Source organism: Pontibacillus yanchengensis (genome assembly GCF_009856295.1).
Lineage (GTDB): Bacteria > Bacillota > Bacilli > Bacillales > BH030062 > Pontibacillus > Pontibacillus yanchengensis_A.
In genome coordinates, this window is sequence record NZ_WMEU01000004.1 from 1 (window position 1) to 57,671 (window position 57,671).

At 39.2% G+C, this 57,671-nt stretch carries 53 protein-coding genes, 2 tRNA genes, 1 rRNA gene, 1 other RNA gene, 1 riboswitch and 1 other annotated feature (1 of these 59 running past the window's edge); of the genes, 26 read left to right on the top strand and 31 right to left on the bottom strand.

The annotated features are described in order from the left end of the window. From GLW08_RS12630 to tadA, 9 genes are all read right to left on the bottom strand, one after another. Positions 1-111 (bottom strand): 16S ribosomal RNA (locus tag GLW08_RS12630); the annotation flags it as partial. A 310-nt stretch (positions 112-421) separates the two neighbouring features. After that, a complete protein-coding gene (locus tag GLW08_RS12635; protein WP_160849025.1) occupies positions 422-604 on the bottom strand; it encodes a hypothetical protein in 183 nt (60 codons plus the stop codon). A gap of 143 nt (positions 605-747) precedes the next feature. Then, complete coding sequence (locus tag GLW08_RS12640) at positions 748-1,011, bottom strand: pro-sigmaK processing inhibitor BofA family protein (RefSeq protein ID WP_160849026.1); 264 nt, start codon at positions 1,009-1,011, stop codon at positions 748-750. Positions 1,012-1,093: 82 nt separating this feature from the next. Further along, positions 1,094-1,309: a YaaL family protein gene (locus GLW08_RS12645; RefSeq protein ID WP_160849027.1), complete on the bottom strand. Its 216-nt coding sequence runs from the start codon at positions 1,307-1,309 to the stop codon at positions 1,094-1,096. 14 nt (positions 1,310-1,323) lie between these two features. After that, positions 1,324-1,920: a recombination mediator RecR gene (recR, locus tag GLW08_RS12650; protein WP_160849028.1), complete on the bottom strand. Its 597-nt coding sequence runs from the start codon at positions 1,918-1,920 to the stop codon at positions 1,324-1,326. A gap of 217 nt (positions 1,921-2,137) precedes the next feature. Continuing rightward, entirely contained in the window at positions 2,138-2,452 is a 315-nt protein-coding gene (locus GLW08_RS12655) for a YbaB/EbfC family nucleoid-associated protein (protein WP_160849029.1), read from the bottom strand. 13 nt (positions 2,453-2,465) lie between these two features. After that, positions 2,466-4,178 (bottom strand): DNA polymerase III subunit gamma/tau, encoded by a 1,713-nt coding sequence (dnaX, locus tag GLW08_RS12660; protein ID WP_160849030.1) that lies wholly within the window; start codon positions 4,176-4,178, stop codon positions 2,466-2,468. Positions 4,179-4,390: 212 nt separating this feature from the next. Next, positions 4,391-4,656, bottom strand: an RNA gene (ffs, locus tag GLW08_RS12665) — signal recognition particle sRNA large type. A gap of 121 nt (positions 4,657-4,777) precedes the next feature. Next, positions 4,778-5,248, bottom strand: a complete 471-nt coding sequence (gene tadA, locus GLW08_RS12670) for a tRNA adenosine(34) deaminase TadA (protein WP_160849031.1) — start codon at positions 5,246-5,248, stop codon at positions 4,778-4,780. A 70-nt stretch (positions 5,249-5,318) separates the two neighbouring features. On the opposite strand from tadA, the gene GLW08_RS12675 reads away from it, so the two are divergent. The 3 genes from GLW08_RS12675 to GLW08_RS12685 all read left to right on the top strand — a co-directional run bounded on the left by GLW08_RS12675 (position 5,319) and on the right by GLW08_RS12685 (position 7,956). Continuing rightward, positions 5,319-5,864: an isochorismatase family cysteine hydrolase gene (locus tag GLW08_RS12675; protein WP_160849032.1), complete on the top strand. Its 546-nt coding sequence runs from the start codon at positions 5,319-5,321 to the stop codon at positions 5,862-5,864. A gap of 71 nt (positions 5,865-5,935) precedes the next feature. After that, entirely contained in the window at positions 5,936-7,225 is a 1,290-nt protein-coding gene (locus GLW08_RS12680; RefSeq protein WP_160849033.1) for a LysM peptidoglycan-binding domain-containing protein, read from the top strand. 143 nt (positions 7,226-7,368) lie between these two features. Further along, the gene (locus GLW08_RS12685) at positions 7,369-7,956 is read left to right on the top strand and encodes a DUF421 domain-containing protein (protein WP_160849034.1); all 588 of its coding nucleotides are present in this window, start codon (positions 7,369-7,371) and stop codon (positions 7,954-7,956) included. Between the two features lie 3 nt (positions 7,957-7,959). Here GLW08_RS12685 and GLW08_RS12690 read toward each other — a convergent pair whose 3' ends face one another. The 4 genes from GLW08_RS12690 to GLW08_RS12705 all read right to left on the bottom strand — a co-directional run bounded on the left by GLW08_RS12690 (position 7,960) and on the right by GLW08_RS12705 (position 11,425). Next, positions 7,960-8,739 (bottom strand): DUF3891 family protein, encoded by a 780-nt coding sequence (locus tag GLW08_RS12690; protein ID WP_160849035.1) that lies wholly within the window; start codon positions 8,737-8,739, stop codon positions 7,960-7,962. A gap of 97 nt (positions 8,740-8,836) precedes the next feature. Then, on the bottom strand, positions 8,837-9,355 hold the full coding sequence (locus tag GLW08_RS12695; protein WP_160849036.1) for a type 1 glutamine amidotransferase domain-containing protein: 519 nt from the start codon (positions 9,353-9,355) through the stop codon (positions 8,837-8,839). A 206-nt stretch (positions 9,356-9,561) separates the two neighbouring features. Next, positions 9,562-10,878 (bottom strand): lysine N(6)-hydroxylase/L-ornithine N(5)-oxygenase family protein, encoded by a 1,317-nt coding sequence (locus GLW08_RS12700; RefSeq protein ID WP_160849037.1) that lies wholly within the window; start codon positions 10,876-10,878, stop codon positions 9,562-9,564. A gap of 109 nt (positions 10,879-10,987) precedes the next feature. After that, a complete protein-coding gene (locus GLW08_RS12705) occupies positions 10,988-11,425 on the bottom strand; it encodes an Rrf2 family transcriptional regulator (RefSeq protein WP_160849038.1) in 438 nt (145 codons plus the stop codon). Positions 11,426-11,618: 193 nt separating this feature from the next. Here GLW08_RS12705 and hmpA point away from each other — a divergent pair, with 193 nt between their 5' ends. Next, positions 11,619-12,860: an NO-inducible flavohemoprotein gene (gene hmpA, locus GLW08_RS12710; RefSeq protein ID WP_160849039.1), complete on the top strand. Its 1,242-nt coding sequence runs from the start codon at positions 11,619-11,621 to the stop codon at positions 12,858-12,860. Positions 12,861-12,953: 93 nt separating this feature from the next. Here hmpA and acsA read toward each other — a convergent pair whose 3' ends face one another. Then, positions 12,954-14,672, bottom strand: coding sequence for an acetate--CoA ligase (gene acsA, locus GLW08_RS12715; RefSeq protein WP_160849040.1), 1,719 nt, complete (start codon positions 14,670-14,672; stop codon positions 12,954-12,956). 313 nt (positions 14,673-14,985) lie between these two features. Beyond that, complete coding sequence (gene aldA, locus GLW08_RS12720; protein WP_160849041.1) at positions 14,986-16,434, bottom strand: aldehyde dehydrogenase; 1,449 nt, start codon at positions 16,432-16,434, stop codon at positions 14,986-14,988. 171 nt (positions 16,435-16,605) lie between these two features. Then, a riboswitch (PreQ1 riboswitch) is annotated at positions 16,606-16,650 on the top strand. Positions 16,651-16,721: 71 nt separating this feature from the next. Here aldA and queF point away from each other — a divergent pair. The 3 genes from queF to GLW08_RS12735 all read left to right on the top strand — a co-directional run bounded on the left by queF (position 16,722) and on the right by GLW08_RS12735 (position 18,668). Beyond that, entirely contained in the window at positions 16,722-17,219 is a 498-nt protein-coding gene (queF, locus tag GLW08_RS12725) for a preQ(1) synthase (protein WP_160849042.1), read from the top strand. A 50-nt stretch (positions 17,220-17,269) separates the two neighbouring features. Beyond that, the gene (locus GLW08_RS12730; RefSeq protein ID WP_160849043.1) at positions 17,270-17,914 is read left to right on the top strand and encodes a queuosine precursor transporter; all 645 of its coding nucleotides are present in this window, start codon (positions 17,270-17,272) and stop codon (positions 17,912-17,914) included. Between the two features lie 151 nt (positions 17,915-18,065). Next, positions 18,066-18,668 carry a hypothetical protein gene (locus GLW08_RS12735; protein ID WP_160849044.1) on the top strand — a complete coding sequence of 201 codons (603 nt, stop codon included), beginning with the start codon at positions 18,066-18,068 and terminating at the stop codon, positions 18,666-18,668. Between the two features lie 78 nt (positions 18,669-18,746). Here the strand turns inward: GLW08_RS12735 and GLW08_RS12740 are convergent. Continuing rightward, a tRNA-Arg gene (locus GLW08_RS12740) sits at positions 18,747-18,819 on the bottom strand. 235 nt (positions 18,820-19,054) lie between these two features. Between GLW08_RS12740 and GLW08_RS12745 the strand changes: the two genes are divergently transcribed. Together GLW08_RS12745 and GLW08_RS12750 are read left to right on the top strand one after the other, a co-directional pair. Further along, positions 19,055-19,696: a deoxynucleoside kinase gene (locus GLW08_RS12745; protein ID WP_160849045.1), complete on the top strand. Its 642-nt coding sequence runs from the start codon at positions 19,055-19,057 to the stop codon at positions 19,694-19,696. Continuing rightward, entirely contained in the window at positions 19,693-20,373 is a 681-nt protein-coding gene (locus GLW08_RS12750; RefSeq protein WP_160849046.1) for a deoxynucleoside kinase, read from the top strand. The genes GLW08_RS12745 and GLW08_RS12750 overlap by 4 nt, the downstream gene beginning before the upstream one ends. A gap of 795 nt (positions 20,374-21,168) precedes the next feature. Here the strand turns inward: GLW08_RS12750 and GLW08_RS12755 are convergent. Next, positions 21,169-21,261: transfer RNA gene (locus tag GLW08_RS12755), tRNA-Ser, on the bottom strand. Between the two features lie 160 nt (positions 21,262-21,421). Between GLW08_RS12755 and GLW08_RS12760 the strand changes: the two genes are divergently transcribed. Further along, the gene (locus GLW08_RS12760) at positions 21,422-22,048 is read left to right on the top strand and encodes a hypothetical protein (protein WP_160849047.1); all 627 of its coding nucleotides are present in this window, start codon (positions 21,422-21,424) and stop codon (positions 22,046-22,048) included. 110 nt (positions 22,049-22,158) lie between these two features. Here GLW08_RS12760 and serS read toward each other — a convergent pair whose 3' ends face one another. The 5 genes from serS to guaB form a co-directional block, all read right to left on the bottom strand. Next, entirely contained in the window at positions 22,159-23,433 is a 1,275-nt protein-coding gene (gene serS / locus GLW08_RS12765; protein ID WP_160849048.1) for a serine--tRNA ligase, read from the bottom strand. A gap of 237 nt (positions 23,434-23,670) precedes the next feature. After that, positions 23,671-23,898 (bottom strand) — a binding site (T-box leader). 33 nt (positions 23,899-23,931) lie between these two features. Continuing rightward, complete coding sequence (pdxT, locus tag GLW08_RS12770; protein ID WP_160849049.1) at positions 23,932-24,525, bottom strand: pyridoxal 5'-phosphate synthase glutaminase subunit PdxT; 594 nt, start codon at positions 24,523-24,525, stop codon at positions 23,932-23,934. 54 nt (positions 24,526-24,579) lie between these two features. After that, entirely contained in the window at positions 24,580-25,464 is an 885-nt protein-coding gene (gene pdxS / locus GLW08_RS12775; RefSeq protein WP_036818197.1) for a pyridoxal 5'-phosphate synthase lyase subunit PdxS, read from the bottom strand. 120 nt (positions 25,465-25,584) lie between these two features. Further along, positions 25,585-26,919, bottom strand: a complete 1,335-nt coding sequence (locus GLW08_RS12780) for a serine hydrolase (RefSeq protein ID WP_423808621.1) — start codon at positions 26,917-26,919, stop codon at positions 25,585-25,587. A gap of 609 nt (positions 26,920-27,528) precedes the next feature. Then, positions 27,529-28,998: an IMP dehydrogenase gene (gene guaB, locus GLW08_RS12785; RefSeq protein WP_160849050.1), complete on the bottom strand. Its 1,470-nt coding sequence runs from the start codon at positions 28,996-28,998 to the stop codon at positions 27,529-27,531. Positions 28,999-29,141: 143 nt separating this feature from the next. Between guaB and GLW08_RS12790 the strand changes: the two genes are divergently transcribed. Further along, positions 29,142-30,101, top strand: a complete 960-nt coding sequence (locus tag GLW08_RS12790; RefSeq protein WP_160849051.1) for a YaaC family protein — start codon at positions 29,142-29,144, stop codon at positions 30,099-30,101. Between the two features lie 331 nt (positions 30,102-30,432). Here the strand turns inward: GLW08_RS12790 and GLW08_RS12795 are convergent, their stop codons facing one another. The 8 genes from GLW08_RS12795 to dnaA form a co-directional block, all read right to left on the bottom strand. Beyond that, positions 30,433-31,524, bottom strand: coding sequence for an HD-GYP domain-containing protein (locus GLW08_RS12795; protein ID WP_160849052.1), 1,092 nt, complete (start codon positions 31,522-31,524; stop codon positions 30,433-30,435). 254 nt (positions 31,525-31,778) lie between these two features. Further along, positions 31,779-34,307 (bottom strand): DNA gyrase subunit A, encoded by a 2,529-nt coding sequence (gyrA, locus tag GLW08_RS12800; protein ID WP_160849053.1) that lies wholly within the window; start codon positions 34,305-34,307, stop codon positions 31,779-31,781. Positions 34,308-34,440: 133 nt separating this feature from the next. Continuing rightward, on the bottom strand, positions 34,441-36,369 hold the full coding sequence (gene gyrB, locus GLW08_RS12805; RefSeq protein ID WP_423808622.1) for a DNA topoisomerase (ATP-hydrolyzing) subunit B: 1,929 nt from the start codon (positions 36,367-36,369) through the stop codon (positions 34,441-34,443). 38 nt (positions 36,370-36,407) lie between these two features. Beyond that, a complete protein-coding gene (gene remB, locus GLW08_RS12810; protein ID WP_160849055.1) occupies positions 36,408-36,692 on the bottom strand; it encodes an extracellular matrix regulator RemB in 285 nt (94 codons plus the stop codon). A 9-nt stretch (positions 36,693-36,701) separates the two neighbouring features. Further along, positions 36,702-37,820 (bottom strand): DNA replication/repair protein RecF, encoded by a 1,119-nt coding sequence (recF, locus tag GLW08_RS12815; RefSeq protein WP_160849056.1) that lies wholly within the window; start codon positions 37,818-37,820, stop codon positions 36,702-36,704. Between the two features lie 195 nt (positions 37,821-38,015). Then, positions 38,016-38,237: a S4 domain-containing protein YaaA gene (gene yaaA, locus GLW08_RS12820; protein ID WP_160849057.1), complete on the bottom strand. Its 222-nt coding sequence runs from the start codon at positions 38,235-38,237 to the stop codon at positions 38,016-38,018. 119 nt (positions 38,238-38,356) lie between these two features. After that, positions 38,357-39,499, bottom strand: coding sequence for a DNA polymerase III subunit beta (gene dnaN / locus GLW08_RS12825; protein ID WP_160849058.1), 1,143 nt, complete (start codon positions 39,497-39,499; stop codon positions 38,357-38,359). Between the two features lie 189 nt (positions 39,500-39,688). Next, on the bottom strand, positions 39,689-41,044 hold the full coding sequence (dnaA, locus tag GLW08_RS12830; RefSeq protein WP_160849059.1) for a chromosomal replication initiator protein DnaA: 1,356 nt from the start codon (positions 41,042-41,044) through the stop codon (positions 39,689-39,691). A gap of 791 nt (positions 41,045-41,835) precedes the next feature. Here dnaA and rpmH point away from each other — a divergent pair. The 11 genes from rpmH (at position 41,836) to GLW08_RS12885 (ending at position 53,572) form a co-directional block, all read left to right on the top strand. Then, on the top strand, positions 41,836-41,970 hold the full coding sequence (gene rpmH, locus GLW08_RS12835) for a 50S ribosomal protein L34 (RefSeq protein ID WP_036818177.1): 135 nt from the start codon (positions 41,836-41,838) through the stop codon (positions 41,968-41,970). A gap of 138 nt (positions 41,971-42,108) precedes the next feature. Beyond that, positions 42,109-42,462 carry a ribonuclease P protein component gene (rnpA, locus tag GLW08_RS12840; RefSeq protein ID WP_036818175.1) on the top strand — a complete coding sequence of 118 codons (354 nt, stop codon included), beginning with the start codon at positions 42,109-42,111 and terminating at the stop codon, positions 42,460-42,462. A 128-nt stretch (positions 42,463-42,590) separates the two neighbouring features. Then, positions 42,591-43,334: a YidC family membrane integrase SpoIIIJ gene (spoIIIJ, locus tag GLW08_RS12845; protein WP_423808625.1), complete on the top strand. Its 744-nt coding sequence runs from the start codon at positions 42,591-42,593 to the stop codon at positions 43,332-43,334. Continuing rightward, positions 43,331-44,125, top strand: a complete 795-nt coding sequence (gene jag / locus GLW08_RS22265) for an RNA-binding cell elongation regulator Jag/EloR (RefSeq protein WP_160849061.1) — start codon at positions 43,331-43,333, stop codon at positions 44,123-44,125. Before spoIIIJ ends, jag begins: the two co-directional genes overlap by 4 nt. A gap of 871 nt (positions 44,126-44,996) precedes the next feature. Continuing rightward, positions 44,997-46,373 (top strand): tRNA uridine-5-carboxymethylaminomethyl(34) synthesis GTPase MnmE, encoded by a 1,377-nt coding sequence (gene mnmE / locus GLW08_RS12855; RefSeq protein ID WP_160849062.1) that lies wholly within the window; start codon positions 44,997-44,999, stop codon positions 46,371-46,373. Between the two features lie 27 nt (positions 46,374-46,400). Continuing rightward, positions 46,401-48,299 carry a tRNA uridine-5-carboxymethylaminomethyl(34) synthesis enzyme MnmG gene (gene mnmG, locus GLW08_RS12860; protein WP_160849063.1) on the top strand — a complete coding sequence of 633 codons (1,899 nt, stop codon included), beginning with the start codon at positions 46,401-46,403 and terminating at the stop codon, positions 48,297-48,299. An 18-nt stretch (positions 48,300-48,317) separates the two neighbouring features. Further along, a complete protein-coding gene (gene rsmG / locus GLW08_RS12865; RefSeq protein WP_160849064.1) occupies positions 48,318-49,037 on the top strand; it encodes a 16S rRNA (guanine(527)-N(7))-methyltransferase RsmG in 720 nt (239 codons plus the stop codon). Between the two features lie 875 nt (positions 49,038-49,912). Further along, the gene (noc, locus tag GLW08_RS12870) at positions 49,913-50,794 is read left to right on the top strand and encodes a nucleoid occlusion protein (RefSeq protein WP_160849065.1); all 882 of its coding nucleotides are present in this window, start codon (positions 49,913-49,915) and stop codon (positions 50,792-50,794) included. A 241-nt stretch (positions 50,795-51,035) separates the two neighbouring features. Continuing rightward, positions 51,036-51,809, top strand: a complete 774-nt coding sequence (locus tag GLW08_RS12875; protein ID WP_160849066.1) for a ParA family protein — start codon at positions 51,036-51,038, stop codon at positions 51,807-51,809. Further along, a complete protein-coding gene (locus tag GLW08_RS12880) occupies positions 51,790-52,629 on the top strand; it encodes a ParB/RepB/Spo0J family partition protein (protein WP_160849067.1) in 840 nt (279 codons plus the stop codon). Before GLW08_RS12875 ends, GLW08_RS12880 begins: the two co-directional genes overlap by 20 nt. Positions 52,630-52,864: 235 nt before the next feature. Further along, positions 52,865-53,572, top strand: a complete 708-nt coding sequence (locus GLW08_RS12885; protein WP_160849068.1) for a DUF554 domain-containing protein — start codon at positions 52,865-52,867, stop codon at positions 53,570-53,572. Positions 53,573-53,622: 50 nt separating this feature from the next. On the opposite strand, the gene yyaC is transcribed toward GLW08_RS12885, so the two are convergent. Further along, positions 53,623-54,261 (bottom strand): spore protease YyaC, encoded by a 639-nt coding sequence (yyaC, locus tag GLW08_RS12890; protein ID WP_160849069.1) that lies wholly within the window; start codon positions 54,259-54,261, stop codon positions 53,623-53,625. A 90-nt stretch (positions 54,262-54,351) separates the two neighbouring features. Here yyaC and GLW08_RS12895 point away from each other — a divergent pair, with 90 nt between their 5' ends. From GLW08_RS12895 to ychF, 4 genes are all read left to right on the top strand, one after another. Next, positions 54,352-55,368 carry a YkvI family membrane protein gene (locus GLW08_RS12895; protein ID WP_160849070.1) on the top strand — a complete coding sequence of 339 codons (1,017 nt, stop codon included), beginning with the start codon at positions 54,352-54,354 and terminating at the stop codon, positions 55,366-55,368. A gap of 57 nt (positions 55,369-55,425) precedes the next feature. Continuing rightward, a complete protein-coding gene (locus GLW08_RS12900) occupies positions 55,426-56,331 on the top strand; it encodes a mechanosensitive ion channel family protein (protein ID WP_160849071.1) in 906 nt (301 codons plus the stop codon). Further along, the gene (locus GLW08_RS12905) at positions 56,328-56,528 is read left to right on the top strand and encodes a DUF951 family protein (RefSeq protein ID WP_160849072.1); all 201 of its coding nucleotides are present in this window, start codon (positions 56,328-56,330) and stop codon (positions 56,526-56,528) included. Before GLW08_RS12900 ends, GLW08_RS12905 begins: the two co-directional genes overlap by 4 nt. Before the next feature lie 459 nt (positions 56,529-56,987). After that, positions 56,988-57,671 carry the 5' portion of a redox-regulated ATPase YchF gene (ychF, locus tag GLW08_RS12910; RefSeq protein ID WP_160849073.1) on the top strand. Its footprint extends 417 nt past the window's final position, so the window shows 684 of its 1,101 coding nt (coding positions 1-684); its start codon is at positions 56,988-56,990; its stop codon lies off the right edge, out of view.

Sequence of the window (57,671 nt, forward strand, 5' to 3'; positions counted from 1 at the left end):
TCGATCCACAACAATCACCCCGAAGGGATCATGTTGCTTCACGCGCTCGACTTGCATGTATTAGGCACGCCGCCAGCGTTCGTCCTGAGCCAGGATCAAACTCTCCATAAAATGAAGAAGTTCGCCTTTGCATCATTCAAAATGATTACTGGCTAATTCGTTAAAAAATTAACAGGTTGTTTACAAGTTGTTTTGTTCAGTTTTCAAAGATCAAATGTTTCGTTGTTTTGCTCCGCCGCCAAAACAGCGACTTAATCAGTATAACATTTCGCCGATTTCAAGTCAATAACTTTTTTGTTATTTATTTTTTCTCGGTTGCTGTTTTTTGCCGCCGTCGTTAGCGCGACATTTACCAATGTATCATTTTTCGAAAGGGAAAGTCAATAACTTTTTTTGTTTTTTTGATTTTCTTTTCTTTCGGTTAATGAGTTTTTGTTGCCGCTCTTAATGCGACATATAATAATATACCACGCTGCTTTTTGTGGTGCAATACATAAAAGCAATTTTTCTTTATTTTTTTCTCCATAGAAAAAAGGCGAATGATCGCCTTTTTTAAAAGAAAAGAACATACAATTCTTCCATTTCTAGCCCCAGCGACTAGCAAACTTCCTGTCCTCCTTACGATAAGGTTGTGTGACGCAGCGGTCTAAATCGAACCTCCATCATTTCAGAACTTCCTACGCCGTCCAGTTTATACGTCGCTAAAGTATTTCTTTTTCTTTATATCTAACTACACTTTTCCAAAATCTATAAAACAAATAAATGTATGGCAATTAGTGACGCTAAACCTGGAATACCTAAAAAACCAGAAATGATGGCGGTGAAAGCATTAATAGGAATGTGAAGGCCAAATGATGCACCAAACACATTGAAAAAGAAAAGAAACAAAACGCCTATTACGACTTTCACAGCTCCATTCGCAATAAATCTTACTGGCTTCATAGGAGCCCCCGCAACCAATAAGAACCCTATTAATAGGAAGATTCCTATTATAATAGCAGTTGAGACCATAGAAAAAACCCCCTTTTTGCTTGTCCTTTTTCTTTAGTATATGAATAAGCAAAGGAGGTAAGACCAATATGGTTCTTTTTTGTTATCGAGCGCTCACATTTCTCTTTCTCGCTTCACGTAAAAGGTAAAAATACTTTGCTTCAGAGAGAATTAAATCTCTTGTTCCGTATTCACTCTCATCTATACTATGATCCATGATTTTTTGCAGTGACATCCATTCTTGTTTTAACTGATTGATTTGATCTAATAGCTGTTGGTCGTATAATTCTTTTTGTTTAGTTTTCTTCCTTTTAAACATGAAGATCCCCTTCTTTACAGTTCTCTTCTTCCTTCCATTGCTTTGGATAACGTCACTTCATCAGCATACTCTAAATCGCCGCCTACAGGTAAGCCATGGGCAATTCTGGTTATACGAATTCCGGCCGGCTTTACAAGACGTGAAATATACATTGCAGTCGCTTCCCCTTCAATATTTGGATTGGTAGCAACAATCAGCTCTTCTACTCCCTCATCCTTTAATCTATTGATAAGGGGGGATATGTTTATATCCTCAGGACCAATCCCATCCATTGGAGAAATGGCCCCATGCAAGACATGGTATTTCCCACCAAACTCCTTCATTTTCTCCATAGCAATAACATCTTTAGGGTCTTGAACCACACAGATTAAAGTGCCATCTCGTTGATCGTCCTGGCAGATTGCACACGGATCCTGATCTGTAATATGGCCACAAACAGAACAATGTGTGAGCTCGCGTTTAGCACTCACTAGAGACTTAGCGAAATCTAATACGTCATCTTCTTCCATTTCCAACACAAAAAAAGCCAGGCGCGCAGCCGTCTTGGGCCCTATCCCTGGCAATTTTGTGAAGCTGTCAATCAATTTTGAAATAGGTTCTGGATAATACATTCTTTTTCCTCCTATAAAGAAAAGCTCAGAGCTCCTTGTTCACCCCAGATAAGCTTAAGCAAAGCTTCGCCGTGGCGAATATTGGATTTTGCCCTAAGGGAATAGGTACGAGAGCTAGACATCCAAACCTTATACTCTCTTTCCTTATTAAAAAGCTTGCTGAAAACAGCAAGCTTCAAGGCACTGACAGACGCTTCATAGTAACTACCTGTCAGTCTTAGAACATTCCTGGCATATTCATTCCTTTAGTGAATTCTCCCATTGTATCATTCGTTTTATCATCGATTTGCTTGATTACATCGTTTGTTGCGGCAATAATAAGGTCTTGAAGCATGTCTACATCATCAGGGTCGACTACATCTTCCTGAAGCTGAACATCGGTGATTTCTTTCTTTCCATTTGCAACTACTTTAACCATTCCACCACCAGCTGTAGCTTCGAAACTCATTTCATAAAGCTCTTCTTGAGCTTTCTCCATTTTCTTTTGCATTTTTTGCATTTGCTTCATCATGTTATTCATATTACCTTTCATTCCAATTCCTCCTTTATTCTTCTTGAATTTCTAGTAAATCATCGCCCACTAACTTACGGGCTTCTGAGATAAACGGGTCTTCTTGCACTTCTTCAGCAGCTTCCCCTACCCCTTCTGACGGGTCATCTTGTTGGCGTTGTTTACGAACATACTCTTCTCTTAGTTCTTGCCAATTGTCTTCTGGAATAGGGATGATCGTAATTTCGTTCCCCATAAACTCTGTAAGTAGCTGCTGAATAATTTGTTGGTTCTCTAGAGCTAAAGAACAATGTATTTCATATTTAAACGATAAAACAATAGCCCTATCAGATGCTGCTCTAGGCTTACTATTCATTAGACGAGCATGAGCAGGGGGACTTGCTTGACGTAATTTATCCATGAAACTCGCCCATTGAGCTTGAATGTCTTTCAAACTCCTCTTAGACGCTTCATTCATTACATTCCTTATTCGTTCATAAGGTACTTTATATTGATTTCTGCGATTTCGTTGCTGGGGTTTTTTTGATTCTGCAGGCTGCGCATGGGTAGCAGAATTCATTTGTTGAGCGTTGGCAATTTTCTTTTCAAGTTCGTCTACTTTTTGTTGCAACTTTTGAATTGATTCAGGTTCAACAGCCACTTCCGCGGTAGGAGAGGGGGCTGCTTGTATCTCGCAAATATTTAAAAGCGCAATTTCTATGAATACTTTTGGGCTGTTCGTCCATTTCATTTCCTGCTGGCATTGGTTTAATGTAGAAATAGTTTGTTGGATCCAGTTTGCAGAAAGTTGCTCACTTAATTCCTTAAATGTCTCATCTGGAATAGCGCGTTCTAATATGTCCTCAAGACCTGGCGCGCTTTGATATAGTAGTAAATCTCGCAAGTAATAAATCAAATCAAAAATGAACCGCCCTGGATCTTTTCCCTCTTGAATGAGGGAATCAACGAACCGAAGGGCTTCTTTTACTTCATTTCCACGAAGCGCATGAATGACATTCGCTAGTTTTTCTTGTGAAACAGACCCTGTAACAGCTAACACATCTTCAATGTCCACTTGGTCTTCACTATAGGAGATAGCCTGGTCTAATAAACTTAGCGCATCACGCATTCCACCCTCAGCAGATAAAGCAACTGCTTCAAGAGCTTCATTGGTAATGTTCAATTCTTCCCGAGCTGTAATGTATTGCATTCGTTCTACCAACGAAGCTTGTGTAATGCGTTTAAAATCAAATCGCTGGCATCGAGAAATAATGGTTAACGGAATCTTGTGAGGTTCCGTTGTAGCTAAAATGAATATAACATGCCTTGGAGGCTCTTCTAGTGTTTTTAGCAACGCGTTAAAAGCTCCGATAGAAAGCATGTGTACCTCATCGACAATGTACACTTTATATTGCACTGCACTAGGTGCATATTTTACTTTGTCGCGGATATCACGAATTTGTTCTACACCATTGTTAGATGCAGCGTCAATTTCTATAACATCAGATACAGAACCGTCTTGGATTCCAAGACAAGCATCACATTCATTACACGGTTCTTTTACAGGTCCACGTTCACAGTTTACGGCTTTAGCAAATATCTTGGCCGCACTGGTCTTGCCTGTACCTCTAGGTCCCGAGAACAAATAGGCATGCGAAAACTTATCCTGAACAATCGCATTCTGTAGCGTACGGGTTATATGTGTTTGTCCAACGACATCAGAAAAATTCCTCGGCCGCCATACTCTATACAATGCCTGATAACTCATTGTCCTCGTTCTCCTTTTTGGTTTCTTCCTCATTATACCTAAATACACATATAATTTTCAATGTGAAAAGCGTAGGCAAAGCATATATTGCCAATACCATTTTCTAAATGAAGAAAACACTCTTATATAGAAAAAATGGCTCAAGTCTCATTTTTTCATTCCGTATAAAAAAACTCACCTATGAAAAGGTGAGTTACGTTTATGTATTTGCGCCGTGCACCCACCTTCGATGAGGTGGCCCCAAGCGTTACTTAAGGTCATGGCTCGACCCAGGCAACCCCGCAACACACGGAGATGACCGCTTACTGCTGCTTCCTTCCGGACCTGACAGGATTTACGGGTCCCCATTGTGCAGGACCCAGGTGTCAACACCAATCGCTTAAGGCAGACCTCGAGGCCACCCCACCTAGGGTGGGAATTCGGCCTCGCTATAGCGGCTTGCGAGTACAGGGCACCGCTACCTCCCCGCTTAGCACGGCAAATTTGCTATCAAATTGTTGCTTTAGACATCGTTTTTTGATGTGCAATTCCCAGTATAGCGATTATAAAATGAAAATGCAATGTTAAATCATTGTTAAAGTTTGTTATTGTAGTATAAATTATTCTTTTTTTCGCCTTTTTTCTTCTCTTAGCCGGCGAAAAAAAGACGTCAAAAGGGATGCACATTGTTCATGAAGCACTTCAGGGATTACTTCAGCTTTATGGTTAAATCGTTCATCTTGTAACAAATTCATTAAGGTGCCTGTACATCCAGCCTTTGGATCATAGGCTCCAAAAACTACTCTAGGGATACGTGATTGTAAGATGGCACCAGCACACATCGGACACGGCTCTAATGTGACATATAAGATGCACTCTTCTAAACGCCAGCTGCCTATTGCTTTGTTTGCTTTATCAATAGCAATTAGTTCAGCATGAGATGTTGCTTTTTGAGTAGTCTCTCTTTCATTATACCCCAATGCGATAACTTCTTCATCTTTTACGATTACAGCCCCTATCGGAACCTCTCCTTTTGCTTCGGCTTTTCTTGCTTCCTGAACAGCCAAATCCATATAGTATTCGTGATTCATCGGTTTTCACCACTTTTTATGTTTGATTTAAAGATAATTAGAAAAACTAAGAAAAAAAAGGAGGTTTGTCATGGCCCATCCTAAACACACAGCTATTATCATTATTGACCTGATCAATGATTTCAAATTTAAGCACGGGCAACAATTATTTAAACAAACAGAAAACATCCTACCTAACATCTTGCACTTAAAATCCTACGCTAAAAAACACAATCATCCAATTATATACGTAAATGACCATTATAAGCTTTGGCAAGCAGATTTGAAACGTATTTATTTAAAATGCCGCAACAATCAGAACCAGCACATGCTTGATCAAATCATGCCCAATGAATCAGAGGAAGAATATTTCCTCATTAAACCAAAACACTCAGCTTTCCATCAAACTGCATTACAAGCTTTGCTTTCTGAACTTCATGTACATCATCTTATTTTAACAGGTATTGCCGGAAATATTTGTGTTTTATTTAGCGCAAATGACGCTTATATGAGGGAGTATGATATCTCCGTACCTTCTGATGGTATTGCTTCCAACGACCCAAAAGATAACGAGTACGCATTGACGATGATGAAAAACGTACTTGGCGCCAATATCACTCCAATACGCGAATTTTAGCAAACATACTCAACCTTCCTTTCACATATACCTCATTAATAGATAGGCATTTTGTGAGAGGGGGGACGTGTGTGCAAATCCACGTCGTTAAATCAGGCGATAGTTTATATAGTATCGCAAATCAGTATAGCGTAACAATGGATGAGATTATTCGAGCAAATGAATTGGACACACCAAATAACCTTGTCGTTGGGCAAACGTTAGTTATACCAATTGATGGGCAATATTATTTTGTCCAGTCTGGTGATAGTTTTTACTCGATTGCGCAAAAATTTGGTGCAACTGCTCAGGAATTGGCCAATATCAATAATATTCCACTCCAAAGCTCATTACCAGTAGGGGTCCGTTTATATATCCCACCACAACCGAAAACAGAAGCTGCTTTTAATGGATATGCCGAAACGTATGGTGATAAAGTATCACCTGAATTAGAAGAGTACGTACAAGTACACGCAACATCATTGACATATCTCGGGCCATTTAGCTACCAAATTAATAACGATGGGACTTTAAAACCACCTCCATTAAACAACTACTTCAACATCGCCAAACAAAATAACGTAGCAATGATGCTCGTCGTAACCAACATCAAGGGCGGAAGCTTTGACAAAGAGTTGGGCAGAAAAGTTGTGACAGATACAAACTTCCAAAACAAATTACTAGGTAACATTGTGCAAACAGCCAAAAACAAGGGGTTCACAGATGTCCATTTTGACTTTGAATTTCTTCCTCAAGAAAATCGAAATGACTATAACAATTTCTTACGGAAAGCAAAGAAACGATTATCTGATGCAGGATTTCAAATGTCGACGGCCCTTGCTCCTAAGAAAAGTGCAGAACAAAAGGGAGCATGGTACACAGCACACGATTATAAAACCCACGGTGAAGTTGCAGACTTCGTTGTGTTAATGACGTATGAATGGGGCTATAGCGGAGGCCCCCCCTTACCTGTATCCCCTATCGGACCGGTTCGAGAAGTTGTAAATTATGCTTTGAGTGTCATGCCCGCAAACAAAATTTTCTTGGGGCAGAATTTATATGGATACGACTGGACCCTTCCTTATAAAAAAGGAGGAGATCCTGCTGAAGCGATTAGTCCGCAAAAGGCGATACAACGAGCCAGAAAGTACAATGTCGAAATTGAATTCGACGAAGAAGCTCAAGCACCTTTTTATAAGTACACCGACGAACAAGGGAACAAGCATGAGGTTTGGTTTGAGGACGCCCGTTCCATTCAGGCTAAATTTGATTTAGTGAAAGAGTTAGGATTAAAAGGCATTAGTTACTGGAAACTAGGCTTGAACTTCCCACAAAACTGGGAGCTTCTCGAAAGCCAATTTAATGTTAATAAGCAAGTTTAACAAAAGAACAGACCACTTTATAGCTAAAGAGGCTTAGAGCTTCTTTAGCTTTTTTTGTATATTTCGTGGTATTCATAATTTGTAATGGATTGTCGCAAACTAGAGAATATCTTAATATCTTATTTGAAAAGAGGTTCAAAGGTATGAATGTCATCGTAGAATCAATCATTATGGTTCTGGTGGGCGTATTTTTATTACGCTTTGCTGGAAGGAAATCAATCTCACAAATTTCGCTAGCTCAAACTGTCATTATGATTTCTATCGGCTCGATTATCATTCAACCCATAATAGAATCCAGCCTTTGGAAAACGGCAGTAGCAGCCAGTGTTTTCATCCTTGTCCTAATCATTATGGAGTTTCTTCAACTATGGTTTAATTCAGTAGAGAAACTCATTACTGGTAAATCATACATTGTGATACAAGATGGGGTCATTCAAACAAAAGAGTTGCAGAAGCTCCGTCTTTCTGTCGACCAAACCGAAATGTTTTTACGACAAAATGGAATTAGCAAATTAAGCGATATCAAAACAGCTACCATTGAGCCAAATGGGCAGTTGGGGTACGAATTAACAGAAGACGCTAAACCTCTTACTATCGGAGAGTTTAAACGATTAGCTCACCCATCGATGCTAAAACAACCCATGCCCACTACTTCCACTAAACCAGCGGAGCCACCTAATCTTTTTGATGAACTAAAGAAACAAAAGAATCGCAAATCAACCGACTCTTAATGATCACGATTCCGTATTCCTAAAGGGAACAAATTTCACTTTGCGTTGTTGAAGATTTTCTTCCCTTCTGGCATCCTCCAGCCCTAGTTGTTCTATCTTTTCTATACGTACAGCTTTATAAGGTATCGTTAGCTCAAATGGTCCCGTGAATGGGAAAGGATCTAAACTAATACACCCCTCATTTTCAAAACGTGGCATAATTCCATTCGGAGCTTCCGGAAACTGTTGCCTGAACCCGTTTTTGAACCAGCTTACTTCCTGCTGTTTGGAGGAACCTGGTTCATTCATGCAACAATATAAGGATAGATCATCACAAAACTGCAACAAGGTAAAATGAAATTGAATCGAATCTTTGGTCAATTTGTTCCCTAATTTCTTTTTCAACTTTTCCTGCCTCAGATACTCTTTTGTTAAAAACGCCTTACTATCCTCGTCATCTGATTCCTCATCAAAAAAAGAACAATAATGCATGCTGCACAACAAGGATGCATAAATGGATTGTTTCTCCACTTCATCTACCCCTTCATGATATCGTTCCATCTTCTCTCTCATCGGATAATTATAAAAAGAATAAGGCTGTTGGTTAGCTTGATCCCACGCTGGCTTTTGATCAAGGGGCACCCATCCTCGATCATGAAAGGAAATAGCATATTCCACTTCTTCTCTTACATGTGAAGACAAGAAGTTTTCATCTTTCCACTTATGAGCCATAACTCCCGAAGCCAGCCCATGATAATGTTGCTCAAATAACATAAGTTCATCTGTATGCTTAAGAACGATCATATACATTTCCTCCTTTCTTTTTGATTCTCTCTCACAGAAAAAAATCCTCTATAATATATGTAAAACCCAACTCCAAAGAGCTGGGCTTTGACTACCTTTATTTAGCTAATAGCTGTAATGACTTGTCCACGAATGCAGGTATATCATCAGGGTTCCGACTTGTTACTAGCTGGTCTCCGCAAACAACAACCTCTTCGTCCCGGAAGTCTGCTTTCGCATATTTAATATCTTCTGCAATAGACGTGAAGCCAGTAGCAACTCTGCCTTCTAAGCGATTCGCTGTGATTAACAACTGCGGTCCATGGCAAATCGCAAATACAGGCTTGTTCTCATCCATAAAATGTCTAGCTAAATCTACAAATCGTTGATCGGCACGTAGTTGGTCTGGAGAGAAACCTCCAGGGATTAGAAGAGCATCAAATTCTTTCGGTTTCACATCATCAATGCCTCGATCGATGGTAACCTCATCCTTACCTTGTTTGCCAACTACTTTTTTACCAGCTTCTTTTTCTATTGTAACGACTTCATGTCCCGCTTCTTTGAATTCTTTTACAGGCTTTGTATATTCTACATCTTCAAATAAATCCGTAATAACACAAGCTATTTTCTTAGTCATAATTTCGAACACTCCTTTACCTTGAATTACAGTAAATGTAATTCCCGTTCAGTGTGGGTTTAAACTTAAGAACAATAGCTCAGGGCGTCCGATGTTGACTTATCGTACCGAGGTAAGGGGCACCCACTATTCGCTGGACATTGCCTATATAGCTTATTGAGTTAGTTATGAATAAGGAAATAGTTTAATACATTTCTATGAAAGGATTAGTCCCTCTTCATAGTAAACTGCTGAAAAATCGTACTATTGGATTGAGGATAAACCGTTTTGCCAGCCATCGTATTAATCATTCGCATATTTCGATCTACAGCTAATCCTAAGTTATTATCACCAGTTGCATGAGAATGCTCAATATCTGTGGTAGCAAAAATCTTATGCTGTCGATCATCATGAAAAACAATTTCACAATCACGTGTCAGCTTATAATGTTCATTCCCCTCCCAAACGATTTTGGCCCCAAAGCGCTCTTTTAACCACTTAGGAATATTTGGCTTATACCCCGTTGCCAGAATAAGTTTATCTGTCTCAAAATGAATGGTTTCATCTTCTTGCCATTGATGTAGTTCTAGCATGTAAGTATGCTCGAGTGGCTTGATATCCGTTAATTCTGTTAGTGGTTGAATGGTGACATCGAGTTGTTTGCCTGCAACAGATTTATGGTACAACCAATCATATATATCACTTAAGGTGGAAGGATCCACGCCATTTTGGAGCTTATCCAGCTTAGGCAATGTATTCATGCGCTGTTCATAGGTCAACGAGTTAAAATAATCAACATATTCAGGTGAGAATAATTCTTGAGGCAGCTTCGCCGTATCGAGTTGAAAAATACCTGCAGATCTTGTGAACCAGCTTATCTTATAGTGGTGGTCGTCTTGTTCAGAGAGTAGATCATCGACGATTTCTGCTGCACTCTGACCCGATCCAATAACTGTTACATGGTTAGAGCGTAAAATGGATTCCTTTTCATATAAATAACGACTCGTGTGAACAATATCTTCTTGCGGTAACTTTTCTGCTCCGGGAAGGACAGATGGCTTACTTCCAGTCCCAATCACAATATGTCTACTTTTGTATTGTTTTATATTTCCTGTTTGTTGGTCTTGAACATCGAGGAGGTATCCCTTTTCCTCATTACCTAGCTCGATTTCTTTCACGTCGATAACTTTTTGTCCAAAAAATAAAGAAGGTAACTTGTCTGCCACCCACTTCAAATAATCATTATATTCCGGCCTTGGAACTTCTAACTTTTGAAAGTAAAAAAACGGGTAGATTCGATTGTTTTTATGTAAATAGTTCAAAAACGTATAAGGGCTTGTAGGGTCCGCAAACGTAACCAAATCAGCCATAAACGGTACTTGAAGATCCGTTCCTTGAATCAACATACCTGGATGCCATTGCATCTTAAATGTTTGGTCAAAGAAAACACCCTCTATCTGGTCTTGTTTATCTGCTAACGCTGCTAAACTAAGGTTAAAAGGGCCAATGCCTATACCCACGAAATCATAAAAGGTCTTTTCCATAGTAAGTACACTTCCTTAATTATAGTTCTTACTAATCTTCCCTGAATCTCTGTTAAATAAAACTTAACGAGTGGCACAATATGCCACTCGCCACTCCTTTTATCTAATCTTACTTCATGTCCATCAGAGCTCGCAATTCGTTTGGATTGGATAATAGATCTCCTAGTGTATATTGATCAAGAACACCAAGAAAAGCCCTTAATGCATCGTTTAATGCATGCTTTAATTTACATGAAGGGCTAATGACACATTGATCCGAACCTCCATCAAAACAGTCCACTAGTATAAAGTCTTCTTCCATTTTTCGAACTACATATCCAATATTTATATCCTCTGGTTTCTTTGACAAGCGGATTCCACCGCCTCTACCACGCACGGTATCAACTAATTCCAATTTCCCTAATTGAAATACAACTTTACTCAAATGATTTTGAGATATATTAAATACATTAGATATTTCTTTAATGGAAGAAAGCCCTCCTTCTTCAGTTGAACCAACATAAACCATAACTCTAAGGGCATAATCTGTATATTTTTTCAGACGCATCGTCTAACACTCCTTTGGTACCCTATCCAAAAACACTTTATTATCATAACAAAAATCTAGTTAAGAAACGAATGAAATATTTAACAAAATAGACACAAAAGATTCATTTTAAATATTGCTTTTAAGTCTTAAAGTCAACTACACTTAGATTATAAGAAAAACATTACTTATATTTCCAAAGGAGGGCTCATTCATGAGTACCCAAACCGCAAATCAGTTAGATCAAAGGACAATTGATATTGTAAAATCCACCGTTCCTGTACTAGCTGAACACGGCGAAGCTATTACGAAACGTTTTTACCAATTACTCTTTGAAAACCATCCAGAACTGAAGCATGTCTTCAATCAGGCAAATCAAAAAATGGATAAACAACCAAAAGCACTAGCAAACGCAGTATATGCTGCTGCTCAATATATTGATCAACTAGAAGTCATCCTTCCAGCTGTTAAACAAATCGCCCATAAGCATCGCAGCTTAAATATTAAGCCTGAGCAATATCCTATTGTTGGAGAGAATTTACTAGCAGCGATTAAAGATGTCCTGGGGGATGCAGCTACAGATGACATCATAGAAGCTTGGGGAAAAGCGTACACGGTCATTGCAGACGTATTTATACAAGTCGAACAAGACATGTACCAAGAAGTTGCTCATAAAAATGGTGGTTGGCTTGACTATAGAGACTTTAAGATTACACATAAGATCCAAGAAAGTGATGTTATCACATCTTTCTATCTATCTCCTGTAGATCAAGGAACACTACCAGATTATAAAGCTGGACAATACATCACCATCAAAGTAAATATTCCCGGTTCTGATTACACTCAATTACGTCAATATAGTCTTTCAGATGCACCAGGTAAACCTTATTTCCGCATTAGTGTGAAACGCGAAGATGAACAAAACGATAAACCTGCAGGTGTCGTTTCAAATTATCTTCATCACTCTATTAACGTAGGGGACACTCTCCCGATCAGTGCTCCTGCCGGTGACTTTACATTGCAAGAAAGCGATCAACCGCTTGTACTTATTAGTGGAGGAGTTGGGCTTACTCCATTAGTGAGCATGTTACATGATTCTCTACAAAAACAGCCTGATCGACCTGTTTACTTTATACATGCCGCACAAAATGGTAGCGTTCATGCGATGAAAGAACATCTAACGAACCTTCAAGAAGAATACGTAAATGCGCAAGTTTACACATGCTATTCCAATCCAACAGTTGAAGATCAACAAACAAACTACCACCAATTAGAAGGCTTTGTGAATCTCCCTTGGCTACAGTCCATTCTTCCATCAAACGAAGCAGCATTTTATTTTTGTGGACCTGAGGGTTTTATGAAAAATGTAAACCAAATGCTAACAGAATGGCAGGTATCTCCTGAGTCTATCAACTATGAATTCTTTGGACCTCAGGGCAGTTTAGAAGTTTCGTAGCGTAATCAAATTCACCCCATTATTCTAAATTACCTATTTTAAACAAATTAAACTCCCAGCACAAAAAGGTGCTAGGAGTTTCTTTATCTTACTCTATTCATCTAATGTAGATAAATCCCCTGTCGGTAATCCTAGTTCCCAGGATTTTAATAGACGGCGCATGATTTTACCGCTTCGGGTTTTCGGAATCTTATCCTTCACTTCTAATTCGCGTGGGGCTGCGTGAGCACTTAGACCTTTCTTCACGAATTGACGGATATCTTCTAGAAGTTCTTCAGATTCTTGATACCCTTCGTTTAAGGTGATGAAAGCTTTAATAATTTCACCGCGCTCCGGATCTGGCTTACCAATAACACCAGCCTCAGCAACCGCTTCGTGTTCAATCAATTTACTTTCTACTTCAAATGGTCCAACACGTTCACCAGATGTATTAATAACATCATCTAAACGCCCCTGGAACCAGAAATAACCTTCTTCGTCGTAATAGGCACTGTCTCCAGAAATGTACCAACCGTTCAAGAAATAGCTCTCGAATTTTTCTGGGCGCTCCCAAATTGCTCTCATCATAGAAGGCCATGGAGCTTTAATCGCCAAATTGCCCATTTGGTTTGGAGGAAGTTCATTTCCCTCATTATCAATAATAGAAGCAACAATACCAGGGAATGGTTTGCCCATAGAACCAGGCTTCATTTCCATAGCTGGATAGTTACAAATGAGCTGAGCCCCCGTTTCTGTCATCCACCATGTATCATGAATGCGTAGTTTGAAGGCATCTAGTCCCCAAGCAATAACTTCAGGATTTAGTGGTTCCCCGACACTTGCAATATGGCGAAGCTTGGAAATATCATATGGTTTTACGGCCTCTTCCCCTGCGCTCATTAATTTACGAAACGCTGTCGGTGCAGAATACCAAACCGTTACCCCATGATCCTGTATGGCTTTGTACCAATTTTCTGGGCTAAAACGACCTCCAACGATTACGTTCGTTACACCATTTAACCATGGACCAAAGATTCCATAGCTTGTTCCTGTAACCCAGCCTGGATCAGCAGTACACCAGTACACATCATCTTCCTTTACATCCAGCACCCATTTTGTCGTTTGATAGTGCTGAAGCATAGCATTATGAACATGATATACTCCCTTAGGCTTTCCAGTAGAACCAGAAGTGTAATGAAGTAACATTCCATCCTCTAAATCTACCCATTCTATACCGAAACTTTCACTTGCTTGACTCATTTCTTTATGAAAGTCAATGAAACCCTCTTCATTCGTTTTAGGGTCATCACCGACTAAAACGATTTGTTTTAAATGTGGTAATTCTGAGTAAGGAACACGTTCAAGCAGTTCAGGAGTCGTAATCAGCATCGTTGCTTCACTATCCTCTAGACGGTCTCGAACAGCTTGCTCCATAAATGCCTCAAATAATGGCCCTGCAATTGCACCTACCTTGAGGATACCAAAGAACGCTGAATAGAATTCAGGACTACGTGGCATGAAAAGGAAAACACGATCCCCTTTTTCAATACCATGACTGCTTAATACGTTAGCAAATTGGTTACTTGATTTCTTTAACTGAGAAAATGTTACGTGCTCTTCACGGTCAGGAGCCGAGTAGATTAATGCATCCTGATCTGCCTTATTAGGATTTTCAGCATGACGGTCGACAGCTTCATACGCTATGTTAACCTTTCCTGTCTCAGACCAACTGAATTCCTTTTTCACATCTTCCCAATCAAATTGTTTATAAGCTTCCTGGTAGTCTTTCAGATTAAAATTTCCTTCCTTCACTTCAATACGTTGCATGTTCATTTGATCACCTCATCCCTAAATTGTAAACGATTACACCTTAATGAAAAATTTTTACCACTCCATGCTGTGTGGTAATATGCATGATTAAACGTCAGAACATGTATATTCTGACCCTAGTCCATCCTTTCGTTTAACTCAATGAGGAGTGGCAATAGTGAGTTTTTTATTGAAATATTTAAAAAATTAGGTTAATTAATTCCATTGTAAGGCAGTTTTATACATTTTTAAAGTGATAAGCATAAGAAATAAATGGGTGCCAGACCCCCACCACGTTAACGAACTAATGTAGTGGGGGTCTGGCACCGAAAAAAATTTATTGTTTGGTTGTTTTATATTCCATGTAAACGGTTTGCGTGACAAGGAAGTCTTCCATACCATGCTTGCCATCTGCACCACCTAATCCGGATTTACGAATTCCTTGGTGATATCCTTGGACTGCTTCAAAGTTCTCGCGATTGACGAATGTCTCACCGAATTTCAATTCATTCACAATCCGCATTGCTTCGTTTAAGTCATCTGTATAGACAGAACTTGATAGTCCATAATCGGTATCATTTCCTTTTTCAATCGCTTCATCTAATGTTTGGAATGTTGTGATTGGAATAACCGGTCCAAAAATTTCTTCTTGGATGACATTCATATCCTGCGTCACATTGGTGAGAATGGTAGGCTCAAAGAAATAACCGTTTTGCTTATCTGCACGCTTACCGCCTGTTACTATATTAGCTCCTTCTTGAACTGCCTTGTTAACCATCTCTTCCACTTCTTGAAGTCGATCTTCACTCACAAGTGGACCAACGTCTGCATTATGATTTTGAAGAGGATTATCAATTGTCAGTTGTTCGAACTCTTCTTTCAAGCGTTTGGTTAGTTCATCCTTTAAATCTTCATGGACATATACTCGTTCAGCATTTGTGCAGGCTTGTCCATTATTTGCTAGGCGAGATTGCTTGATACTTTCAATTGCTGTTTCTAAATTAGCATTCTTTGTCACAATGGCAGGAGCTTTACCACCTAACTCAAGATTCACTTTAGTAATGTTTTGGGCAGCTGCTTCCATCACCTTCGTTCCTGCTCCAACACTTCCCGTCATCGTTACCATATGCACTTTTTCATGAGAAGCTAATGCATTTCCAATCGTTCTGCCCGTACCTGTAATGTAGTTGTACACGCCAGCTGGTAAATCCATACTATCAATAATTTTCGTGAATTCAGCTGCCGTATTTGGCGTTTGCTGACTTGGCTTCAATACAATGGAACAACCTGTCACAAGTGAAGTAGCTACCTTACGCGCTAAAATAAACACCGGGAAGTTCCATGGAACAATTCCAGCTACAACACCAATGGGCTTTTTGTAAATCCATATGTTTTCATTCGGTCGATCACTTGGCACAATCTCTCCTTCGATACGACGTGCCCATTCAGACATGTAGCGGAAGTAGTCAATCGCCAAGTCTACCTCGCCACTGGCAAGCTCATAGTCTTTTCCTTGTTCTTGTTGCAATAATTCTATGAATGTATCTCTTTTTTCCTCAATCTTATCCCCCATTGCACGAACCGCTTCACCACGTTTAATGGCTGGCGTTTGCTCCCATTCCTTTTGTGCATGATAGGCCGCTTCCACAGCGCGATTCACATCTTCCTCCGTACCTTTTGGTGTACGAGAAATCACTTCTTCCGTTGAAGGGTTTACGATATCTAGTAATTCATTACCGGTTGATTGAACATATTCTCCGTTTATATATAATTGATGTGTTTCCATTGTTGTACCTCCCAAAAATAAGGATTTTATGTTTGGGGTGTTCCTTCTTCTTTCTTAACGTAAACATATGGATAGGCAACTAGCTCGATGGAATTGACACGCATGACATGTAGGTCTATACTGTATAAGGTGAATTAGGAAACATGTAATAGAATACCAATTCCGTAAAAAACGGGAGAGGTTCTAGCTCAACCCTCTATAAAAAACTAAGGGATACGTATGCACAAGTCATCTCCTTTAGGGGGTGACTTTTTTTATTGCGTTTGAGGATAAAAGGAGGAATAAGAATGGCAGGAAGAAAAGATGAAGACCTAACGGATGTAACACTTCTTGGGAATCAAGGCACCACATATAGCTTTGATTATAACCCAGATGTTCTCGAAACATTTGATAACCAGCACCCAAATCGTGATTACTTTGTGAAATTCAACTGTCCAGAATTTACGACGCTATGCCCAAAAACAGGACAACCTGATTTTGCAACCCTATATATTAGCTACATTCCAGATATCAAAATGGTGGAAAGCAAATCACTCAAATTATATTTATTTAGCTTCCGCAACCATGGTGGCTTTCATGAAGATGCCGTGAACGTCATTATGAATGATCTGATTGAATTAATGGACCCACGCTACATTGAAGTATGGGGCAAATTCACACCACGTGGTGGTATTTCCATTGATCCGTATTGTAATTACGGAAAACCAGACACGAAATTTGAACGTATGGCTGAAAATCGTTTAATGAATCATGATATGTATCCAGAAACAATTGATAACCGTTAAGAGGGTGTCGATCTGAACCATCTCCTCACCATAAGGAGGAAACGTACCAAATGTTAATGTATTTAAATGCCTTATTTGTTGGTTTACTGATTTTATCGAACATTTTAGGTGTGAAATTATTTAGTGTGGGAGGCTTTGTGCTTCCTGCAGCCGTTATTGTTTATGTTGTAACGTACCTTATAACAGACGTGATTGGCGAAGTTTATGGCAAAGAGGCAGCTAGTAAAACCGTAAAAGCTGGGTTTGTAACCCAGGTTATTGCTATGCTATTTATTTTAGTTGCGATTGCTCTGCCATCAGCTCCATTTTTTGAACAACAAGCAGAATTTCAATCCATTTTAGGTGGGAGTTTTCGTGTGATGCTGGCGAGCCTAGCATCTTATCTTGTAAGTCAACACACCGACGTAGCAATTTTTCATAAATTAAAACAAAAGCATGGAACCAATAAACTATGGCTTCGTAATAATGTATCCACCATGACTAGTCAACTTCTAGATACAGTCGTATTTATTTCCATCGCATTTTACGGAACGATTCCAATGTCAGCATTGCTTGCGATGATTGGAACTCAATATGCGTTTAAATGGATGGTAGCCATTATCGATACACCAATCGCATATGCCCTAGTGAAATGGGGACGAAAAGAACAAATCAACTCTACTACCATGCAACCGGAAGCCAACTCCTTTTCGTAGGAGTTGGTTTTTTGTTTAAGTAAAGATGTATAAGTTCTGGCTCTTACTTGCCCAGATTTAGAGACTTCATTATTTATTTATGTAAATATTTTGAAACTTTTTCCCACGGTGACTCGTATGGATATGAAAGTGTCGATGATGGAGGTTTGTAATGAAAGAAATGATTGGGAATGATACGAGAAAACCGATGAAAATTATGTTCATTGTGATGGTGTTTATTAGTAGCTTCATCCTACCTTTTGTATTCATTATTATATTTCAGGACATCCTTTTCTTTTCCGAATCACAATGGTTTTTTAATGCACCATTCCTTTCTTATGTACTTTTGATTGGAGGGATGATGTTACTTGCCATTTTGTTATCCGTCGATGAGTTTATAAAGTCTAAAAGAAATGATCGGGATCTTAAAACAGGACCATGGATGGTATTTCTTTCCGTCGCACTGTCCTCCCTTTGCTTTGTACTTGGAATTTTTCATTATTACTATTTCGATGACGAAGGATTGCATTTTAATCAAGTAACTTCTCTCCAAGAACTAGACGTGCAATGGAACGAAATAGATGAAGTGATCCAAGTGACTACAAGGGAAAATAATATGGAAGTCTACAAAGAGCATATATTCATAACAAAAGATGGCTTACAATTGATCATCCCACATAATTATGACTTCATGATGAACAGGAAAAAAATCATTACCCTCGCGGAAAACAATGGTGCTAGGATATCGGAGCAGTTTGTGGAGCCAAGCTCTTGAATAAAATTTCAATTGAATTAAAAAAGGAACTTCCTGAAATGGAAGTTCCTTTTTTAATTTAAGAAAACTTTATTTGAACGGCCCCGGCAGGATTCGAACCTGCGACACAAGGTTTAGGAAACCTATGCTCTATCCCCTGAGCTACGGGGCCAAGATGGAAAAACGTGTGTATTTATAGTATTAAAAAATAGTTGATTTGGCAAGCCTAAAAGTCCGGGATACTGGGATTTTCACACGAATAGTTATACATGATAGGAAACATTTCTCTACAAATCGAAACAATTTTCGAGTTCTAATCCTGTTACTTCGTAGGTTCTATTATGATAAAATATAATTTGTCTGTCAGAACGTATAGTATTTTGACTGTTTGTGAAGGAGGAGGAGAAATGGGACAAACGCCTTTTATCGCAGTAGAAGGACCTATTGGTGTAGGAAAAACATCCCTAGCGAAAAAACTTGCCTCCCAATTTCAATATACCTTATTAAAAGAAATCGTGGAGGAGAACCCGTTTCTCGGTAAGTTTTATGATGATATTGAAGAGTGGAGTTTTCAAACGGAAATGTTTTTCCTTTGCAATCGATACAAGCAGCTTGAGGATATCGAGAATAAATATTTAGCCAATCACCAGGCTGTTGTTTCTGATTATCATATTTCGAAAAACTTAATTTTTGCTGAACGTACCTTAAAGCAGCATCAATTTAATAAGTACGTCCAAATTTATGATATTTTGACAAACGACATGCCTCGTCCAAATATGATTATTTATTTACATGCCAGCTTGGACACACTACTTGATCGTATTCGTATGCGCGGTCGAGAAGTCGAGCAAAATATTCAAGAGAGCTACCTAAAACAACTTGCTGAAGACTATGAATTGTTTATGGAGAAATTTGAGCGTGAGCATCCAGATGTTCCTGTTATTCGATTTAACGGAGATAACTTGGATTTCATCAAACATCAAGATGATTTGGATTATATGATTGAAACGATACAGAACCATTTTGAAAAAGGGGAAGTTATAAAATGAGCCGAAGAGATCAGTACGGTATCCCGCACGATTCTGTTATTACGATTGCTGGGACAGTAGGTGTCGGAAAGTCTACGATGACAAATGCACTAGCGAATGCATTACAATTTCGTACCTCCTTTGAAAAAGTCGAAAAAAACCCTTATTTAGATAAATTCTACAATGACTTCGAACGTTGGAGTTTTCATTTACAAGTCTATTTCCTAGCAGAACGTTTCAAAGAACAAAAGAAAATCTTTGAATACGGTGGAGGATTCATTCAAGACCGTTCCATATATGAAGATACTGGTATTTTTGCGAAAATGCATTATGAAAAAGGTACGATGAATGAAGTTGATTATAACACGTACACGAATCTATTCGATGCCATGGTCATGACCCCCTATTTTCCGCATCCGGACTTATTAATTTATCTTGAAGGGTCATTTGACGACATTTATGACCGTATCAAGGAACGCGGTCGTCCAATGGAACAACAAACACCAATGGAATACTGGGAAGAGATGTACAATCGTTATGAGAACTGGATTGATAACTTTAACGCTTGTCCTGTGCTTCGTCTAAATATTGCCGATTACGACGTACTCAATGATGAAGAATCCATTGAGCCCATTCTAGAAAAAATCGGCCATTTCATCCAACAATCCCGCAAATGGAGATCTCGTCAACTAACGTAAAACGGTAGGCATACGCCTACCGTTTTTTCATGAGATTTATTATTTAATCTGAATTATAGGGTATAAATTATTATTCAACAATCGAGGCATAATCTTGAAGACTTGAAATTGAGATAAATTTGGTAATCGCACAGAAAGAGCGATGTACCCGTAGATTTAGTTAGAATAAAGGCGGTGGGACTATATATTTCATGCTTTGCAGAACAACCAAGATATCTTTTAATAAAATGTGTTTTGTCACAAAAAGATATGTATTTGCCTAACGAAGAACGTATATCATTTGTGTACACCCACAACAAATGGCGATGTTTCCGTTAAACCAAACGAATGCAAAGATGGGCCTGGAAATGGCGAGACTCCCGCGGAAAAACGGATGTGTCGAGACCCCACAGGGCCGCATTTTGGCCCGAGGAGACGAATCGATCCAGATGAAGTTCGACTCAAACCGTCACATCGTGTGACAACGTCGAACGACCTTACATCCTGTAGGACCGCAGGAAAGCGAGCTATTTCCAGGCCCAACTTTTCTCTAAATAATACAACGGAAACATTTCTCTTACCCAGATTATCTCGAATTCAGGTCTTCAAGATAATGGGGCTATTACAAAAGAAGACTTCACAATAATATCCCTCCCTTTTCCAAACTAAATAACATCAATGTTTACGATTTTCATCTATTAAAAAAGACCATAAAAAAGCATCCTAACTGAGTTAGGATGCTTTATCTATGCTCACGTGAAAAAATCGTTACATGGTAACGATCCTTCAATCTCCAATTTTTACGCGCATAAAAAATGGCGGAGGAGGAGGGATTCGAACCCCCGCGGGGCGTTAACCCCCTGGCGGTTTTCAAGACCGCTCCCTTCAGCCGAACTTGGGTACTCCTCCGTGACGACAAATACTAATATATCATGGTTCCCTATGAGTGTCAACAAAATCTCAACTTTTTCTACAAAATTCATGAAAATCATTACTTTTTCCCCTACAAAATGTGACAAGCTTTCGATATGATAAATAAGTACATAAAGACTTAAAGGAGACGATATTCATGAAAAATCGTATTATATTGCTATTTATCTTCATTCCAACCTTACTATTAGTTGCGTGTCAGCAAGAAGAGACTTCTAATCAAGAAGAAAGCAAAAAACAGCAAGAATCAAGTGACACCACAGATGATTCTACAGAAAAAGAAACTACAAATCAATCCCAAAATGAATCAGAAAGTGAAAAATCCTCTACGACCGAATCTTCAAACACAAAAGAAAAGGCAGAAGAGTCTTCCTCTACCCAAAACGAGCCTACTCTCTTATCTGAAGAGGAAATCACAGTCCAGTCATTAAAAGAAAAGCTTTCACTCGAAATGACTGCAAAAGAAGTGAAACAACTATTAGGTGAGCCTTCTCAAAAGGTACAAGGAGCAAAAGATGGCACTCCTATGTTACGGTATGATTTAAAAACAACGGAAGGATATTCATTCGAAGACCCAAACGGGATGGATTCGATTGATATGGAAGGTTTTCAAAATAAACAAGTAGAAATGATCGTGTTTGTGGACATACCAGATGATACTGTCTCCCGCTATTCCATTCAATATTGGGATGAAGAGGGACATGCTAAAGTCTATATGAAGTCTCCTGACTACGAAAAGACAGATGATATGGGGTTATCATCCTAAAATAAAATCATTGCTACAAGACTAGTCTTGGTATCTTTAGTTGTTTACTTCAAACAAAACAAAGCCGTTACGCTTCGGATCCGAAGCGTAACGGCTTTTTACATAACTATTTATTTTATTACTTCTTTTCCACCCATATATGGACGTAATACCTCTGGTACAAGGACAGTACCATCTTCTTGTTGATAATTCTCTAGGATGGCAGCCACGGTACGACCTAGAGCTAATCCAGAGCCATTTAGTGTATGCACAAACTCTGGCTTTCCTTGTTGTTCACGACGGAAGCGAATGCCTGCTCGACGAGCCTGGAAATCTTCAAAGTTAGAGCAAGAAGAAATTTCACGATACGTTTCATAACTTGGCAACCATACTTCGATATCATACTTTTTCGCAGCAGTGAAACCTAAATCTCCTGTACACATGCTCATCACGCGATAAGGTAGCTCTAATAGCTGCAATACCTTTTCTGCATGACCAGTTAGTTGCTCAAGAACATCATAAGATTCTTCGGGCTTCACAAACTGAACAAGCTCGACTTTGTTAAATTGATGCTGACGAATCAAACCACGTGTATCGCGCCCAGCTGATCCTGCTTCAGAGCGGAAGTTAGCGCTGTAGGCCACATACCTTCTTGGTAGGTCATCAGCTGATAGAATTTCTTCACGGTGGTAGTTGGTTACAGGTACTTCAGCTGTTGGAACAAGGAAGTAGTCCCAGTCCTCAATTTTAAAAGCGTCTTCTTCAAATTTAGGAAGCTGACCTGTACCTGTCATACTGCTGCGATTAACCATTTGAGGGGTTAGCATTTCTTCATAACCATGCCCATCAGAGTGAAGGTCCATCATAAAGCTTAATAGGGCACGTTCTAAACGCGCGCCTAGCTTTTTATAGAATACAAAACGGCTACCAGTTACCTTTGAAGCTCGTTCAAAATCTAATATATCCAGTTGGTCTGCAATATCCCAATGAGCTTTAGGTTCAAAATCAAATACCTTTTGTTCTCCCCACTCACGAGCTACCACATTATCCTCCTCATCTTCCCCAACAGGAACACTCTCATGAGGAATATTTGGGATGGAAAGAAGCAATGTTTCTAACTGTTCCTCTACCTCTTTCAGTTGCGCATCTAACAACTTAATTCGTTCCCCAACTTCACGCATCTCTGTAATAAGATGATCAGCATCCTTTTTCTCTTTCTTCATAGCAGAGATTTGTTTAGACACTTCATTCCGCTTCGCTTTTAACTCTTCCGTTTCACTAATCAATTCACGACGGCGTTCATCTAACTCTTCAAACTTATCTAAATCCGTTAAATCCTCGCCTCGTTTCTTTAATTTTTCTTTCACCTCTTGAAAGTTCGTACGTAAATACTTTAAATCTAACATGATGAATCCTCCTTTATTATTAAGTGAATAAACGATAATTAAGCAAAGAACAAAAGCGCAAGCGCCCGTTTAGCGACGTACAAACTGCTGCCCATAGGAAGTGGGTTGATTCGATGTTGACTGGTGCAGGAAGTTTGCTAGTCGCTGGAGCTGGACGTGGCCTCTATGACTTACTTAGTTATGCACAAGCCAATTTTTTATAATTTCCTAGACAATAAAAAACTCTCGTCCCCTAAAGAAAGGGACGAGAGTGATATATTCCCGCGATGCCACCCTGATTGAAGGTACAGATACTTGTACCTTCCGGCTCACTTCAATAGTAACGGTGCGTTGCACCGGATATGCTTACTGTTTGTTCGGCATATCAGCTCAAGGATGGATTCACAAAATCCTTCACTGGTTCACAGCGACCACCAGCTCTCTTAAGAAGGGAGTTTTGCTACTAGTTCCTGTCATCACGTTTCGTATGCTAGTTGTGTTTATACAATAGCGAATTTTTTAGGAAGAAGCAAGTGATTTCTTGGATTCTTCTACCATTTTAACAAAATGGCCTGTTAAACGGTGATCATCAGTTAGTTCTGGATGGAATGCACATGCTAAGAAGTTGCCCTGTTGAGCGGCCACGATTTTGCTCTGATAGGTTGCTAAAACATTGGTTCCTTCACCTACATCAACAATGTATGGAGCACGAATGAATACCGCTTCATATCCATCAGCTACACCAGAAATGTCTAACTCTACTTCAAAGCTTTCCCGTTGACGGCCAAAAGCATTTCGTTCCACTGTCATATCCATAAGAGCTAAATGATTGCTGTCCTGCCCTTGAATCCGTGTAGCAAGTAAGATTAATCCAGCACACGTTCCAAATATCGGCTTTCCAGCTTCAGCAAATTGTTTTAATGGCTCAAAGAAATGATATTTGTCTATAAGGCGGCGCATCGTCGTGCTCTCCCCGCCAGGAATAATAAGACCATCCAACTCATCTAACTGTTCTGTACGCTTTACAACAATGCCTTCCACGCCATTCGCTTCGATTGAGCGAATATGCTCTCGTACAGCACCTTGTAAGCCTAATACACCTATTTTAATCATGATGCCATACTCCTTTAATGTCTAATCTGCTTGTTGACTAAACCGAGGATAATGTTACTGACTGCGATCTTGCATACGATCTTCAGCTGTCAGTGTATTCATTTCCATCCCCTTCATTGCAGTGCCAAGGCCTTTAGAAAGCTCACCGATTAGCTTGTAATCATCATAATGTGTAGTAGCTTCTACAATAGCTCTTGCAAACTGTTGAGGGTTATTAGATTTGAAAATACCAGAGCCTACGAATACACCATCAGCACCTAACTGCATCATAAGTGCAGCATCTGCTGGTGTTGCAATTCCACCCGCTGCAAAGTTAACAACTGGCAGGCGACCTTCTTCACGAATTTGAAGAAGCAGCTCATATGGTGCGCCAATGTTTTTCGCGTAAGTCATAAGCTCGTCCTCAGACATACTTGACACCTGACGAATTTGTGATTGAACTTCACGCATGTGACGAACCGCTTCTACGATATTTCCTGTACCAGGTTCCCCTTTTGTACGAAGCATAGATGCTCCTTCGCCAATACGACGAGTCGCTTCACCAAGATCACGACAACCACAAACAAATGGTACTGTATAATCATTTTTTTTAATGTGGAATACTTCATCTGCAGGTGTTAATACTTCACTTTCATCAATGTAGTCTACTCCCATTGATTCGAGTACACGAGCTTCCACAACATGACCAATACGAGCTTTTGCCATGACTGGAATAGAGACAGCGTTCATAACTTCCTCTACAATCGTAGGATCAGCCATACGAGCTACGCCACCTGCTGCACGAATGTCAGCTGGTACACGCTCAAGCGCCATTACCGCTACTGCCCCTGCTTCTTCAGCAATCTTAGCTTGTTCGGCGTTTACGACATCCATAATCACGCCGCCTTTTTGCATTTCTGCCATACCACGTTTCACACGATCTGTACCTGTTCTTGACATTCCATATTCCTCCCAATCCGATAATACTTTCTATTTAAGTCACATCCGACATGTTGGACGTTTTCTTCTAACCTTCATTGTATCGTATTCTAGACGAAATGCCTACCAAATAAATAAGGTTTAAAACCATCCTGTGATGGTATCTGTAATGCTAGAGAAGATATCTCCAAAAAATCCACCAATAGCTCGTAATGTTAGTGAGAACCAGTTTGCTTTTTCTACGGCCGATTGCGTCACAACATCTACTGCTTCTGCCTGTTTTCCGTTGTCCGTAATATAACCAAAATCATCTCCGCTATTCTTTAGCTTCATTGTTCCAATCTTTTCACCTTTTTCGATTGGAGCCGTGAGCTTATCATCTTTGTTGAATTTCGACTGGTCGAGTTCATAGTTGACACTATATTGATCTTCTGTACCTTTTTCAATCATCGTTTTGATAGGTGCTGCAGATGCAACGTCTACTGAATCTTCTTTCCCTTTTGTTACAGGGTATGTAGATTTTCCTTCTATCTGATGATTAGCCGGGAACAATTCTTTTTGTTCAAACTGGTTAAAGCCAAAATCCATTAGTTTCCGTGTTTCTTCAAAACGCGCTTCTTTACTATCCGTTTTCATGACAACAGAAATAAATCGTTGGCCATTTCGTTCTGCTGTTCCTGTAAAGCAATAACCAGCTAAATCCGTCCAACCGGTTTTCATGCCATCCATACCTTCATATCCAAATTGAGCTAAATGTCCTGGCATACCAGGAAGCATCCAGTTCCAGTTTTGAATTTGTTGGTCTTCAAATTGTGTCGTTGTAATACTGGATATTTCTAAAGCTTGAGGGTAGTCATTTGCTAAGTTATAGGCCAACAGAGCTGCTGAACGAGCTGATAAGAGGTTATCTGCATCAGGTTTCGTTCCTTCAGGATAATTATCACCCAAATCAGTATTGGAAAGACCTGTAGAGTTAACAAACTGAAAATCTGGTAACCCCATTTCTTTGGCCTTTTGATTCATCATTTTGACGAATTCACCTTCAGAGCCTGCTACTAATTCTGCTAAGGCAATCGTAGTAGCATTATCTGAGTTAATGGCCATTGCTTCATATAATTCTCGTACTGTATAATCTTTTTGTTGCTTTAACCCTACGCCTGAAAAACTAGAGTTAGCCGAAATATCATAGGGATAATCCGAAATTTGCGTCGTTGTATCCCAACTAATTTTACCTTCTTCAATTGCTTCAAGAACAAGGTACTCAGTCATCATTTTCGTCATACTTGCCGGAGGAAGAGCTAAATCAGCTTCTTTCTCAAATAAAATCTTGCCTGTCTCTGCATCTACTAGAATCGCAGATTTTGCTTGTACATCCACCGAAGCGGCTGAAACTTGGATTGGGCTGCCAATCATTGATGTGAATGTAACAAGCATCAACGTAAGTAGTAAAAAGGATGCTCTTAATCTATGTTTCAATCCTCTCAACCTCCAAAAAATGTTTATGTGCATGAGGTTATTTTATCATAGGAAAGCACAGAATAGAAACAAGACTTTACATCTGTATGACAAAAGTTGAATCGGTCTTGTAAAGAGTTTAGTTGGACATTCACTGACATTGATAAGAAAACGCATACGCCCGTTTAGCGACGTATATGCTGTGTCTTTACACGACGTAGGTTAAGTTCTTTATTGGGAGGCGAGGGGAGCACTCTATTCGCTGAAGCTAGACATGTTAGCGCCAAAATTCATGCTTTCTTTACTGTGAACAAAAGCGTAAGCGCCCGGTTAGCGACGTACAAACTGCTGCCCACAGGAAGTGGGTTGGTTCGATGTTGCTGCGTGATGCAGCGGTCTTAATCGAACCTCCTCTAAATACTTTCGAGATTAAGGAAACACGAAGAGCGCAAGCGTTCGATTTTGACTTATCGTAAGGAGGTGCAGGAAGTTTTCTAGTCGCTGGGCGCTGGAGTTGGACGTGGCCTCTATAACTTACTTAGTTATGCACAAGCCAACATTTTTATATTTTCCGCTAAACAATAAAAAAAGGTCAGGGAATCAATCCCTGCCTCCTTTTCTTATCGTGTATTAAACTGAATAATTTGGTGATTCTTTCGTAATTTGTACATCATGTGGGTGACTTTCACGAAGACCTGCATTCGTGATACGTGTGAATTGGGATTCATTTCGAAATATGTCTAACGTTTGCGCTCCACAATATCCCATACTTGAACGTAAGCCACCAATTAGTTGATGCACGGTATCTACAAGCGGTCCTTTATAAGGTACTCGTCCTTCAATCCCTTCAGGAACCAATTTATTCACGTTTGCAGACTCTTGGAAGTATCGATCCTTTGACCCTGATTTCATAGCATCAACAGAGCCCATGCCTCGATACACTTTGAATTGACGACCTTGGAAAATAACCGTTTCGCCAGGGCTTTCAGCTACTCCAGCAAAAATGCTACCTAACATAACTGCATGAGCACCTGCTGCCAATGCTTTCGCAATATCTCCAGAATACTTAATGCCTCCATCAGCTATAACAGGTATACCATGCTGCTTCGCTTCAGATGCACATTCATATACAGCTGAGATTTGCGGTATTCCTACACCAGCAACAACACGTGTTGTACAAATAGATCCAGGACCTATTCCAACTTTTATGACATTGGCTCCTGCCTCAATTAAGTCTCTAGTACCTTGTTGAGTTCCAACATTTCCAGCAATAATATTAAGCTCAGGATATTGCTTACGAACTTTTGCAACTTGATTGAGTACACCTGCGGAATGTCCATGAGCAGTATCAATGACAATTGCATCCACACCAGCTTCTACTAGCTTCGCAATCCGAAGATCAGCGTCTGCTGTAACTCCTACAGCCGCTCCTACAAGCAGACGACCTTGTGCGTCCTTAGCTGAGTTAGGAAACTCAATAACCTTCTCAATGTCTTTAATAGTAATTAAGCCTTTTAGAACACCATGATCATTAACAAGAGGGAGCTTTTCAATCTTATAGCCTTGTAATATCTTTTCGGCTTGCTCCAAAGTTGTACCAACAGGAGCTGTAACAAGATCCTCACTAGTCATCACTTCTGAGATTAGAGTCGAATAGTCTTGGATAAATCGAAGGTCACGATTTGTAATAATACCAATCAAATGCTGATCGGTTTCATTGTCCACGATAGGCACGCCAGAAATTCGATATTTCCCCATCAAATACTCCGCATCATATACTTGATTTTTAGGGGTTAAGAAAAATGGATTGGAAATGACTCCACTTTCACTGCGTTTCACCCGATCTACTTGTTCGGCTTGCTCTTCAATCGACATGCTCTTATGAATCACACCTAATCCACCTTGACGAGCCATTCCAATTGCCATTTCTGCTTCTGTTACTGTGTCCATACCTGCACTCAGTAATGGGACATTAAGCTTTAATGAAGGTGACAACTCTGTACTCACCTGGACTTCTTTAGGTAGTACGTCTGATTTGGCTGGCAATAACAGTACATCATCAAATGTTAAGCTTTCTTTGGCAAATTTGTCTTCACGCATGGGTACCCCTCCTTAAATAATGTTCATGGTTTGTGAATAACTTGGTTACACTAAACGTAGGCTAACCAATTATATATATTTTTACTAACAATACGACAATAAACATGTATTTTCAACTGTTTTAAGGAAGTGATTAATAGACAATGAAAATCCACAATATTCAGTCCATTTATCTGCAGCTACAATCGGCTCCTTATGCACAATCATATTTATCTCATTGTTATAAGAAGCTTCAATATCAAGACATCGAGCGAAAAAGCTTTGAAAATACGTACCGGCTCATCTACTATCTTGAACATGGGCAAACCTATTATGAACAAGGCAAACAAGCACCTTTGGCGATTCAACCAGTTCTCTTTTTCTATGGAATGGGACAATTACTGAAAGCTTTATTGATTTCAAAACGACCTGATTATCCTGAAACAACAAGCATCCTGGCACACGGAGTTACAACGAGAAAACGTAAGAAACAACAATACTCTTTTTTACAGGATGAAGTAAAGATCCAACATAAAGGATTATTTTCCTATTTAGCGAAGCATTTGTTTCATGTGGAACAATATACAACTGAAAAATACTCGATGAATGATTTATTATCAAGATTACCAGAATTAAATCCCATCTACACATTATCCAGTCAGAAGCAAAATCATATATTCATGGAACCACTTGATCCTCTTTTATTGCAAATACCTGAAGCAATATTAGATGACTATAACTGGACGTTTTCTTATTTTACACATTCCATACAAAAGAAACACCATCACATTAGCCAAACAGTTCAGCATGGCAATAACATCCACATCTCTCTAGAAAGACCACTTGATAATCCAAATCACCCTTACTTTTACTATGACAGTTATGAAGACAAGTACACGCTTTCTACAAATCGACATCATCTAGAACCATTTCCAGAAATACTTACACACTATTTAATACTTTATAATTTAAGTATGATTTGTCGTTATGAAACAGAATGGTGGGGAGATCAAATACATTCTTTTTCTAGTGAGGATTTGGTTTATATCAAAGCATTTTTGAAACTAACCCAGCAAAAAATCCCACTGCTAATCGGACATGCATTGCTAGAGCAAACGAAATAAAGAAAAGCGCATGCGTCCGTATAGAAACGTACGAACTATTTAACAGTGATTTTATGGAAGTTCGATTAAACCCGCTGCCTCACGCAGCAGCATTGAACCAACCTACGTCATGTAAGTCGAAAGGAAAGCACGAAGAGCAGCTGCGATATGATGTTGACTTTACCATATAGAGGGGCGGGAAGTTTGCTAGGCGCGAGCCAGAAATGGATATGCCAAAATTTATACTGTCTTTCCTTCTCAAAAACTCCAAGAATGAAAGGAACAACCAGGGGACACTGGTTGTTTCTTTTTTTGAAGGAGAAGAATGTACAAACGTTGTAAGTTTAGATGCCTATGTAAGTATTTCCTCTATAAACAAAGAGGAATGATCTTTCAAATGAATAATTTCCTCATTGTGTTGCAAGCGTACCATAGGACGAGTTGGAAGTTTTGGTTCCATAAAGATAATTTCAGCATTTTGGTTATTCGACAACCTCACGTGAGTGCCAGTTGAATAATTGGTCATGCTTATGATGAGGGCTTGAACAACAATATGGTCAAACTTACCAAACTGGTCTTGCATCAATTCCTCTATTACCATAAACGGAGATTGCTTGGATCTGTATAAACGTTCTGAAGTCATCGCATGATACAAATCACAAACTGCTACTATTTTTCCATAAGGATTTAATTTCGAGCTGTTTAGTCCAATAGGATAACCGCTTCCGTCCATTCGTTCATGATGCTGTAAAACGCCTAAACGTACACTATTTTTCAAGACTGGAATGTTCTCAACCAGCCGGTAGGAATAGGTAGGGTGTTTTTTTATTTCCTCAAATTCTGGGGTTACAAGTGGGGCCTTTTTAAATAAAATTCGTTCATCGATTTTGGCCATTCCACAATCACTAAGAAATCCAGTTAACCCAACCTGGATGATTTCACCATGGCTATATTTTAGCTGATGAGCTATAACGGCAGATAACAATCCCACTGCAATGCTGTGATGATAAAAATAATTTTCCTTTGTGGAATAGTGATGAAGCATAAATACTTTCCCTTTATTTTCATGAGCTTTTTCAATTAAAGGTACAAGGAGATTACGTACTTTGGCAATATTAATGGGTGCCCCTGACTGCCAGTCTTTGAACATATTTTTGTACTTTTGGACAGCTTCCAAATAAAGATTCAGAAATGGGATATGCTGTTCTTCCTTATGATCATCTTGGTCCATGTTTTCTTCTTCTATTGCATGTTCTGGCAAAAAAGCCTCTCCACTAGCTAGTTTTGGTGCCACTTCCACTTCGTTCACTAAAAATTTATGTAATACCGTCATATGTATTGGTTTTATCACTGTGTTTTTCGGTATAATCGGTTGATTCGTTTTCCCCATTATATCTGTTGTGACCATACATCCTGACACTAATTGGCTAGGATGGATTCGCATGTTTTCACTTCCTCTACTTATTCATAAAGAAAAGCTCGGGGCGCCCTGCTAGCGACGTACAAACTGCTGCTCATAGGACGTGGCTTGGTTCGATGTTGCTACGTGATGTAGAGGTAGCAATCGGCTGTTGACTTATCGCAAGGAGGTGCAGGAAGTCTTCTGGGCGCTGGAGCTAGACATGTATGCAGCTAGAACTCATACTTTCTTTACTTGTAAAAAAGAGGACCACAAAAACTGTGTATCCTCTTTTCTTCTTACTCTTCTTCTGTAGATTCTTGTTGGTCTGAAATCGTGTCATTTTCCTCTAATGTTTCACTAGACTGAACTGCTGTATCTTCCTCTTCATCATCTTCTTTGTTTTCGATTTGTGCTACCGTTGCAACCTCTTCGTCATCTTGTAGACGTATCAAACGAACACCTTGCGTATTACGGCCTGTTTGAGAGATACTTTCAACAGGCATACGGATAAGGACGCCACTTTCTGTGATAATCATAATATCCTCATCACCTATGACAGATTTGACCGTAACTACTTCCCCATTTTTATCGGTTAAGTTGCAGGAACGAATCCCTTTTCCGCCCCTGCCAGTAATACGATACTCATTTGCTGGAGTACGTTTACCGAAGCCTTTCGTGGTAACGTTAAGGACCTGAAGACCATCTTCGATCATTTCCATGGAAACCACTTCATCGCCATCTCGTAAGGATATTCCTTTCACACCAGCTGCTGTTCTTCCCATCGTCCGAACATCTTCCTCAGGGAAGCGAATGACATATCCACCTTTTGTTCCAATCATAATATGCTTGGAGCCATCCGTTAACCGTACGGAAATTAACTCATCATCTTCTCGAAGGCCTAGTGCAATAAGTCCTCCACGTCGGATATTGGCAAACTGTGATAATGTTGTACGTTTTGAGATCCCGTGCTTCGTTGTAAAGAATAGGTACCAGTCATCCACAAAGTCTTCAACCGCAATAACAGCGTTCACCCATTCTCCTTTTTCAATCTCTAATAGATTAATAATCGGAATTCCTTTTGCTGTTCGACTAAACTCAGGGACTTCATATCCTTTTGCTCGATAGACTTTTCCTTTGTTTGTAAAGAACAGTAAGGTGTTGTGCGTGGAAGTAGATAGAAGATGCTCTACGAAATCATCCTCATTCGTACCCATTCCCTGTACACCACGTCCTCCGCGTCGTTGCGAACGATACGTAGATGCTGGTAACCGTTTTACGTAACCTTGGTGCGTTACCGTAACGACAATTGTTTCTTCAGGAATTAAGTCTTCATCTTCAATAAAGTCTGTTCCACCTGTAATAATTTCAGTACGACGTGTATCGTTAAAACGCTCTTTTATTTCGGTTAGTTCTTCACGAATAATTTCAAGAACTTTTTCATTATCTGCTAGAATTGCTTTCAACTCCGCAATTAAATTAACTAACTCTTGATACTCATCTTCAATCTTTTCACGTTCTAGACCTGTTAAGCGTTGTAAACGCATGTCTAAAATAGCTTGTGCTTGCTTATCGCTTAGTTCATAATTCGTCATTAAGCCTTCTTTGGCAATATCGGTTGTTTGAGACTCGCGAATAAGCGTAATAATTTCGTCAATATGATCAAGCGCAATACGTAAACCTTCTAGTATATGAGCTCGAGCCTCTGCTTTTCTTAACTCATATTCCGTTCTACGACGAATCACAACTTTCTGGTGATCAAGGTAATGCTCAAGACATTGCTTTAAATTCAATACTTTTGGTTGACCATTTTCAAGAGCAAGCATGTTAATGCCAAAAGAGGTTTGGAGAGCTGTTTGTTTATATAGGTTATTTAGTACGACATTCGGATTCACATCACGACGAAGTTCAATTACAACACGTAACCCGTCACGGTCGGACTCATCTCTAAGGTCTGTAATGCCTTCAATTTTCTTATCACGAACAAGCTCAGCAATTTTTTCAATTAGTTTGGCTTTATTGACTTGGAAAGGTAACTCTGATACAAGCAATTTTGATTTTCCATTTGCTTGCTCTTCAATCTCTACTTTTGCTCGGACTGTAAGAGACCCTTTACCTGTTTCATAAGCTTTCCTTATACCGCTCCGTCCAAGAATTTGACCGGCTGTTGGAAAATCTGGACCTTGCACATAATCTGTAATGAGTTCATCGATGGTAATATCACCGTCTTTACTCACAGCTAACACTGCATCTATGATTTCACCTAAGTGATGGGGAGGGATATTGGTTGCCATCCCTACTGCGATACCACTTGCTCCATTTACGAGTAAATTAGGAAAGCGTGCTGGTAACACTAGTGGTTCTCTTTCTGTGCCATCATAGTTATCGTCATAATCGATGGTATCTTTATTAATATCGCGTAAAATTTCCATTGAAATTTTGGACATACGAGCTTCTGTATAACGCATGGCTGCTGCAGCATCACCATCAACAGAACCAAAGTTTCCATGTCCATCTACGAGCATGTAACGGAAGTTGAAATCTTGCGCCATACGTACCATGGAATCATACACAGCAGAGTCACCATGTGGGTGATACTTACCAATTACTTCACCTACGATACGAGCGGACTTCTTATAGGCTTTATCTGAGTGCATCCCAAGGTCATGCATTGCATACAAAATCCGTCTATGTACCGGCTTTAACCCATCACGAACATCAGGTAAAGCACGGGACACAATTACACTCATCGCATAATCCATAAAGGATGTTTTCATTTCTTGGCTAATGTTTATTTCTTGTACCTGGGGACGTTGTTGATCCACCATAACGACCTCCTATCAAATATGAGGGCCTACAGGATGTAGGTTTATTCAGACTTGTTCTATCACTTATAGACAAGTCTGAACATAATTACCTCCATGCCATTGTTAATAATCAAAGGCACCTGCGCACTTCTTTTTACACATCTAAATTTTTAACGTATTGGGCATTATCTTGAATAAAGTTTCGACGAGGTTCTACTTTATCCCCCATTAGAATCTCAAAGATTTCATCCGCTTCAATGGCATCTTCTAATTCTACTTGTAGTAGAGTCCTTGTCTCAGGGTCCATGGTTGTTTCCCATAGCTGTTCAGGGTTCATCTCACCTAAACCCTTGTAACGCTGTAAGCTAGGCTTAGGCGTCTTCGATAATTCTGCTAATTTCGTTTCCATCTCTTTGTCGTTAAAGGCATAATATATCGCTTTGCCTTGTTGAATTTTGTACAACGGTGGCTGTGCAATATAAACATAGCCATGCTCTAGCAGTGGACGCATATAACGATAAAAGAATGTAAGCAGCAATGTTCGAATATGAGCACCGTCTACATCAGCATCTGTCATAATCACAATCTTGTGATAGCGAGCTTTGGAAATGTCAAACTCGTCTCCAATTCCTGTTCCAAGGGCAGTAATAATAGAGCGAACCTCATTATTTGATAGGATTTTATCTAGACGAGCTTTTTCTACGTTAATAATTTTTCCTCGTAGCGGAAGGATAGCCTGGAAATGTCGGTCACGCCCCTGCTTAGCTGAGCCACCTGCAGAGTCGCCCTCTACGACGTACAATTCGCCAATGTTCGGATCTTTCGTCGAACAGTCAGCCAATTTTCCTGGTAGATTAGAAATTTCCAGAGCGTTCTTACGACGTGTTAGTTCTCGTGCCTTCTTAGCTGCAGCACGAGCTCGTGAAGCCATTAATCCTTTTTCAACAACTTTCTTCGCTGTGTTCGGGTTCTCGAATAAGAATTTCGAAAAGCGTTCATTGAAAATATTGTCCGTAACGGTTCGAGCTTCACTATTGCCTAACTTCGTCTTCGTTTGTCCCTCAAACTGTGGGTCCGGATGCTTAATTGAGATAATAGCCGTAAGTCCTTCACGAACATCATCTCCTGTTAAGTTCGGATCGTTTTCTTTAAACATGTTATTTCGACGAGCATAATCGTTAATCACTCTCGTTAGAGCCGTTTTAAAGCCAGATTCGTGTGTACCGCCTTCATAGGTGTGAATATTGTTAGCAAAAGAGTAGATGTTACTAACAAATCCATCGTTGTATTGAAGGGCTACTTCCACACTTATATTCTCGCTTTCACTCTCTACGTACACAGGTTCATGTAAACCTTCTCGAGTACGATTTAAGTGTTCAACGTAAGAGACAATACCACCCTCGTAGTAAAAGTCTTTCGTTTCATTTTCATTATCGCGCTTGTCACTGATTGAAATCTTCAAGCCTTTGTTCAAAAAGGCTAGCTCACGAATTCGATTGGAAAGTGTTTCAAATTGGTAGTCAATCGTTTCCGTAAAGATTTCTGTATCTGGTTTAAATTGAATACGAGTTCCCGTGATATCCGTCTCCCCGATTACTTTCAAATCCTCATCAGGAACACCACGTTGATAACTTTGATAGTAAATTTGACCATCCAAATGGACAAACACTTCTAGTTTACTGGAGAGGGCGTTCACTACCGAAGCACCAACACCGTGTAAGCCACCTGATACTTTGTAGCTTCCACCACCGAATTTACCACCTGCGTGCAGAACGGTTAAAATAACCTCTACAGCTGGCCGATTCGCTTTTTTGTGCATACCAACAGGAATACCACGTCCATTATCAGTAACCGTAATACTGTTGTCTTCCTCAATCGTCACAGTAATATGATCACAGTAACCAGCTAACGCCTCGTCAATACTATTATCGACGATCTCCCAAACTAAGTGATGGAGACCTTTTTCGTTAGTAGAGCCAATATACATTCCGGGTCGCTTTCGTACCGCTTCTAACCCTTCAAGCACTTGTATTTGGCTTTCATCATAAGCTTGTTGTTCAGATAATTTATCTTCCATCGTCATGCTCTCACCTACACTTCTTTCACTAGGTTAATTACTATCTATTCAGAAAAACCATCAGAGAAATCTTCCATCTTGTTTAACGTTGTCGTGATGTTGGCACGTTTCTTTAACGTAAGAACGGATAACGGACTGAAATATATATAGTCTTTCGTAATAACAATTGACTTTGCTTCGGCATTTGGAGACTCAAAAACTCGTTGATTATTTCTTTGATTCATAATCATTTCTTCTACGATTGAGGAGGAAGAGAATAATTCGTAATCAATTATGGATATCACATCATGCGATTCAATCACATGATCTTCCCCAATATGGATAAACAATGTGCCACCTCATTTCTCCTTGGTAACATGACCTTGATCTACGTAGAATATATCTGCTTGCTCTAGTGTTTCGTGCTCAATACCATCCACACTCGTTGTAGACACAAAGGTTTGGACCTTGCCTTGAATCGTATGCAAAAGATGAGACTGTCTGAAATCATCTAATTCACTTAATACATCATCCAATAAGAGAATTGGATATTCTCCTACTTCATTATGGATTAATTCAATTTCAGCTAGCTTTAATGATAGAGCAGTTGTACGTTGTTGCCCCTGAGATCCATAAGTTTGTACATCTTTTCCGTTTACATAAAAGATCAAATCATCACGGTGGGGACCAACGAGCGTTGTTCCTCGCTCTATCTCTCTACGTTCTACTTCCGCAAATTTATCTTGAAATACCTTTACCATTTTGGACAAATCCATATCCTCTGATACATCTAGAGAGGCATCATATGCAATTTCTAAGTTTTCTAGCTGTCTGCTAATTCCTTCATGAATAGGTTTTGCCCATTGTCTAAGCAAATGGAGAAATTTAAACCTACGCTGTACAATCGTTGCAGCATGTTCAATTAATTGCTCCGTTAACACCTGCAACATCGTCGGATCCATATTCTGTTTACGCTGATAGTCCTTTAGCAAATGATTCCGCTGCTTTAGGATCTTCTGGTATTGTCCTAAATGGTAAATGTATGCAGGTTGTATTTGACCAATCTCCATATCGATAAAACGACGACGAACCTGAGGACTGCCTTTGACTAGGTTCAAGTCTTCAGGTGCAAACATCACAACATTAAGCGCTCCAATGTAATCACTCAAGCGCTTCTGTTCCAAGTGATTCAGTTTTGCTTTCTTGCCTTTAGTCGAGACAACAATTTCCATCGGGAATTTACGTTTTCTTTTATACACACTCCCTCTTATTTTAGCATATTCTGCATCCCACATGATAAGTTCTTTATCACGTGGTGTTCGATGCGATTTAGAAAATGCTAAGACATAGATTGCCTCCATCAAATTCGTTTTACCCTGCGCATTTTCGCCAATGATTACATTCACTTTGTCATCAAAGGTTAAGTGGATATCTTGGTAATTTCTATATTGTTTTAATGCTATGTCTTCGATATGCATTGGAATTCCCCTTTAGTTCTAACGTCAGACCTATCATAGTCTGACCTGATTAGAAATACCGACTATTCACCAACCTACGTGAATGTCGACTGCTCACCGTTTCTTTTTGGTTTAAAAAGAAGCGGTAAGCAAAACAGTACCTTTGACATTTATACAGGGAAACGTCAATCGGCAAGTCTTTTTTCATGTTGGGAATTATTCCTCTTTTACAACGGTATAGCTTCCCTCACCTTCAATTTCTACAACATCTCCAACGCCTAGTTTTTTACCACGACGTGTTTCTTCTTCGCCATTTACAAAAACTGGGAATTCAGATAAAAACCACTTTGCCATTCCACCTGATTCAATGACATTAGCTAATTGTAAAAATTGTCCGAGTTGAATCATATCCGTTTCAATCTCAATACGTTTATGCATTTTCTTCACCCTAATAGTATATTCTTGGCCTTCTATCTATTTTACTAAAGAATAGCTCATAAGAAAAGCAAGGGCACAAAAACCCTTGCTTTTTCGTTAAATTTTATTTTAAAAACTGATTAATATGTTCTCACAGGCAAGATTAACTGTAAGATTTGATCATTATCGATTGGACGAATTAGAAATGGGCGCATCGCACCAGTAAATTGAATATTCACTTTCTCTGTATCGATAACTTTCAGTGCATCCATCATATATTTTGCACTGAATGAAATTTTAAGTTCTTCCCCTTCAAGAGATTCAGCTTCCACTTCTTCTACAACTTTTCCGACCTCAGGAGAATTACTTGTGATTTCAATGTGATTATCCGTTTTTGTCGTTAACTTAACCACACTATTTCGATTTTCCTTTGCTAAAAGAGCAGCACGATCGATGGATTGTAGTAGCTCTTTCGTATCGATATGCATGATTGTCTTACTCTGATCCGGGATTAAACGTGACGTTTCAGGATAGTTGCCATCCAATAATCTTGAAAGGAAATATAAGTGCTGGGTACGGAATAAGATTTGATTCTCCGTAACGCTGATTTCAATCGTTTCTTGCGAGTCATCAAGTATTTTATTTAGTTCCGTTAAACTTTTCCCTGGAACAACAATATTGTTAAAAGATAGGTTCTGTAATTGTTCCTGCATCGGAATCTTTCTTGATGCTAAACGGTGACTATCCGTTGCCACAAAGTATAATTCACTGTTTTCCACCATCATGTTTACACCTGTCAAGATGGGGCGTGTTTCTGAGGTGGACACTGCGAAAACCGTTTGGCGAATTAAGTCTTTTAAAAGATCTATTGGTACCTCAAAGCTTTGTTCTGTCTGTAATTGAGGCAGATGTGGATATTCTTCAGCATCTTGTCCATTCAAGTTAAATTCAGCACTTCCAGAACGAATTCCAACGTTTAGATGATCATCGACCTCTAGTTCAACGGTTTGCTGTGGTAATTTACGAACTATATCTGGGAAATATTTTGCTTGTAAAACGATGCTCCCTGGTTGGATGTTTTCCACATATACGATTCCATCTTCTTCTTTAGGGATAAATGATTCAATTGAAATATCAGAATCGCTACCTGTTAGTTTTACACCGTGCTCAGTAGCTTCTACTTTCATTCCCGTTAGGATTGGAATAGTCGTTCTTGATGAGATAGCTTTCATAACATCTTGAATACTCTCCATCAGTTGATCCCTTTGGATTGTAAATTTCATCTTTTAAATCCTCCTAAATGGATTTTATATATTTATATTTATTATTATTTAAATGCTCGTAGTAGTAATATAGGCTGTGAATTTGTGAATAACTCAAGTTCACCCCTTTCACAACAGGATATCCACATGTGGATAGAGTGTGGGTAACTTTGGGGAGTTTTTTACGTTTATTCACAAGGGGATAAGTGCTTAACCAGATTTCAATGCTTCTTTTAGTTCTTCAATTTCCTTTTGCAATTGCTGATTTTCACTAAGTGCTTTCGAAATTTTTTCATGAGCATGAATGACTGTTGTGTGATCTCGACCCCCAAATTCCTCACCTATCTTTGGTAGAGAGAAATCAGTCATTTCCCTAGAAAGATACATAGCTATTTGTCGAGGGTGGGCAATCGTTTTGGTACGTTTTTTTGCTGCGAAATCTTCAATCTTAATATTATATTTCTCCGCGACCATCTCTTGAATCCCCTTGATGGTAATGATTTTAGGCTTAGAGCTAGGGATAATATCTTTCAAAGCTTCAGCTGCCAGGGACGCATCAATATCTCGATTAATAAGGGATGAATACGCCACTACACGAATGAGTGCCCCTTCAAGTTCACGGATGTTTGTGTCGATTTGGTTCGCAATATAAAGCATAACTTCATTAGGAATGTCTAATCCTTCCGCTTTTGCTTTTTTACGTAAAATAGCGATTCTTGTCTCTAAATCTGGAGGGGTAATATCTGTGATCAGCCCCCATTCAAAGCGTGATCGAAGCCTGTCTTCTAATGTTGGAATTTCCTTTGGTGGCCGGTCACTGGAAATGACAATTTGCTTATTTTCTTCGTGTAATGTGTTGAATGTATGGAAGAATTCTTCTTGAGTTTGTTCTTTTCCAGCTAGGAATTGAATATCATCAATTAGAAGCACGTCCACATTTCGATATTTATTTCGAAAATTTACAGCTTTGTTATCTCGTATTGAATTAATAAATTCATTTGTGAATTTCTCAGATGAAAGATAAACAACCTTAGCTGACGGGTTATGATCCAATACATAATGGCCAATGGCATGCATCAAGTGTGTTTTACCCAGTCCAACACCACCATATATAAATAATGGATTGTATGCTTTAGCTGGAGCTTCCGCAACTGCTAAAGATGCAGCATGGGCAAAACGGTTACCTGATCCGATAACGAACGTATCGAAAGTATATTTGGAATTAAGCATGCTTTGTGGTGATTCTTCTTGGTCGTTATCTTTATTGTTTTGAGACTGTTTCATAGCTGGTTTTACATCATCAATAGATTCCTCTTTCGTTTCAGGAATTATAAATTTTGTGCGCAGCTGAGCTCCTGTAACTTCATAGAGAGTATCGGAGATGAGGCTGGCATATCGACTTTCTAGCCAATCCCTAGCAAATTCATTTGGTGCCACAATGACAAGCGTGTCGTCCTTTAAAGAATCTGCTTTCGTACTCTTCAACCATGTTTCGAAGCTTGGTTTGCTGATTTTTTCTTCTATTTGACTCAGCGTATTGTCCCAAAGCTCTTTAATATTTTCCAAGTCATTTCACCCCTTTCATCAATAGAAAACGCGACAGATTATAAATGTAATAGTGTCGGCATCCTTCTACTTTTACCTGTAAGAAATCAGATATTGTAAGACATAGAAAATAGTTTAGGAAACAAAAAACCTCGCGTACTCTTTCCTCTTACAAGAATGATGGCATTCCAGAAAAGAAAGATCCGGAGGTGGCTTGTACAACTTTTGTTAAACTCTAAATGCTTTTTTTGATGTGGATGCTAAACTGTTACTATAACAGTATTCAATCGAGTTGTAAGCATAATCCACATATTTGTTGATAACTACACTCACATGATTGTGAATACATATCCACAGTTTATCCACACTCTGTGGATATTAATATTTTGGATGAGGAGTTATTCATTATTAAAACACAAATATAATACCAAATAAATACTGATAGTGCAACGTTTATTCGACAGTTATCCACATTGTCTACCGGTTGTAGATAAAAATTATCCACAACACTACATTTTGTGAGTATCTTGTCGATAAGGGGTGTGGATAGTTGAATTATGTCATAAAAATTATTCACAGGGGCTGTTTATATAAAGAAATCTTTTTGGTTAAACAAATAGTTGTCTCAGAAAGAGGATTTAACTTTTTCCCCTTAAAAAGAATTCAACTTAACGAAAAGTGTGAAGAGAGAATAGAGTAGCTCAAGATTGGATATCAAAAAGAAGTTGACATTTACTTGTAGTATTTTTATAATGAATTGGACTGTCTTTTGAAGATCGATTATTTATTTCCTCAGGGAGGTGTCTATAAAAATGAAACGCACATTTCAACCAAATAACCGTAAGCGTAAAAAAGTACACGGCTTTCGTTCTCGTATGAGCGATGCGAATGGACGTCAGGTTCTAAAACGTCGTCGCCGTAAAGGTAGAAAAGTATTATCTGCATAGACCACTGAATAACTATCAGTGGTCTTTTTTCTAGCTATCGATTATTGGAACACCTTACTTCGAGCAGGATTAGTAAGGAATATATTGATCATAATGTAACCTATGTTCCTTCTTAGATATTGGAGTGAGGATTGACTTATGAAGAAACGTAACCGAATTAAAAAGAATGAAGAATTTCAACGCGTATTTAAGAACGGAGCCTCTTTTGCAAACAGACAGTTAGTGCTGTACTATGTTCGTAATGAGAACCAGGAACATTTCCGGGTTGGGTTATCTGTAAGCAAGAAAATAGGAAATGCTGTCATGCGTAATCAAATTAAACGCTATTTACGTCAGGCTTTTCATGATTTAGATTCAAGTATAAAGCCATCATTTGATTTGGTAGTGATTGCTCGTAAGCCGACCAATCAAATGAATTACTTTCAAATCAAGAAAAGCCTGACGCATGTATTGTCGAAAACGAATCTTTTGGTAAAATCAAATGTGAAATGAAGCCGAGGATTTTATATAGAACCTGATGAAGAAAAAATGGTAAAATACAAAGTAAATGTATTTATTTATGGATTAGGATTTGTAAGGAGGAGACGACGTTGCAAAAGAAGATCCTTTACTTGTTAGCTATGACAGGACTTCTTGTTCTACTTTCAGGTTGTACTCAAATTAATCAGGATATTACCTCTGAAAGTACAGGGATTTGGAATGAATATTTTGTTTATCCGCTGTCAGTGCTAATTAAATACTTTGCTGGTCTCTTTAGCGAAAGTTTTGGACTATCAATCATTGTTGTTACACTTATTATTCGTACCATTCTATTGCCACTAAACGTGAAGCAATTGAAGAGTTCAAAGGCTATGCAAGATATCCAGCCGGAATTACAAGAGCTACGTTCCAAATATAGCTCAAAAGACCAAAAAACACAGCAACAACTACAACAGGAAACAATGCAGCTTTTCCAAAAGCATGGAGTAAATCCATTAGCAGGTTGTTTTCCAATTTTACTACAAATGCCGATTTTGATTGCTTTCTATCACGCCATTATGCGTACACAAGAAATTGAAGCTCATAATTTCCTATGGTTTGAACTTGGATCACCAGACCCATTTTTCATTATGCCGATTGTGGCAGCTATTACGACCTTCATTCAGCAGAAGCTTATGATGGGTGGATCTGGACAGGCTGCACAAAATCCGCAAATGAAAATGATGTTATATATCATGCCGATTATGATTGGTGTATTTGCACTTAACTTCCCAGCAGCTCTAGCATTGTACTGGGTAGTGGGTAACATCTTTATGATTGCCCAAACCATTTTCATCCGTAAACCAATGATGAAAGAAACGGAAACAGGGGGAGCGAGTAAGTGAGACAAGTAACTGCTACTGGACAAACAGTTGAGGACGCGGTCCAATCAGCGTTAGAGCAGTTAGACACCTCGAAGGACCAAGTCAATGTAGAAGTCATTGATGAAGGAAAAAAGGGATTTTTTGGAATTTTTGGTACAAAGCGAGCTATCGTAAAGGTAAGCATTAATGTATCCGAAGATGAGAAAGCCCCTGAACAACAACTAGAACAAACAGAGTCATCTGATGTTAAGGAAGAAACGATTCAACCTCAGGATCAAACAGCCACTTCCGCCATTAAGGGTGATGAAACTCTAGACAAAACGGATGGCAAGGAAGAAAGGAACATGGTTGAACCGACACAAAAGCATGATTCCATTGAAGAAACGAAACAATATCTCATTGATGTAGCAGCTGGTATGGGGGCTGCAATTGATGTAAAGGTTCACCGGAACGGAAAAGAAATTGTATTTGAATTGATTGGTAGCAAAATTGCTTTACTTATTGGAAAACGGGGGCAAACCTTAAATGCACTGCAGTATTTAGCTCAGCTTGTCATTAACCAACGAAGTGACAATTACCACACAGCGATTGTAGATGCTGAAGGATATCGGGAACGGAGAAAGAATACATTAACGAATTTGGCTAACCGTTTGGCAGAGAAAGCAATTCGAACGAATAGTGATGTCGCATTAGAAGCAATGCCTTCTTATGAACGCAAAATTATTCATACAGCCTTACAAAATCATAAAAATGTTAAAACTTATTCTGATGGAACAGAACCTCATCGACATGTAGTGATCAGACCAGAATAAAAAAATCCCTTAACGTGGTATGCGTTAAGGGATTTTTTTATTCTAGGGAGAGACTAGAAAGTTTTATTATGCCGTAATAACCCCATTATGTTGAAGGCTTGGATTCGAGATAATATGGGTGAGAGAAATGTTTCCGTTGCTTTTGTTGGGATTAATGGAAACATGGGTCGGGAAATTGGGGCGGTCGCTCCTTTTTTTCAAAAGTAGCTCCTGTTTTTCGATTCTTGCTCCTAAAGCAGGAAAAGTCGCTCCGGAGCCCATGTTTTTATCGCAGCGACATGACAAGTCCATGTATTGCATTATGGATTGGCCCGTGGAAATACGGATGTGTCGAGACACCGCAGGGCACGAATTTTTGCGCGAGGAGACTTTGTTAGTAATCAAGGAAGGTCGAGCAAATTCGCTATATCCTGTAGCAACCTCGACCGATCTCACGTCGTGTGAGGCCGCAGGAAAGCGAGCTATTTCCCGGCCCATCTTTTCTCCCACTTAACACAATGGGAACACCCAACTCCCGCAAACTATCTCGAATTCAAGGATTCAAGATTATGCCTCTATTCTGGAATAACATAACGAACATGAATGAATCGATCATGAAAGGAAGATTAGTTAATAGGATATTTTGATAAAATTCACTGCGCATAGAGCGAATGACTGTATTGTGGATAAGAAAATGATAAAATAGTAGAGGTGAATAAAGTGATTTATCCACATGTGGATAAGAGTGAAACTAGGATAAACTGGCTATACTAAGTAAAAAATCTTTTCAAACAAACTCATTTTATGCTAATCTAGTTAGTTAGTGACTATTTAAATATATGTTGTGGATAACTATAGATGGTTTCGACAAATAAAAGAAAGGGGTGAAGGCATGGATACGGATACCATTAGTGCGATATCAACGCCCGTTGGAGAAGGAGCCATTGCCATCGTTCGATTAAGTGGCCCTGAGGCTGTAGCGAGAGCCAATAAAATTTTTCACGGGAAAGAGCTAGAACAAGTGGCATCGCATACGATTCATTATGGAAAATTATTTGATCCAAAATCAAATGAGCTCGTTGAGGAAGTAATGGTTTCTGTTATGCGTGCTCCCAAAACATTTACCCGTGAGGATATTGTAGAAATTAATTGTCACGGAGGTCTTGTTTCTGTAAATCGTGTCCTAGAGCTCGTACTTGATCAAGGGGTTCGATTAGCAGAGCCTGGGGAATTTACAAAGCGCGCCTTCTTAAATGGCAGAATCGACTTATCCCAAGCAGAAGCGGTTATGGATTTAATTAGAGCGAAAACAGATCGTGCTATGAATGTGGCATTAAAACAAATGGATGGACGCTTGTCTCAGCTTATTCATCAATTACGACAACAGCTTCTTGAAACAGTAGCTCAAGTTGAAGTGAATATTGATTACCCAGAGTATGATGATGTAGAAGAAATGACAAATGAATTAATGATTGAGAACACAAAAAAAGTTCATCAGGAAATAGAGCGCCTTTTACAAACTGCAAAGCAAGGGAAAATATTGCGAGAGGGTCTTGGAACCGCTATTGTTGGAAGACCTAATGTTGGAAAATCCTCATTAATGAATGCACTCGTGCATGAAAATAAAGCAATTGTTACAGAAGTACCTGGTACAACCAGAGATGTCATTGAGGAATATGTAAACGTACGTGGCGTACCACTTCGCTTGATTGATACAGCTGGAATTCGGGATACAGAAGATCTAGTTGAAAAAATTGGTGTGGAACGTTCGCGTCAAGTTCTTCAAGAGGCTGACCTTATTTTACTCGTGCTCAATTATGGAGATGAATTAACAGAGGAAGATGAAAAGTTATTTGAAGCGGTCCAGGGTATGGATGTAATCGTGATTGTAAATAAAACGGATCTTCCTAGAAAATTAGATATAGATCGTCTCCATGAAATAGCTGGTGAACATACAATCGTTAATACGGCTATTATAGAAGAAGAAGGAATTGATCAGCTTGAAACAGCTATCTCAGAAATCTTCTTTGAAGGGGACTTGGATACTGGTGATATGACCTACGTATCAAATGTTCGTCATGTTCAGTTATTAAATCAAGCGAAAGAAGCTCTTGAAGATGCGATGAGTGGTATGGAAGAAGATATGCCAATTGATATTGTACAGATAGACGTTAGAAGAACATGGGAGCTACTCGGTGAGATCGTAGGAGACTCTGTTAGTGATAGCCTATTAGATCAATTGTTCTCTCAATTCTGCTTAGGGAAATAAACTTAGTTAAAAAAGGAGAGATTTGTCATGTCAACATTTGACGCTGGGCATTATGACGTTATCGTTATAGGTGCTGGTCATGCTGGTGTGGAAGCAGGGTTAGCTGCGGCTCGTCGAGGAGCAAAGACGTTAATGCTAACACTAAATCTAGATATGATTGCATTCATGCCATGTAACCCATCTATTGGTGGACCTGCCAAAGGAATTGTCGTTCGTGAAATCGATGCATTAGGCGGGGAAATGGCTAAAGTAATCGACAAAACGTACATTCAAATGCGCTTATTAAACACAAGAAAAGGCCCGGCTGTACGTGCGTTGCGTGCTCAAGCGGATAAGCATCTATATGTTCAAGAAATGAAGAAAGTATTGGAAGATACCGAAAACCTTACCCTTCGCCAAGGGATGGTAAAAGAATTAATCGTTGAAGACGGCGAATGCAAAGGCGTTGTTACAGAAACAAAAGCAGCTTATTACGCTGACAATGTCATTATTACCACTGGTACTTTTATGCGAGGTAAAGTTCTCATTGGGGATCTCGCTTATGAAAGTGGTCCGAACAACCAGCGTTCTTCTACTAAATTATCTGAGCATTTAGAAGAACTAGGTATTGAAATGGTTCGTTTTAAAACTGGCACACCAATGCGTGTGAACAGTCATACGATTGATTATTCCAAAACGGAAATCCAACCAGGAGAGGAAGTGCCTCGTGCGTTCTCCTACGAGACAACAGAATTTATTATGGATCAGGTTCCGTGTTGGTTAACCTACACGAATGAACACACTCATAAGATTATTGATGATAATTTAAGTTCCTCAGCGATGTATTCAGGTATGGTAAAAGGAACTGGGCCTCGTTATTGCCCATCAGTTGAAGACAAAATCGTACGTTTCCATGATAAGCCACGTCACCAGGTCTTTTTAGAGCCTGAAGGACGTAATACAGAAGAAGTGTATGTGCAAGGGTTATCTACGTCTCTTCCTGAAGGTGTACAAAAAGAGATGATGGAAACTGTACCTGGACTTGAAAATGCAGAAATCATGCGTGCTGGATACGCTATCGAATATGATTCTGTAACCCCAACCCAACTATGGCCAACACTAGAGTTGAAAGCTATTAAGGGTCTGTTTACAGCTGGACAAATTAACGGAACTTCTGGGTATGAAGAAGCAGCTGCCCAAGGTCTAATGGCAGGTATCAATGCAGCTGGGAAAGTACTTGGCACGGAACCTGTTATCCTCGACCGTTCCCAGGCTTATATTGGTGTTATGATGGATGACCTTGTAACAAAAGGAACAGATGAGCCATATCGCCTGTTAACGTCTCGCGCTGAATATCGTTTGATTCTTCGTCACGATAATGCAGACTTACGCCTAACGGATATTGGTTATGACATTGGATTGATTTCTGAAGAGCGTTACACGAAGTTCCAGGAAAAGAAACAATTAATTGAAGAAGAAATCAAACGCTTAGAAAGTGTTATATTGAAACCAACTGACGAGGTGCAGACCGCTATTGAGCAAGCAGGAGGTTCTCCGTTGAAGGAGGCTGTCCGTGCATCTGATTTACTTCGTCGTCCAGAAATGAAATACAATGCTGTTGCAGAGTTAACGAAACCTGATAAAGAGCTACCAGAAGACGTAAGAGAACAAGTGGAAATTCACCTTAAGTATTCTGGTTACATTCAAAAATCAAACGAACAAATTGAACGCATGAGAAAAATGGAAAACAAGAAGATTCCAGATGATATCGATTATGATGACATTCATGGCATTGCTTCAGAAGCTCGTGATCGATTGAAAGAAGTACGTCCGCTTTCTGTAGGGCAAGCTTCTCGAGTTTCAGGTGTAAACCCTGCCGATGTTTCCATTCTACTTGTCTACATTGAGCAAGGTAAAATTGCAAAGGTTTCGGGAGATGAAGCATAAGCGGAAAGGATTGTGTGCATGAATATAGAAGCCTTCCTTCAAGCTTTGGAAGACCAGGGAATTGAATTGAGTGAACAACAGGTAGAGCAGTTTAAAACGTATTTTCACACTTTGGTGGAATGGAATGAGAAAATCAATTTAACAGCAATAACGGATCAAGAGGAAGTGTATTTAAAACATTTCTATGATTCGTTATCCGCTGCCTTTTATATGGATTTTAATCAGCCTTTACAAATTTGTGATGTTGGAGCCGGTGCTGGGTTTCCTAGTATCCCCCTCAAAATCGTATTCCCGGATCTGAAGGTTACCATAGTGGATTCACTAAAAAAACGGATCACGTTTCTGAATCACTTGGCAACGCAGCTTGGGCTATCTGATGTAGCCTTTTACCACGATCGGGCTGAGAACTTTGGGAAAAACGCAAAATTTAGAGAACAATTCGATATGGTGACAGCACGAGCGGTAGCCCGTATGTCGGTATTAAGTGAATTGTGTTTACCTCTAACAAAAGTAGGGGGGACTTTCTTAGTCATGAAAGGCTCTAAATTTGAAGAAGAAATGAAAGATGCTGAATTTGCAGTAAAACTTCTTGGTGGAGAAGTGAATACGGTTCATACCTTTCATCTCCCAAAAGAAGATAGTGAACGAAGTATTGCCATCATTGACAAAAGGCGCAAAACACCTAAGAAGTATCCACGAAAAGCTGGTTTACCAAATAAAAGCCCACTTGTAGAATGAATTTTTGTCCTTAACATCCTGCTACAAAAAAGATGATGTAGCAGGATTACTACATACATTCCAACTGTTATAAAAGTAGAGAATGTATAAGTTCTGGCACTTACATGTCTAGCTCCAGCGCCTAGCAAACTTCCAGCTCCTCCTTACGATAAGTAAACATTGGATTGCTACCGCTCTCCGTGTTTCCTTTATCTCACTGCGGGGTTATATGAAGTTCGATTAAGACCGCTGCGTCACGCAGCAACATCGAACCACCCCACACGTTCTATGAGCAGCAGTTTGTACGTCGCTAGCAGGGTGCTTGCGCTTTTCTTTAAATGGAGCATATTTAAGGTAATGAGAAAGAGGATTATTACTGCTAGGTATAGAATATGTACGTTCTAGCATTTCATACCCTAATCTATAAGATTGAAAAGATTTCTAGCAGTCACTGCTAATTTATATGTAAATATGATAGAATAATAGAAGATTATTTTGTTGCGGAACGAGATGCGCGCCAGCATTTCAGCTGATGCGCTTTTTTGTACTTTCAATAAAAACATTGATGTTTATTGAAAGATTGTGTTTTCAAAAAAAGATGGTTTTATAGTAGATGAGGAAAGAAGGTACTGATATGGGGTCATTGATATCTAGACTCTGCGCCTCAAAATGCCACCACGAGGATTTGTTTACGGTTATTTGATGGTTGAACAAGGCCCCCAGAGCTTTTCTTCATATGTTAGTTCGATTATGTATAGATGCCTTTTGCCTCTATATTCCCTGGAGGCTTGCCCGATGGTAAGTTTTCTATTTGTTTCACGTGAAACATTCCTTTTAACATGACACATAAAGAAATATACACAAGAGTGTGAAAGTAGAAAAGGTGGTGTCTAAGGATGAAACACCCATTCAGCCGTTTGTTTGGATTAGGAGATAAATCCGAAGCAGGAGCCGAAGCGGAAGAACAAGAACAGCAAGAATACCATCCTGATGAAGTCGTCCAGATTCCTATAGAACAGATTCAACCAAACCGTTACCAACCCAGATCTATTTTTAATCCAGAAAAAATAGAAGAATTAGCGCAAACCATACATACTCACGGTATGATTCAGCCAATAGTCGTTCGTAAAATCGTAGATCAAGACGAAGGATATGAGTTAATAGCCGGCGAGAGAAGGTGGAGAGCGGTTCAAGTACTTGGCTGGGAGCAGGTTCCCGCGATACTAAGGGAAATGGATGATACGCAAACAGCCTCAGTAGCGTTAATAGAGAATCTACAACGTGAAGAATTATCTGTGGTTGAGGAAGCAACGGCCTATTCAAAGCTATTAGAAATTCATGGTCTAACTCAGGAGGCTTTAGCTCAACGTTTAGGAAAGAGCCAATCTACAATTGCAAATAAATTACGTCTTCTTAAATTACCTGAATCCGTTCGTCAAGCAATCCTAGATCGGAAAATCACAGAGCGTCATGCTCGTGCTTTAATTGCATTAAAGGAGCAAGAGAAACAAGAAAAGCTTTTAGAGGAAATTATCGAAAAGGGTTTGAATGTAAAGCAAACGGAAGAACGTATTGAGAAAATGCTGTCTCAGGATGATGAGCCTAAGAAAAAGAAACCAAAGTTAAAAGGCATCAGTAAAGATATGAGAATTGCCATGAATACGATACGCCAGTCTCTAACGATGGTATCTGACTCTGGAATTGATTTAGAAACTGACGAAGAGGACTATGAAGATTACTACCAAATCACAGTGAAAATTCCAAAAAACAAATCATAAACTCTTCCTACCCATCTTTTGAACGCATATAAAAGATGGGTATTTTTGCACTAGATATAAAATAAGTTCAGAGTTGGTATGTCTAGTATGATGATGAACGCTTCGATTTAAGGTGGTGGGACACTCCATGTACGATAATAGACCTAACTTCCACCAATATTTAGTGAAAAGTCGTGTTTTTCTGAAAAAAAATGATAAAATATAAGATGTAAGATTTGACGGATAAGAGGTAGGTGACATCATGGGCAAAGTAATTGCAGTTGCGAATCAAAAAGGTGGCGTAGGAAAAACAACATCCGCTGTGAATTTAAGCGCTTGCTTAGCCTATTTAAATCATAAGGTTTTGCTTGTCGATATCGATCCTCAAGGTAATGCTACGAGTGGAGTAGGAATTGATAAAGCAGATATGGATCAATGCGTATATAATGTGCTTGTGGAGGATTTAGAAGCAAAGCACGTAACCGTTTCGACCATGGTAGAAAATTTGAAAGCAATTCCAGCTACGATTCAATTAGCTGGAGCGGAAATTGAATTAGTGCCGACTATATCAAGAGAAGTGCGATTGAAGAAAGCCATTGACTCCGTGAAAGATCAATATGATTTTGTCATCATTGATTGCCCTCCTTCCTTAGGATTATTAACAATCAATGCATTAACAGCATCAGATGCAGTGCTTATACCAGTCCAATGTGAGTATTACGCTCTGGAAGGGTTGAGTCAACTGTTAAATACTGTTCGTCTTGTTCAGAAGCATTTGAATAAGCAACTAATGATCGAGGGCGTTTTACTTACCATGTTAGACGCGCGAACAAACTTAGGGATACAGGTTATAGATGAAGTGAAAAAATACTTTCAAGATAAGGTCTATCAATCTATTATTCCTCGGAATATTCGTCTTGGAGAAGCCCCAAGTCATGGACAACCTATTATTTTATATGATCCAAAATCACGTGGAGCTGAAGTGTATTTAGAATTAGCAAAGGAAGTGATGGTGAATGGCCAGAGGGTTGGGTAAAGGCATTAACGCGCTTTTTCAAGATATGGAAGCTAAGCAGGAAGAAGCGGTTCAAGAGGTCTCGATTAATCAATGTCGGCCAAATCCTTATCAACCACGTAAGACCTTTCATGCAGAGGCGATTGAAGAATTAAAAGATTCCATTATCCAACATGGTATTCTCCAGCCCCTAATTGTACGCAAAAGTATTAAAGGATATGAGATTGTTGTTGGAGAACGTCGTTTTAGAGCAGCGAAAGAAGCAGGATTTGAAAAAGTGCCTGTCGTTATTCGGGAATTAGATGACACTAACATGATGGAACTCGCCTTATTAGAAAACTTACAACGAGAAGATTTGACCCCAGTTGAAGAGGCAAAAGCTTACTCTAATTTAATGAAAGAACTTGGCATGACACAGGAACAGCTCGCTGCACGCCTTGGTAAAAGTCGACCGCATATTGCCAATTTAGTACGCCTTCTTTCGTTACCAGAACCGGTAAGTGCTCTCATTAATAACGGTGAGCTATCAATGGGACATGGTAGAGCGTTGCTAGGCTTAAAAAATAAAGAACAGCTTATGCCATTAGTTGAAAAAGTACGAAACGAAGAATTGAATGTGCGACAGGTTGAACAATTGATTATTCAAATGAATGAAAAAAGCTTGCAGAAGAAAAAGAAGAAGAAAACACAAAAGGATGTTTTTCTTCAAGAGAGAGAGTCTGTCTTACAAGAGCGTTTAGGTACAGGTGTTACGATTCATAAAGGCAAGCGTAAAGGGAAAATTGAAATTGAGTTTTTCACGGACGAAGACCTAGAAAGAATCTTACATCTATTTGAATAAGCTTATAGGACGAGCCTGGTATGTGTAGCACACAATACCAGGATTTTTTATAAGTAAAGAAAGTATAAGTTTCTGGCGCTTACGTGTCTAGCACCAGCGCCCAGCGACTAGTATGTTCCAGAGCGCATGCGCCTTGCATTAAATAATGTTCCACGTGAAACAAAAGTCCTGTTTTATCTGGTAATGTAGCAAGAGGAAAGATGGTTTCAGGGTAATTAGCATTGGAGGGTAGTTTATGGTTGTGTACGGAGCCTTAATGAATGGGTTAGGTATTTTAATAGGAGGAATTGTAGGACTCTTTCTCCATCGAGTACCAGAGAAGGTAAAAGAAACAACAATGAATGGAATAGGATTGGCTGTCCTGTTAATAGGAATTCAAATGGCTATTCAATCTGAAGATATTATAGTATTAGTATTAAGTCTTTTATTTGGAGCCTTCATAGGTGAAGCACTTCGAATGGAGGAGAGGTTTGAACAAATAGGAAGTTGGGTGGAAAGTCGATTTAGTAAAGAATCTAATAATAGTGTCTCGCAAGGATTCATGACGGCTTCCCTTATTTTTGTTATTGGAGCGATGGCGGTAGTTGGGGCATTAGATAGTGGTATTAGAGGAGATCACGATATTTTAATAACGAAGGCTATTATTGATGGGTTCGTAGCGTTGGTATTAACGACCACTTTAGGATTTGGTGTGCTATTTTCCATTTTACCAGTATTGCTATATGAAGGTGGCATTGCTTTGTTAGCTACACAAATCGATCGCTGGTTACCACAGTCATTTTTAGATCTATTTATTGTAGAGATGACAGCGACAGGTGGGTTACTCATTGTAGCAATTGGATTGAACTTATTACATATAACCAAAATAAGAGTCGCTAACCTTTTACCAAGCTTGTTTCTAGTAGGGTTGGTATTATACGGTAGTATTCAATTAGGTTTATAAGAGAGTAATAAAGCAAAAGCCTAGCACTTCATTAAGTGCTAGGCTTATTTTTATTCTTTTACAGGCGTCCACTTACCTAGTCTTCTAGTAAGGGTTTCGGTCTTTTTATTATTGGATTGTGTAGTTGATAATGTTAATTGGCGATCAAAGGAATCGATGGTTTTAGCGACTTTCTTAGCCATTTGCATCACTAAGTGAAGGCGTGTGTTTTGCAAAACAAAATATTCCATAAATCCACTTACATTAACTACTCCAGTAAGATGAATCTCTCCTACATCCGGTAGTTGCTTTTTAACAGCTGCACCTGGCTTTACAGGACCTTGACCAAGAATAATATTCCCTACAGATGAGACTTTGCCTAAGCAGGCATCAACACCGATGATATATGGGTGTCGATGAGTTTGTTGTATGTGCTCTAGCTTTTCGGCTAAGTTCACCGCGTGTACAGGTTCGTCTAACGTTCCGTACACATAGATGTTCTGTAAACGTTTTTCTTCCAATAAAGTACCAATCAACGGACCAAAAGAATCTCCTGTAGAACGATCCGTTCCGATGCAAACAATCACAATATCTCGGTTGGCTGGCACCCATTCCTTTAATGTTTGAGTCATACTCAAAAGCATTTTATCGTCTTCATAATGGTACCGTTCTTCTTGGTTTTGAGAAAAAAGTCTCCGTTTTAGATTCATAGCTTTTCCTCCGTAGTCATATTGTTATTAGTATACAGCGTTTTTCGTAAATCTATACATGTTCGAAGAAAGAAGGTAGGAGGAAAAGAGATGATTCGTGCAGGTTTCAAATGGATGTTTTTAATCATTGGTACTATGATAGGTGCTGGCTACGCTTCAGGTAGAGAATTATGGCAATTTTTCGGTCATGAAAGTGGACTGGCTATCCTCTTATTTGCGATCTTGTTTACCGTATCATGTAATGTGATTTTATCGATTAGCTTTGAGCAACAGTCCAAGCACTACCTTCCTGTTCTTCGCACAATTGTGGGACAGAAGTTAACGCTTCTTTATGATGGCATGATTATTCTATACCTTTTTACGACTACAGTTATTATGTTGGCTGGAAGCGGTGCAACCTGGCAAGCTTTTCATTTCTCCTACTGGGTTGGCATCTTAGCCATTGCAATCCCTTTAGTTCTCGTTTTTGTTTGGGATATTAAGGGCATCTTATCGATGAATAGCATCATCCTACCGTTGTTAATTGGTGGGCTACTATACGTGTTAATTCTATTTTCTGTTCAAAAAGAACTTTCCTTATTCACTTTTGGAGAACAACGGAATTGGACAGCGGCTTTCCCATTCACCGCTTTGAATATCTTACCCTTAATTGCTGTGCTTGGTGCCATTGGAAATCAAATGAAGCATAAGGGTGAGGTGTGGATTGCGAGTATCGGTAGCGGCTTTGTTCTTGGGAGCATATCGTTTATTTATAACAATAGTTTAATTCAAATTTCTGATGATATTTTACTTTATGAAATTCCCCTGTTTGCTATACTTAAACATTACCCGTATGAGATGTTTCTATTCATTTCGATGCTCTTATGGATTGCCATCTTTACAACAGCGGCTTCAGGTGTTCTTGGATTGATTACACGTTTTCGGTCCAGGTTAAAAGGTCCCCTATGGTTACTGGCTCTCATTACTGTAGTCCTCATGATTCCATTAACTAGTTTTGGGTTTTCAACATTAATTACATACTTGTATCCTTTGTATGGGTTGCTAAATCTTTACGTCTTATCTTGTATTTTGTTGTACCCTGTTACAAATCGATACAAAATGGACTGAAAACCTGATAAAATGAGGTAACATGAATCATGAAGCAAGGGAGGGGGAGGCCTGAGTTTGGATGTGATAAAAAACGAATGGAATTCATTTTATGACTATATAACAGGTCCTGAAGTATGGTTTTTAGTAGGGCAGAAGGTTGCTACAATTCTACTCATACTCTTCTTATCCTTTATCATTATTCGGGTAGGGAAAAAAATCATTCAAAATGTATTTCGTAACAGGAAAAGAGGACCCTTTCAAATAAGTGAACGACGAGAAAATACACTGGTTAAATTATTGGAAAACACGCTGACGTATGCTGTATATTTTGGTGCTGCGATTATGGTGTTACAGAATATAGGTATCAATGTATCTGCGATGCTTGCTGGAGCAGGGATTGCAGGTCTCGCCATCGGATTTGGGGCTCAGAACCTTGTGAAAGATATTATTACTGGATTCTTTATCATATTTGAGGATCAATTTTCTGTTGGAGACTATATCCAAACGGCGAATTCCGAAGGGTTTGTGGAAGAGATAGGCTTACGTACCACGAAGATTAAGCATTGGACAGGCAAACTGCATATCATTCCTAATGGAAGTATTGAAGAAGTAACAAACTATTCCATCCACAATAGTATAGCCATTGTCGATGTGAGCATTTCATATGAAGGGGATATTGCTAAAGGGGAAGAAACGATTGAAGAATTATTAACCGAACTCCCTGAGCGATATCAGGAGATTGTAAGCATGCCTGAGTTGTTAGGTGTACAAAACCTTGGATCATCAGACGTGGTCTTGCGTGTTATAGCTGAAACCCAGCCTATGATGCATTGGCATATAGCACGAATGATTCGCAAAGAACTAAAAAATCGAATGGACGAGCGGGGCATTGAAATCCCATTCCCACGACTTGTCATGTATAGTCGAACAGAAGAAACGGAACAATTGGATTCATATAAAGAAGGGAGTGCAGAACGGTGACTGAACAAACGTATAATATAAATGACATTGTACAAATGAAAAAAGCTCATCCTTGTGGGGAGAATCGCTGGAGAATCATCCGTTTAGGAATGGATATTAGAATAAAGTGCGAAGGATGCGGTCATAGTGTTCTTATTCCTCGTAGGCGATTCGAATCCAAAATGAAGAAAGTGTTAGAGAAAGCAGAGGAAGAATAGATACTTTTTTAAGAAAGTAAATTTTGGGTCATACATGTCTAAGCTCCAGCGTCCAGCGACTAGTATGCTTTCCTCGCCTCCGTACGATAAATTAACATCGAATCACGCATGTTTTCATGTTGCCTTTATCTCCTATGAAAACAGGGGGGAGTTCGATTAAAATCGCTACATCACGTAGTAACATCGAACCAACCCCCGTCGTGTGGGCCACAGCATATACGTCGCTAAACAGGCTTCCTGAGCTTTTGTTATGTGTTTCACATGAAACACAATTTGTAGAATCTAAGGGTAGAGGTAACAGTACTTTAGGTTTATAGTAATGAAAATTTTTGAAAACAAGGGGGCATCTTTCCCTTGTTTTTCTATTCTCTTAACTTGTCAATTTAGTTTACTGTATCTATAATTGGAATGACTGCGAAACGTTTATTTAGAGGAAATCTTTAAGGAGTGTAACTATTTATGTCTCTTACAGCTGGAATTGTAGGGCTACCTAACGTAGGGAAATCAACATTGTTTAATGCAATTACACAGGCTGGTGCAGAATCGGCGAACTACCCATTCTGTACAATAGATCCGAATGTTGGCATTGTAGAAGTGCCAGATAGTCGTCTTGACACATTAACAGATCTTGTGAAACCGAAGAAAACGGTCCCAACAGCTTTTGAATTCACTGATATTGCAGGGATTGTGAAAGGCGCAAGTAAAGGGGAAGGTCTAGGAAATCAGTTCCTATCTCACATTCGCCAAGTAGATGCTATTTGTCATGTGGTTCGTTGCTTCCAAGATGATAATATTACTCACGTGTCCGGTGGAGTAGATCCAATTGGTGATATTGAAACCATTAATCTTGAACTTATTTTAGCCGACTTAGAATCTGTTAACAAACGCATTGAGCGTGTTCAAAAAATGGTACGCCAAAAAGATAAGGAAGCGATGGCCGAACACGAAGTACTAGTTAAATTACAAGAAGCGCTTGAAAACGAAACACCAGCACGAGCACTTGAATTTACTGATGATCAAGCTAAGATTGTAAAAGGACTTCATTTATTAACATCAAAACCAATTCTTTATGTAGCAAACGTTGGAGAAGATGAAATCGCCGATCCTAGTGGCAACGAGAATGTGCAAGCCGTAAGGGAATTT

What these genes read in the sequence shown, in the direction of transcription:
- GLW08_RS12790 (WP_160849051.1), top strand. Translation starts at nt 29,142, where the DNA reads ATGAAAATCCACAATATTCAGTCCATTTATCTGCAGCTACAATCGGCT.
- pdxT (WP_160849049.1), bottom strand. Translation starts at nt 24,525, where the DNA reads ATGATTAAAATAGGTGTATTAGGCTTACAAGGTGCTGTACGAGAGCAT.
- GLW08_RS12875 (WP_160849066.1), top strand. Translation starts at nt 51,036, where the DNA reads ATGGGCAAAGTAATTGCAGTTGCGAATCAAAAAGGTGGCGTAGGAAAA.
- dnaN (WP_160849058.1), bottom strand. Translation starts at nt 39,499, where the DNA reads ATGAAATTTACAATCCAAAGGGATCAACTGATGGAGAGTATTCAAGAT.
- yyaC (WP_160849069.1), bottom strand. Translation starts at nt 54,261, where the DNA reads ATGAATCTAAAACGGAGACTTTTTTCTCAAAACCAAGAAGAACGGTAC.
- hmpA (WP_160849039.1), top strand. Translation starts at nt 11,619, where the DNA reads ATGAGTACCCAAACCGCAAATCAGTTAGATCAAAGGACAATTGATATT.
- serS (WP_160849048.1), bottom strand. Translation starts at nt 23,433, where the DNA reads ATGTTAGATTTAAAGTATTTACGTACGAACTTTCAAGAGGTGAAAGAA.
- recR (WP_160849028.1), bottom strand. Translation starts at nt 1,920, where the DNA reads ATGTATTATCCAGAACCTATTTCAAAATTGATTGACAGCTTCACAAAA.
- gyrB (WP_423808622.1), bottom strand. Translation starts at nt 36,369, where the DNA reads ATGACGATGGAAGATAAATTATCTGAACAACAAGCTTATGATGAAAGC.
- dnaX (WP_160849030.1), bottom strand. Translation starts at nt 4,178, where the DNA reads ATGAGTTATCAGGCATTGTATAGAGTATGGCGGCCGAGGAATTTTTCT.
- GLW08_RS12655 (WP_160849029.1), bottom strand. Translation starts at nt 2,452, where the DNA reads ATGAAAGGTAATATGAATAACATGATGAAGCAAATGCAAAAAATGCAA.
- acsA (WP_160849040.1), bottom strand. Translation starts at nt 14,672, where the DNA reads ATGAACATGCAACGTATTGAAGTGAAGGAAGGAAATTTTAATCTGAAA.
- GLW08_RS12730 (WP_160849043.1), top strand. Translation starts at nt 17,270, where the DNA reads ATGTTAATGTATTTAAATGCCTTATTTGTTGGTTTACTGATTTTATCG.
- GLW08_RS12645 (WP_160849027.1), bottom strand. Translation starts at nt 1,309, where the DNA reads ATGTTTAAAAGGAAGAAAACTAAACAAAAAGAATTATACGACCAACAG.
- mnmE (WP_160849062.1), top strand. Translation starts at nt 44,997, where the DNA reads ATGGATACGGATACCATTAGTGCGATATCAACGCCCGTTGGAGAAGGA.
- mnmG (WP_160849063.1), top strand. Translation starts at nt 46,401, where the DNA reads ATGTCAACATTTGACGCTGGGCATTATGACGTTATCGTTATAGGTGCT.
- GLW08_RS12705 (WP_160849038.1), bottom strand. Translation starts at nt 11,425, where the DNA reads ATGCGTCTGAAAAAATATACAGATTATGCCCTTAGAGTTATGGTTTAT.
- GLW08_RS12640 (WP_160849026.1), bottom strand. Translation starts at nt 1,011, where the DNA reads ATGGTCTCAACTGCTATTATAATAGGAATCTTCCTATTAATAGGGTTC.
- GLW08_RS12700 (WP_160849037.1), bottom strand. Translation starts at nt 10,878, where the DNA reads ATGGAAAAGACCTTTTATGATTTCGTGGGTATAGGCATTGGCCCTTTT.
- tadA (WP_160849031.1), bottom strand. Translation starts at nt 5,248, where the DNA reads ATGAATCACGAATACTATATGGATTTGGCTGTTCAGGAAGCAAGAAAA.
- GLW08_RS12690 (WP_160849035.1), bottom strand. Translation starts at nt 8,739, where the DNA reads ATGATCGTTCTTAAGCATACAGATGAACTTATGTTATTTGAGCAACAT.
- GLW08_RS12745 (WP_160849045.1), top strand. Translation starts at nt 19,055, where the DNA reads ATGGGACAAACGCCTTTTATCGCAGTAGAAGGACCTATTGGTGTAGGA.
- guaB (WP_160849050.1), bottom strand. Translation starts at nt 28,998, where the DNA reads ATGCGTGAAGACAAATTTGCCAAAGAAAGCTTAACATTTGATGATGTA.
- pdxS (WP_036818197.1), bottom strand. Translation starts at nt 25,464, where the DNA reads ATGTCAAGAACAGGTACAGATCGTGTGAAACGTGGTATGGCAGAAATG.
- rpmH (WP_036818177.1), top strand. Translation starts at nt 41,836, where the DNA reads ATGAAACGCACATTTCAACCAAATAACCGTAAGCGTAAAAAAGTACAC.
- GLW08_RS12760 (WP_160849047.1), top strand. Translation starts at nt 21,422, where the DNA reads ATGAAAAATCGTATTATATTGCTATTTATCTTCATTCCAACCTTACTA.
- GLW08_RS12880 (WP_160849067.1), top strand. Translation starts at nt 51,790, where the DNA reads ATGGCCAGAGGGTTGGGTAAAGGCATTAACGCGCTTTTTCAAGATATG.
- GLW08_RS12795 (WP_160849052.1), bottom strand. Translation starts at nt 31,524, where the DNA reads ATGCGAATCCATCCTAGCCAATTAGTGTCAGGATGTATGGTCACAACA.
- aldA (WP_160849041.1), bottom strand. Translation starts at nt 16,434, where the DNA reads ATGGAAACACATCAATTATATATAAACGGAGAATATGTTCAATCAACC.
- GLW08_RS12675 (WP_160849032.1), top strand. Translation starts at nt 5,319, where the DNA reads ATGGCCCATCCTAAACACACAGCTATTATCATTATTGACCTGATCAAT.
- GLW08_RS12750 (WP_160849046.1), top strand. Translation starts at nt 19,693, where the DNA reads ATGAGCCGAAGAGATCAGTACGGTATCCCGCACGATTCTGTTATTACG.
- yaaA (WP_160849057.1), bottom strand. Translation starts at nt 38,237, where the DNA reads ATGCATAAACGTATTGAGATTGAAACGGATATGATTCAACTCGGACAA.
- recF (WP_160849056.1), bottom strand. Translation starts at nt 37,820, where the DNA reads ATGCATATCGAAGACATAGCATTAAAACAATATAGAAATTACCAAGAT.
- GLW08_RS12735 (WP_160849044.1), top strand. Translation starts at nt 18,066, where the DNA reads ATGAAAGAAATGATTGGGAATGATACGAGAAAACCGATGAAAATTATG.
- noc (WP_160849065.1), top strand. Translation starts at nt 49,913, where the DNA reads ATGAAACACCCATTCAGCCGTTTGTTTGGATTAGGAGATAAATCCGAA.
- GLW08_RS12685 (WP_160849034.1), top strand. Translation starts at nt 7,369, where the DNA reads ATGAATGTCATCGTAGAATCAATCATTATGGTTCTGGTGGGCGTATTT.
- GLW08_RS12895 (WP_160849070.1), top strand. Translation starts at nt 54,352, where the DNA reads ATGATTCGTGCAGGTTTCAAATGGATGTTTTTAATCATTGGTACTATG.
- rnpA (WP_036818175.1), top strand. Translation starts at nt 42,109, where the DNA reads ATGAAGAAACGTAACCGAATTAAAAAGAATGAAGAATTTCAACGCGTA.
- gyrA (WP_160849053.1), bottom strand. Translation starts at nt 34,307, where the DNA reads ATGGTGGATCAACAACGTCCCCAGGTACAAGAAATAAACATTAGCCAA.
- queF (WP_160849042.1), top strand. Translation starts at nt 16,722, where the DNA reads ATGGCAGGAAGAAAAGATGAAGACCTAACGGATGTAACACTTCTTGGG.
- spoIIIJ (WP_423808625.1), top strand. Translation starts at nt 42,591, where the DNA reads ATGACAGGACTTCTTGTTCTACTTTCAGGTTGTACTCAAATTAATCAG.
- rsmG (WP_160849064.1), top strand. Translation starts at nt 48,318, where the DNA reads ATGAATATAGAAGCCTTCCTTCAAGCTTTGGAAGACCAGGGAATTGAA.
- GLW08_RS12695 (WP_160849036.1), bottom strand. Translation starts at nt 9,355, where the DNA reads ATGACTAAGAAAATAGCTTGTGTTATTACGGATTTATTTGAAGATGTA.
- GLW08_RS12885 (WP_160849068.1), top strand. Translation starts at nt 52,865, where the DNA reads ATGGTTGTGTACGGAGCCTTAATGAATGGGTTAGGTATTTTAATAGGA.